The sequence below is a fragment of the Corynebacterium uropygiale genome, assembly GCF_021568315.1.
In the GTDB taxonomy this organism is placed as follows: domain Bacteria; phylum Actinomycetota; class Actinomycetes; order Mycobacteriales; family Mycobacteriaceae; genus Corynebacterium; species Corynebacterium uropygiale.
Map to the genome: position 1 here is coordinate 1 of NZ_JAKGSI010000001.1, position 55,667 is coordinate 55,667.

The following is a 55,667-nucleotide window of genomic DNA, read 5'->3' on the forward strand; positions in this document are numbered from 1 at the left end:
CTACAGCTTCTACCTCGAGGGCACGGCGGATCGCCTGGTGGACCCGCAGCTCCCGCCGCTCGGCGCCGGGGACATCCTCAGCGTCGGCACCCTGTCTCTCGCGCTGGAGCCGGGCGCCAGCCGCTACGCCGCCCTCGTCCACGAGGCCGCACGCCAGGGGGCGCTGGTCACCCTCGACCCGAACATCCGCGCCCTCACCGCCACCCCCGAGCACCGCGAGGCCCTCCGCGCCCTGCTCCCCGACGTCTCGGTGCTCAAACTCTCCGAGGATGAGGTGGACTTCCTCGGCGAGGACGTCACGACGCTCGTCCCGGCCGCCATCATCACCCGCGGCGGCGAGGGCCTCCGCCTCGTCATGGGCGAGCACACCCTCGACGTCTCGCCGGCCCCCGTCGAGGTCGTCGACACGATCGGCGCCGGCGACACCGTCATGGCCGTCATCCTCAGTGAGCTCGACGCCCGCGGGGCGCGCCTCCCCGAGTCCCCGGAGGAGTGGCGGCCGATCCTCGAGCGCGCCGCCCGAGAAGCCGCCGAGACCTGCGCCCACGCCGGGGCGCGCCGCTAGGCCCGGGCGGGGTGGGCGCCCAGCCGCCCAGCGATGTCATCGAGCTGGGCGGCGATCTGCACGAAGGGCAGGTTAAGGTCGAGCGTGTGCACGCTGATGGAGTTCCCGCTCATCTGGTAGGTGGCGTGGGGCTGGATCTCCTCGTCGGTCCTGGCGTAAAGCAGGAGTCCGGAGACCTCGTGGTCGTTCTCGCCCAGGGAGGCGGCCGCGTTCTTCACGTACGTGAAGATCTGATAGAGATTCCCGGAGTGAACGCTGCGCCGATCGAAGCGTTCCTGGGTGGTGTGGGAATAGTATTTGGCGTCGATAATGAGCACGTTGCGGCCACGCCTGAGCGTGGCGCGGGCGCTCCTGCGCGAGCCGCGGATCCTCGTCCTCGATGAGACCTCCGCGCACCTGGATTCCGCGACGGAGCAGCGCCTCCTTGACCTGGTGCGCACACAGGTCGAGGAGCACCGGATCGGGGTGCTCCTCGTGACGCATCGGGCCTCGACGGAGGCCGCGGCGGATCGTGTCCTGCGGCTGAGCCCCGCCCAGCCGGCCCGCTAGCTCGCCGGGTGGACGGTGTAGAGCGGTTCGCCGGCGCGGACGGACTCGCCGGTGTGCCGCAGGCACTGCGTGCTGCCCTTGGTGACCACCACCGGCGTCGTGATGTCATAGCCGGCGGCGCGGATCGCGGGGATGTCGAATTCGCAGAGCGTCTCCCCGGCCTTCACCTCGTCGCCCTTCTGCGCGAGGGGGCGGAAGTGCTCGCCCTTGAGCTCCACGGTGTCGAAGCCGATGTGCATAAGGACGTCCACCTTGGTGCCGTCGGGGGCAATACTGCGCACCGCGAAGGCGTGCCCGGAGGGGAAGGAGACGATGACCTTGCCGTCGAAGGGCGCGACGAGCCGGCCTTCCGTCGGCACAATCGCCATCCCGGAGCCGAGCTTCCCGCCGGCGAACATCGGGTCGCTGACCTCCGCGAGGTTGAGGACATCGCCGGTGAGCGGCGCCGCCACGGTGCCGAGCGCGGTGAGCGTGTCGGTTGACGACGCCGCACTCGCCGCGGGGGCGGGGGCGGGAGCGGCGGGCTCGGCCTCGACGGGGGTGGCGAGGTCGGCGGGGGTGGCGGCCGCGGCGTCGGCATCAAAGTTGCCGCGGAGCTTGCCGTAGGCGAGGGAGGCGCCGAAGGAGATCACGAAGGTGATGACGCTGCACACAAGGAACATGGGGATGTCCGAGGAGCGGATACTCACCGCGCCGAGGAAGCCCGCGGCGCCCAGCGCCACGCCCTTGACGTGGAAGATCGCGACCAGCGCGGAGCCGAGGGCGGCGCTGCCCATGCCGATGTAGAAGGGCCAGCGCAGGCGGAGGTTGACGCCGAAGATCGCCGGCTCGGTAATACCCACGACGGCCGAGGCGCCCGCCGCACCCGAGAGGCCCTTGAGCTTCTCGTTCTTCGCGAGGAGGAAGATCGCGAGGGTGGCCGCACCTTGGGCGATGTTCGCCATGGAGGCGGTGGGGAAGATGAAGGAGCCGCCCTGGCTGATGAGCTCGAGCTCGATCGGCGGGAAGGACTGGTGAAGGCCCGTGATGACGATGGGCGAGTACACGAGGCCGAAGAGGAAGCCGCCCACGGGGCCGCCGAACTCATAGAGGTTGGCCAGGCCCATGCCCAGCCACTCGCCGGCCACGCGCATGACCGGGCCCACCGCCATGAAGGTGAGGAAACCGGTGACCAGCAGCGAGAGCACCGGGGTGACGAGGAAGTCGACGGTGCCGCGCAGGTGGCGGTGGAGGAACTTCTCGATGGTGGCGAGGATCCACGCGACGACGAGCACCGGCAACACCGTGCCCTGGTAGCCGGCCTGGGCGACGTCGATGCCGAAGATGTGCCAGTAGCTCATCGTGCCCTCGGACATGGCCTCGACCACGCTGTAGCCGTTGACGAGGTCCGGCATGACCATCGCCATGCCGATGCCGGCGCCGAGGTACTCGTTGCCCCCGAAGCGCTTCGTGGCGGTGAAGCCCACGAGGATGGGGAGGAAGGCGAACGGCGCGGAGGCCAGCAGGTTGATGAGCCCTGCCGTGTCGCCGAGCGCCGGGTAGCGCTCCACGAGGGGGAGCGGCCCGAAGAGGTCTGGCGCGGTGAGGACGTTGTTGAGCGCCATGAGGAGACCGCCACCCACCAGAATGGGGATGAGCGGCACGAAAATATCCGCGAGAACTTTAATCCCTCGGGAGAAGGGATTACCTTTCTTGGTGGCGACGTTCTTTAGCTCCTCGGTAGACACCGCAATATTCTTTGAGCAGAGCTTCGTCAATTCATCAAAGACGATATCGACGTCTCCGGGGCCGACAATGATTTGGAACATGCCGCCGGCCTCAAAGGTGCCTTTGAGGTCCGGGTCATCGTCGAGGGCGGTGGTGTTGACCTTCTCGCTATCGCGGAGGACAAGGCGGAGCCGAGTGGCGCAATGCGCAGCTCCGAGGATGTTATCCTCTCCGCCAATTGCCGGGAGGATGCGTTGTGCAACCTGTGCGTGATCCATGATCCAGCCTTCACAGTTGGTGGGGGTAGGGGAGAAAAGGGAGGATTCTCTCACCGCTAGTATTCAACAAAAAACCAGCGATGATCAAAAAATGTGACTCGTGGCGCAAAAGCGGCCGTCGGCCACCTCAATGTCCACGACGTTTCCGTCGCGAATAATGAGCACAATAGAGTTTTTATTTAATTCTTGAGAGGCGTTATCGGGGCGCTCCGACTCCGCACCGCCAGCGACGGGGATGAGGCGGGTCTCCTCGCCGCGGCGAAGCTCCAGCTGCCCGTCAGACCAGGTGAGGCTGAAGCCGGGTTCGATCTCCACGGACCAGGCCTCGTCGAGGAGGCTGCGCCGCCACACCTGCCAGGGGCCGTAGGCCTCGTCGGCGGGGAGCTGCTCGGGGGCGTCGGGGAGGAGGATGCGCTGGCGCAGGGCGTGATTGTGCAGGCTGAGGCGCCGCGGCAGGGTGAGGGTGTGGACCCAGCCCTCGGCGGCGAGGGTGGCGGACTCATCCTGCGCGGGCATCCCAGCCCAGCCGAGGAGCAGCGCGGTGTCGCCGTCGAGAGCCGCCTGCGGGGCATAGAACTCGAAGCCCCAGTCGGTGCGCTGGTAGGGCCTCAGCGCGTGGAAGGTGTGCCCCTCGAGGCGGCCCACGATGTAGCCGCTCTCATCGCCGCCCGCCCGCTGCGGGCAGAGGAAGAGCACGTGGAGGCGCTCGCCGGTGACCTCGTCGCGCAGCGGCACGAGGTTCGGGCACTCCCACATGAACGCGTCCTGCGGCGCGGCCTCCGCGGGCTCGACGCGCAGCTCACCCGCCCAATCCCAGCTCTCCAGGTCCGCCGATTCATAGACGACGACGGCCCCCCGCTCCTCCTCACGCTGCGCTCCGAGGAGCATCCGCCAGCGGGGCCGGGCGGTGGCTTGCTCGGCGCTGCCGCCGTCGCCGGCCTCCTCCGCGGTGATGGGCGTGATGTGGGGATCGCGGAAGTGCCCGGTGTAGCCGGGGTGCTCGCGGGGGATGAGCGGGTTCAGCGGGGAGCGCTGGTAGAAACCGCCTTCGGGGCCGGCGGGGTGGTGGACGTGGACGAGGTTCTGGGAGGGGACCCGGGTGCCGTCCTCGGTCTTGAGGTTGCCGGTGTAGTAGAGCCGTAGGCCGTCCTCGGTGCGGACGGCGCAGCCGGAGTAGCATCCGTGCCGGTCATAGGGGGTATCGGGGGTAAGGGCATCGGGGTGGTGCTGCCAGCGCAGAGAGCGGAGATCCGCGGAGGCGTGGCCCCAGCCGATGCGCTTGGGGCGCCGGGGAAAGGCGGGATCGTGCTGGTAGAAGGCGTGGAGGGTGGTGCCGTCGAGGTAGAGGCCGTTCGGGTCGTTGAGCCGACCCTGCGGGGGAGCGACGTGGAAACGGGGGCGATAGGGCATAAACCCACAATATCGGGCACAATGGGATCATGTTGTATGTTTGTGGCGAAGCCCTCATTGATCTCGTTCCCTGCAGCTCACCGGCGGGAGGGGAGGGGCTCGCTCCTCTCCGCCCCGTCCCGGGCGGTGGACCTTTCAATGCCGCGTGCTATTGCGGACTTTTTGATCGGACAGTGGCTTTTGTGGGCCGAATTTCCCAGGACCCCTTCGGCGAGACGCTCATGGGCGTGCTCCACAGCTATGGGGTGGACACCCGCTTCGTGCAGCGCGGCTCGGAGCCCACCACCCTCGCCGTCGCGAGCACCGGGCCCGACGGCTCCGCCACCTACAGCTTCTACCTCGAGGGCACGGCGGATCGCCTGGTGGACCCGCAGCTCCCGCCGCTCGGCGCCGGGGACATCCTCAGCGTCGGCACCCTGTCTCTCGCGCTGGAGCCGGGCGCCAGCCGCTACGCCGCCCTCGTCCACGAGGCCGCACGCCAGGGGGCGCTGGTCACCCTCGACCCGAACATCCGCGCCCTCACCGCCACCCCCGAGCACCGCGAGGCCCTCCGCGCCCTGCTCCCCGACGTCTCGGTGCTCAAACTCTCCGAGGATGAGGTGGACTTCCTCGGCGAGGACGTCACGACGCTCGTCCCGGCCGCCATCATCACCCGCGGCGGCGAGGGCCTCCGCCTCGTCATGGGCGAGCACACCCTCGACGTCTCGCCGGCCCCCGTCGAGGTCGTCGACACGATCGGCGCCGGCGACACCGTCATGGCCGTCATCCTCAGTGAGCTCGACGCCCGCGGGGCGCGCCTCCCCGAGTCCCCGGAGGAGTGGCGGCCGATCCTCGAGCGCGCCGCCCGAGAAGCCGCCGAGACCTGCGCCCACGCCGGGGCGCGCCGCTAGGCCCGGGCGGGGTGGGCGCCCAGCCGCCCAGCGATGTCATCGAGCTGGGCGGCGATCTGCACGAAGGGCAGGTTAAGGTCGAGCGTGTGCACGCTGATGGAGTTCCCGCTCATCTGGTAGGTGGCGTGGGGCTGGATCTCCTCGTCGGTCCTGGCGTAAAGCAGGAGTCCGGAGACCTCGTGGTCGTTCTCGCCCAGGGAGGCGGCCGCGTTCTTCACGTACGTGAAGATCTGATAGAGATTCCCGGAGTGAACGCTGCGCCGATCGAAGCGTTCCTGGGTGGTGTGGGAATAGTATTTGGCGTCGATAATGAGCACGTTGCGGCCACGCCTGAGCGTGATGTCGCTTCTCATGGTGGGCAGCATGTCGGAGAATCCATCGTCGAGCGCCCAGGGGATGTGGGGTGCTGCGGCGTGGAGCTCGGGGTGTTCGCGCCGGTAATACTCCAGTATGAATGCCTCGTAGAGGCGGCTCATGCGCTGCTCGTCGAAGAACTCCATGAGCCGCGTGCGGCCGTCGGCCTGGGTCTGCAGGAGCCCCTTGGCTACGAGCCAACACACGCCCATGAGCAGCCGATAGGTCTGGTTGTGCCGGTCATAGCGCAGGGCCCAGTCCACCGTGCGAAGATCCAGGGTCCGGACGTCCGCGAAGTGAAGGACCAGCCGCCGGAGGGCCTTCTTGCGTGGCGTGGAGATGTCGCTACGCAAGAGCAGCAGGAGAGTGGACTTCATGATGCGGTTCATCATCGAGTCCGCGGAGTACTCGTCGACGGTGCACACCATCTGGTGGCGGAGGAAAGCGCGAGACGTTATCGACGCGCTCACCTCGATCTTTCCCTTCACGGAGGAGAGGGCATGGCTGCGCTCGTGGTAGTCGTGCCGGAGCCCGCGCTTGATCTGCGCTGCCACGCCTCGTTCCAGGATGGCTGCGCAGAGTTCCGCGGCGTTCTCGAATTCTTCCGTGGCGAGGTCACGGTAGCCCTGCTCGCGCAGCGCCCGAAAGGCATAAGCGAGCATGTGGTAGAGGTTCTGGACGGGGATCATTCGAGGCTCCGCAGGAGATTCCTCGACCACTCGCGTACCTTCTCGGGCTCATCGAACCAGTATTCCTTCAGCAGCGGGATGAGCTCATACGTGACAATCCTGCGAAGCGCCGTGTCAGTACAGCTTTCGGGCTTCATTGTGCAGAAGAAGCTGTGCCCGATGGTGAAACCTTCGCCCAGGGCGTCGTCGTCACTAATCACGACGTTGAGTGCCTCCACTTGGCGGATGAGGGAGTCGAAGGCCTGGTTGTTGAGGGATTTGCGGTAGGCCTGGAAGCCCTCGGTGCTGAAGCCCGGCGTGAGGTCGAAGAAGGCGAAGCGGCGGCGCAGGGCGTAATCGAGGAGTGCCAGTGAGCGGTCGGCCGTGTTCATGGTTCCGATGATGTGCACGTTGGCAGGGACGTGGAAGAGCTCGGCGGAGTAGAGCAGCTGCACGGTGTTCTTGGGGCCGCGTTTGTCATTCTCGATGAGCATGAACAGCTCGCCGAAGATTTTGGAGAGGTTGCCGCGATTGATCTCGTCGATGATGAAGAAGTAGTCCCTGTCATCGTCGTCTGCGGCCCTCGCGCAGAAAGAGTAGAAGGACCCGCGGGAGAGCTCGAAGCCCTTCTCGCTGGGCCGGAAGCCCTCGATGAAGTCCTCATAGGAATAGCTCTGATGGAACTGCACCATCTGGACGCGCTCCACATCCTTCACACCCATGATGGAGTAGGCGAGGCGCTTGGCCAGGTAGGTTTTGCCCACCCCGGGCGCTCCTTGCAGGATGATGTTCTTCTTCGCTCGGAGTACGTCCACCACCGTGTCATAGGTTCCCTCATCCATAAAGACGTCGGAGAGGAAGTCCTCGCGGGTGTAGGCGGGGTAGTCCATCTGGGGTGTCTCGGGGAACTCCTCCGCGGTGTCTTCGCTGTCAAAGAAGGATTCCAACTCTGCGACGAGCTTCTGGTCTTTCGTGATGTCGGTGAACGCCTTCATGGCGAGGGTGCCACGAGTTCCCCAGTGCCCCTTGTGTGTCCACGTCACCTCGCGCACATGGGGATAATCCCCGCCATCCTCGGTGTAGTCATAGTCGCTCGTGATAACGCCCCGCCCTAGGATCTCCTGGCGGCCACGTTGAGCAAAGACGACGTCCCCCGGCTTCATCTCATGGGCAAACTGCCAGGCAGCGTGCACGGTAGTGGTCTTGCGCGGCGCGTCGGCGTGCTCGTCGAGGAGTGCGCGCTGCATGGCCTTCTCAGAGTCGTAGGGGGTGAGGTCATCGAACTCGGACAAGCGAAGGCCCATGATGCCGCTCTCGGAAAATTCCTCCCACATGCAGGGGTCCTTGCCCGGGGTATAGAGCCAATAGCGTGTGGTTTCTACGTCGGCGTCGCCGAGGCCGCGGCCATCAGCTGCTTCCTGAGCCTCGAGTTTTCTCCGCGCGGTGTCCGCCTTGTTCTTTTCCTTGGTCTCCTTGTTGACGCGCTCGGATTCTACCCGCGCGGCGTGGCTGATCTCGGGGAAACTCGTGAAGGGGAAGGCCTTAGTCCCGAACTGAGAGCGCACCGCATCGCAGATCGCCAGGTACGCCTCGCCACTAGCAGGGGCCGGGTCCTTCTCATGCGGGACGTGCTCAGAACATACCGGGCCAGCAAGAGCCTTGTCCCCCAGATACCAGCGGTTGCGTCCATCCAGACTGAGGAAGGCGAGAGGACGACTACACGACAGCCCCATGGGGAGTTTGAACTTCAGGAATGGCTGGTCGATGGTGTGATCGTAGGCCTGGCAAAAGGCCTCCCTGCTGGCCGGGGTGTCATGATCACCGAGAGCTAGCGCTGCCTCGAAGAGATCCCATAGATTCTGGATGTCCCTCTCGCCACGCCGGGGATCGTCATGAAAAGCATAAAATGTGGCATTCCCCGGATAGAGAGGGGACAGTCCTTCAAAGGAATGAGGAAGCTCCGCGTTCATGCCGAAAGTCTCCTTGAACGCGGCAATGCGCGCGGTGCGGTTGCCGTCGTTCATCTTCCTGGAGAAGAGGCCGAGGACAGTGAAGGGATCGATGTCCGTGGGGCCCGGCTCACTATCGAGCGTGGGGAGCTTCTTCCCGAGGCGGTCATAGGTCTCCTTCACCTTCTCGAGGAGACCTGTGCGGTCGTTGCGCCACCTGAGCAGCTCATCAGCGAATGCGGTGCAGAACTCTATCCATGGGAAGCGAGTGGCCATAGCGTGCTCCTGTTCTTTGCTGGGTGAGGGGCGCACGTCGCCGCCCAGCGTACAGGACGCGTAAACGCGGGGGCCTCGCTCAATTGATCGGGGGTTCTGGATTGAGTGCCGCCATCAATGTAGGCGCTAATGGTGATGCTGGATTGTGACACCACAGAATGTTTGAGGAGCCCTCCGAGTGCTCTATGAGCCATAGGGCGGCCTCACGGTGATTGCTATGCTCCTCAACTATTCGGCAAACGACAATCCAGCCACGGGTTTTCGCGATGAGTTTATCGGGATAGGGCAGACCCGTCGAGCGCGCCATAAAAGGCGAGGTGCCATGCGTGGGCGTCATACGTGAGCGTAAAGAGCTTCATACGATCCCCGCTGCAATCTGCATGGGCATCGATGTACAGGCCACCATCGCGAATGTCTGCCATGGTTCCCCTCTCCTCACGACCTTTGCGCCAGCGCAGTGTCGACGCGCTCACCTCGGTCCCAGACGTCCTGGTCGAGGATCCCCGCCCGCCGGGAGACGACAGCCGCGACAAGCGCCTGGCCGGTGACGTTCGTGGCGGTGCGGCCCATGTCGATGATCGGCTCGATCGCGAGGAGCAGGCCCGCCCCGGCGAGCGGCAGGCCGAGCGTCGAGAGCGTGAGGGTGAGCATGACCACGGCGCCCGTCGTGCCGGCAGTCGCTGCCGAACCAATCACAGAGACCACGATGATGAGCAGGTAGTCCACGGGCGAGAGATCCACGCCGAAGAACTGGGCCACGAACAGCGCCGCGACGGCCGGGTACACGGAGGCGCAGCCGTCCATCTTGGTGGTGGCGCCCAGCGGGATAGCGAAGGACGCGTAGGAGGAGGGGACGCCGAGGGTTTGCTCGGAGACCCGCTGCGTCACCGGCATGACGCCCATCGAGGAGCGCGTGATGAAGCCCAGCGAGGTCACCGGCCAGACGCGCCGGTAGAAGCCCACCGGGGAGAGCCCGTGGAGCGCCAGGATGACGGGATACACGATGAGCAGCACAATCGCGAGGCCGATGTAGATGGCCAGCACGAACTTCCCGAGGCTGCCCAGCGCCTCCCAGCCATAGGTGGCCACGGCGTTGCCGATGAGCGCGCCCGTGCCAATCGGCGCCAGCCTAATGATCCACCACAGCACCACCTGCACCACCTTGAGGAAGGATTCGGTGAAAGAGAGGAAGGGCTCGGCGGCTTTGCCAGCCTTGACCGCCGCGGTTCCCAGCGCCAGCGAGACGACGAGAATCTGGAGCACATTAAAGCTGAGGGAGATGCTGCCGGCGTCGGTGGCCTTCGCGGACAGGCCGAGGATATTGCCCGGCACGATGGAATTCACGAAGCCCATCCACGAGCCCACGGTGGACGGCTCGGCGGCGGAGTCGGCGCTGACGCCTGCCCCCAGCCCCGGCTTCATGACCACGCCGACGAGGATTCCCGCCAGCACCGAGAAGAACGCTGTGATCATGAACCACCAAATGGTGGAGAGCGCCAGCTTCGCCGCGTTGGTGACTTCCCGAAGTTTGGCGACGGATGTCACCACGGCGGCGAACACCAGCGCGGGGACCATCACCTTGAGGAGCTGGACGTAGGTGGAGCCCACCCAGTCGAGGATGGCTGAGAGCCAATTCTCGGGCTCGAGGGAGCGGGCGATGAATCCAAAAATCAGGCCGACGATCAGGCCGTAGATCACCTGGGCGCCGAAGCCCCGGGCCCAGCCGGGGAGGAGGTGGCGGCGCGCTGGGGTGTCCGAGGCGGATGCCGCGGGGGCAGAGGAAGAATCACTTGGCGAGGACGACACGCTGTTCACGCTTTCTGCACGGGGGACAGGTCGGGCGAGTTGGTGACATGACCACCAACGCGCATGTCTGATCCAACCACGCGGGGCGGGGAAAGCATTCCTTCCGGGACGGAAATGTGAGCAAACTAACCGAGTGGACTATGGAGAGTAGACAGGGTAGTACGGAGACCCCACGAGAAAGACGAAAACCCCCTCCCACCGCGGTGGTGTCCATACCGCGGGGGAGGGGGTTTCGCGAAGAGAACCGATGTGAGGCGATAGCACCGCCTCGGGTGCTTCGGGGTGTTAGCTCATCATCCCGAAGATCTTGGAGACGCCGCCGAGGATCGTCTTGACGATCTTCACAGCGAAGTCGAGGGCGTCAGAGTCGAAGTAGCCGGGGAAGGGCTGCTGGCCAGTAGGCATGAACTGTTCCTTTCAGGTGTGCGGTATGCAGGAGTGTGGGCGAAGACCCGGTGCCTCCCGCGGCGCCGAGGGTGGTCCCCAGGGTGAGGCGCGCGGAGGCGTCGTCGCAGGGGTCGCGCTGGGGTTTACTTCTCGGCGTCGCCGATGGTGATGATGGACTCGGGGTTGTTGTAGTCCTTGTAGCGGGCCAGCGGAGCAACGCGCTCGCAGTTGAGCACGCACTTCGGGTCGGCCTTGTTCGGACGGCCGTCGCGGCGGATGTCGTTGGCGTTGTAGACGGCCGGGGCGGCGACGACTCGCTCACCCTTCTGGGCGCGAGAGGGGAACTGCATCCGTAAGTCGATGTTCAGCTCGCCCTGATCGGTAGCCTGGTAAGTCTGCCAGGTGTAGACGCCCCAGTCAGCGCCATTGTCGGCGTTGCGGAGGGTGACGCGCACGGTGTAGTACTTGCCGGGCGCGAAGCCGGTGGCCTTCGTCTGGACGCGGCCGTAGTACGGGCCCTTGCCGGCGTTCGCCTTCTCCAGGAAGGGGACTTCGTGGTCGCCGTCGGCGTCGTCGGTGAAGCTGACGGTGCCAATCTGGCCTTCGGAGTGGTCGGGGGCCGGGTCGCTCTCGTTGACCTTGGTGGGGTCCCAGAAGGGGCGACCATCGGTGCCGCTGCTGCCCAGCAGGTCAGCGGAAGCAACGCCCTGTGCGGCAATCATGCCGCTCATGCCGAGCGCCAGCGCGGCGCCCGCAATGCGACGGATCTTCGTCATAACTCTTCTCCTTGAGCGTTCGTGACGTACGCGGTGTGGATGGATGGGGTGTTTAGACGATGCCCGCGGCGAAGCCGAGCATGGCCTTGATGGCCTCGACGAGCGACGGTCCAACCTCGGAGCCCCAGTGGAGGACGGGCAACGGATCGGTGGTGGGGTCGAGGGCCAGGCCTTCGTTGGGGTTCGTGTCAGCGCCCATGATGTCTCCTTTGCGAGATGAAGTCTGCGTGAAGTCTGTGGCCGCGCACTCGGCGCGGAGGGGGTCTACCCACGTCAACGCCCCGGCCGCACCGCGGGGCGGTGCGGAGTCCGGAGCGTCAGTGTGGACGTCAGTCCAGTGGATTACTTGCCGACGATCGCGGTGACGAGGCCGAGGATGGACTGAGCCAGGGAGCCCAGGGTGTTGAAGACGCCGGTGATGGAGTCAACGGAGACCTCGGAGGAGAGAGCCTCGAGCTTGTCGGAGGAGCCGGACACCAGGCCGTCGGCGGAGCCGGAAGCGGCGGCCGGAGCCTCGGTGGTGGTGGCGGCGGTGGTCTCGGAGGCCGGAGCGGTCTCGGCGGCGGTCGCGGTGGCGATGCCGAAGGTAGCGGAGGTCGCGATCAGGCCGGCGGCGATAGCGTTACGAAGCTTCATGAATTGTCCTCTTTTCGTTGTAGTCGTCTGTGCTGTGGACTGAGGCTCATACTAAGAACCGCCGCCGGGGGAGCACCACCGCCAAACGGCCCAAGTTTGAGGTATCTTTCGGCGACGCTCTCCCGCCGAAGGGTGGTCGAGAGTTACTCCGCCTATCTCCTTTCGGCCATAGGGGACCCTAAGAATGCCTGGTGGGCGGCGTAGGTCTAGGCCTCAACATGGCCCAGGCGCCCGAGAGCACGCCGCGAGCCCCGCGTCAAAAATGCCCCAATTCGGGGGTAAGTAGGTCCGCAGAATCCCACATAGCGCGCAGCCGCCCGCCTAGCCTCCCGCCGAGGACACCCCGCGGGGCCTACCGCGGCGGGCGCTCACCGTGGGGTGGCCGGGGATCCAGAAGCGTAGGGGAGCGTCCTGGTTCTTGGAGATCCCGATCCTCGGCCCCGCAACCCACTCCTCATCAGCCAGCCCCTCAAAGCCCAGGTCAGCGGGGGCGAGGAGGTGGAAGTGGGCGGGGTGGGCGTCGTCGAGAAGGATGGGCTGCTGGCGGATGGGGGCGTGGTTGTCCTCGACGCGAAAGCCCAGCGCAGAGCCCACGTTGCCGGGGCCGCGGGCGAGGCGCGGGTCGGGGCCGGGGAGGTTTCGGCGTTGGGCGGCGAGGGAGGCGCCGCGGAGGACCTCGCCGGCGCGGAGGAGACACCCCTGGCCTACGCCCTCCGGGCCGCACACGATGTTCCCCGCGCGGTGAATCCCGTAGGAGATATAGATGTACATGTGCCCGCCGGGTCCGAACATCGCGGCGTTTCGCCGGGTGGGCCCGCGGAAGGCGTGGGAGGCGGGGTCCTCGGCGCCGAGGTACGCCTCCACCTCCGTGAGGCGGATGGCCACGCCTCCGTGGCACAGGACCCGGCCGAGGAGCTGTGGGGCGACGACGTCAGCTGGCTGAGTAAAATCAATGCACATTCCGAAGCCCGATGGTAGGCCAGGCCGCGTCCTCGCTGCGCCTGGGCCTGCCTCGGGACCCCGACACGAAAGGACTCCGCACTCCGTGACTGCCCCCGCCACCCCGCAGACCCCGCAGACCGCCAGCGTGAAGGATTCCATCGAGGGCCGCCGCGCCGTCCGCCGCTACACCGCGGAGGCGCCCAGCCAGGAGCTCATCGATGAGGTCGCCCGCCTCGCCCTCGAGGCGCCGAGCGCCTTCAACGCCCAGATGCGCGACCTCTATGTTGTGACCGACGACGCCACCAAGCAGGCCCTCTACGAGGCCTCCAACCAGCGCCAGTTCCTTGAGGCGCCGGTGGTGTTCGTCGTGGCCGCGCGGACCGAGGCCGTGACGGACGACGTGGAGGGGCTGCTCGGCGAGCAGCGCGCGCAGGTCTTCGCCTCTTTCCGCTCGGGCATGTCCCCGGAGAAGCTCCGCGAGGCGAGCATCAAGGACGCCATGCTCGTGGCGGGCTTCCTGCTGGTCGCGGCGCAGTCCGTTGGCCTGGCGACCAGCCCCACCACCGGCTGGGACGAGGAAAAGGTGAAGGAGGCCATCGGCCTGGGCGGCCGGGAGGATCGGGCGATCGGCCTGGTCATCGCGGCGGGCTTCCCGAACGAGAGCCCGGCCCACCCCGGGCGGGCGGAGAGCCGCCTGCACCGCATCTAGTGGGGTAGTGACAGCTGGATGGAGGACCTTCGTGCACAACGAGACGGAGAGAATGCACGAAGGTGTTCCTTCGTCGGCTTCGGCCGCTTACACTGACACATGCTCGTCCGCCGCCGCATCGGTGGTGGCGGTGCAGGGTCAGTGATAAGGAACTGAACATCGGGGGAGAAAGAACGATGATGAGTACGCAGACGAGTGCCGGGGCGGTGAAGGCTGCGCAGGCCTTCAGCTTCTTCATCCATAGCGCGCGGGAGGATCACCGCAGCGTCGATGGGGAGACATATCTGAAACTCATCAAGCTGCTGTGGGCGGCTGACCGGCTGAGTCTTCGCCACTGTGGCCAGACAGTGTCGGAGGACCGCTACAGCGCAATGCGCTATGGGCCAGTGGCCTCAGAGGCGTATTCGCTGGTAGGCGCGTGTAAACCGGGCGCTCCAGCTCCGACTACGTGGTGTTCGTCTGAAGATAGTGAATGGTGGAGGGACCATTTTGAGGCCGGCGTCTCTGAGCTTCAACTGATCCGGGACCCCGGTGATGACCATCTTTCGTGTGCCGACACGATGATGCTGGAGAAAGCATACGCGGCGTTTCGTACCACGCCGCGTTTCGTGATGGCCGATGATATCAGCCACCGATATCCAGAATGGACACGCGCCTTTACAAGGGGTAATCCCCGTACGTCGTCCGTTGATATTGACATGGAGGATTTCTTTGCAGACCCGGACGACGGGAAGTTTGACTACTTCCACGTCGATGCAGATACTTTGAACGCTGCGCGAGAGTTTTATCGTGAGCGCCAGGAGATGGCTGTGGCATTGGGGTTCACTCGGTAGACCTGCTGACCCTTGCTACGGGATGCTCACCCCCAAAGGATCGCGCAGCACACTGTCTGTGGCCACGGCCCGCGCGATGCCGCGCACGATTTCCTCATGCGTGGGGATGAGCCGGAAGGTGAGGGGGAGGGCGTGGCGGCGTCGGACCTCGGCGGCAATGCGGTGGGGGACGCGGGCATCATGGGTGATGTGCTGACCTGCGAGGACGATGGTGCGCACGGGTCCCTCGGGGGCGTCGAGGATGAGGTCCACCATGTCCGCGAGGAACTCGACGTCCTCGGCGCGTCCGGGTGGGGCGAGCGTCGGGATGCTCGCCACGGAGTGGAGGCCCTCGGGGTGCGCGATGGCGGCGCCGAGGGAGTCGTCGGCATAAAACACGGCGGTGCGTTCCTCGGCGCTGTGCTGGTCGGGGAGGGGGGAGTTCTGGAGTTCGGCGGCGAGGATCGCGGGCACCGCCGCCCCGATGGACAGCGGCACCGTGAAGTGGGCGCTGAGCTGTTCGCGCAGGTTGAGGCGCTCCCAGTGGAGGTGAGCGGCGTCGACACTGCCGCCGATGCTCACCAGCCCCGGCGTGCTCACCCCGAGGGCGGCGAGGCTGAGGGAGGGGTCGTGGTGCTCGCGGGCGAGGGTGAGCAGGCGGTGCACCCCGGCCACCACGTGCTGGGTGGCCTCCGCCGGCGGGATGGAGGAGAGATCGAGGGCGATGTAGGTATCGACGATTGTCCGTCCCCGCAGGTCATAGAGCGCGAAGTAAGTGTTCCGCGTGCCGATCGCCACGCCGCCCAGATAGTAGGTGCCGGTGCTCAGGCACAGCGGCTGGCTGGGGCGGCCAAGCGGCGGCGCGGCGAGGTCCTCCGCCACATCGTCTGCCAGCCCCGGGGCCGCACCCGCACCCGCGCCCCGGCTCTCCGCGCGCCCCTCCGGGCAGGGCTCCACAAAGCCGGCATCGGTGAGGGATCGGATGGCGCGGGAGACGGTCGCCGCGGAGAGCCTGGTGTGCGCCGCGATGTCTCGTTGCGGCAGGGCGCCCAGGCGGCGCAGCGCGTGGAGGCAGCGCGCGGCGGGCAGGCGCGGGGGCGTGAAGACGGGGCCGGGGTCCGGGGGAGTGAAGCGCCCGGTGGTGCGGGTGCGGGGGCCCGTCATGACAGTCCTGCCAGGGCGTCGACCAGCGCGGGAAGGCCGGTGGCGGCGGTGCTGCGCCAGGAGTAGTCGCAGAGGCGGGTGAGGTCGGTGGGCTCGGGGCTGATCTCCAGGATGGGGGTGCCGAGCTCCGCGGCGATCCGCGGCAGCCCCGCGGCGGGGAAGACGACGCCCGATGTGCCCACGATGAGCACGAGGTCGGCGCTGGCCATCGCGCGTTCTGCCGCGTCCCATTCGCGTTCGGGGAGGGGCTCCCCGAACCAGACCACCCCGGGCCGGATGAGGTTCCCGCACAGGGGACAGCGGGGCGGGCGCAGGCGCGCGGACGGGCCGGCGGGGTGCGCCGGGGTGTCGTCGTCGGGAACGAGGGGGAGGCTCACGCCGCCGCGCCAAGGTCGGGAGCAGATGGTGCAGCGGTAGTCGAAGAGGCTGCCGTGCAGGTGGATGATCTCGGAGGATCCGCCGCGTTCGTGCAGGTCATCGATGTTTTGGGTGGTGATGGTGATGGCCTCGACGCCGGGGAGCTGTTCCCACGCGGCGAGCGCCCGGTGCCCGGCGTTGGGGTCGGCGTGGCGGGAGAGGGCCGCGCGCCAGAGGTACCAGGCCCACATGGGCTCGGGGTCGCGCGCCCAGGCGTCGATGCTGGCCATGGCTTGGGGGTCGACGTGACTCCAGACGCCGGTGGTGGCGTCGCGATACGTGTCGAGGCCGGACTCGGCGCTCATGCCGGCGCCGGTGAAGACGTTGATGCGCCGCGCGCCTCGGCAGAGGTCGAGTGCGTGTTCCAGCTGCTGATCCCGCATAGTGTCCAGGCTAGGCGGGCGCCGCGGCGCGGTGGGGGAGCCCGATCCGCAGGTCTTAGGTGAAAACCATTATCATTAGACCTCATGACATCACGCCCCAACCCTTCCAGCCCCACGCCCGTGACGGTTCTTTCCGGCTTCCTTGGCTGCGGAAAGACCACGCTCCTCAACCACATCCTTGCGAATCGCGAGGGCCGCAAGATCGCGGTCATCGTCAATGATTTTTCGGAGGTCAATATCGACGCCGCGCTCATCGCGGGGGAGGGCCACCTCACCCGCGGCGAGGACCGCTTCGTCGAGCTCACCAACGGCTGCATTTGCTGCACGCTGCGCGAGGACCTCGTCGAGTCGGTGAGCGAGCTCGCCCGCACGGAGCGCTTCGACCACATCCTCATCGAGTCCACGGGCATCTCGGAGCCCATGCCGGTGGCCGCCACCTTCGAGTGGCAGTGGGAGGACGGGACGCGCCTCCAGGACATTGCGCCCATCGACACCATGGTCACGCTGGTGGACACGACGACGTTCCTCGACCAGATTCGCCGCACGCAGTCCCTCGCCGAGGCGGACCGCGCGGCCACGCCGGAGGATGACCGCACGGTGGCGGATCTCCTCGTCGATCAGGTGGAGTTCGCGGATCTCATCTTCCTCACCAAGACGGACCTGGTGGATGAGGAGCGCGTGGAGCGCACCCGCGAGCTGGTCCGCGCGATGAACCGCCGCGCGGAGATCGCCGAGCTCGTCCACGGCGAGGTGAGCGTCGACACCATCCTCGGCGCCCATCGCTACAGCGTGGAGACCGCGCGCGCCTACCAGGGCTATACGGAGGAGCTGGAGAACCCGCACACCCCGGAGACGGAGGAGTACGGGATTTCCTCGTGTGTGTTCCGGGGGGATCGGCCGTTTGACCGGCAGCGCCTCATTGATGCGTTGAGGGCGACGACGGGCCTCGTCCGCTCGAAGGGCTATTGCTGGATTTCGGATCGGCTGGACCTGGTGCAGGTGTGGCATCAGGCGGGACCGAACCTGCAGATCCAGCCGGCGGCGCAGTGGGCGGGCACGGACCTGGAGCCGGGCAACGAGTTGGTGCTCATCGGCATCGATCTCAATGCGGAGGATCTGCTGGCTCGCTTGGAGAAAGCGACGCTCAGTGATGAGGAAGCCGCTGCCTTGTTGAAAACTTATTGACAACATGGCGGGGTCGTGCCATAGTGGGGCCAGAGGGTTTTCAATAAGTTCCCAATAATGAAAATCATGGTCGGGAGCTGCGGAAACTCATTCCCAATAAGACGCCATCGCATTGTCCTGAGGAGGACATCATGACCTGTAAGACCCACGAGAATCATCCCCACGTCCATGGCCCCGGCTGCGGCCACGTCGCCATCCCGCACGGTGATCACGTGGACTATGTGCACGACGGCCACCTCCACCGCGAGCACAACGGCCACTGGGATGAGTGCGAGCCCACCGAGCACATCATCCATGAGGATCACCCGCACCAGCACGGGCCGGGCTGCGGGCACGTTGCCGTCCCCCACGGCGACCACGTGGACTACATCCATGATGGTCACCGCCACGCCTACCACGATGGGCACTGGGACGAGCACTAAAGGCTACTCAAGGCTCAGGCTCGTCTGAGCGCCTAAGACACCGAAGGGTCCGCCGAGTCCGCCGCCAGCTGGTGGAAGAACTCGTCCTCGGTGAGTAGCACGATCGGCGATCCCTTCTCCCGCAACTGCTCCGCCTTCGCCAGTTTCCGCGAGGCGGAGCTGTTTGCTGCCCAGGCCGCCGGGTTGGGCGTCCCGATCACGAGGATCGTGGTCCGCCGCGTCATGCTCTTCTCGACGACGCCACCCGCCGCCTCAATGAGCTTCTGCACCGCCGCCCGCTGGCCGTGGTACAGGGTCCCGGTGATGCACACGTGCTCCCCGCGGAGCGCCTCCGGGTTCTTCCCGAACTGTTCGATGAGCGCCTCGGCGTCGAGTGCTGCGCTGTTCGCGGTGTGTGATGGGGTGCCGGCACCAGCAGTTCCGCCGAACCGCCGCGCAAAGCCCCGCGTGATGGGGCAGGCCTGTTCTAACTCCTCGTAGGTGTAGTCCTGCTGCATGCGCGCGAAGATTCGTCCGCAGGCGAGGGCGTCGGCGCTGGCCTCGTGGTGTTCGAACTCGTCGCCGGGGAAGTAGTACTCGTACACGTTGTCCAGGCTCTTGCGCTCTATCTGCTGGGCGAGGAGCCGCCGGGCCAGGCGCAGCGTGCACATGCGGCGGTTGGGCAGGTCGGGCAGGCCGTAGAGGGTGGCGAGGTCACTGAGCACGTAGCCGTCGAAGGCCATGTTGTGGGCCACGAGCGGGCGGTCCCCGATGAGCTCGTACACCGTTGGCGCCACGTCCGCCCACGTGGGTGCGTCCGCTACGGCTTCGGGCCGAATCCCGTGCACCATGATGTTCATGGGGAGGAAGTAGTCGCAGTCCGCGTGCGGGTGGAGGAGCGTGGAATACCAGTTGATGGGTTGGCCCTGCTCATCGAAATGAATAAGTCCCACCGAGCAGGCGGATCGCCGCTGCTCATTGGCGGTTTCAAAGTCGATGGTCACAAATTCTCGCACGATGCCTCCACTCTGTGTTGTCCTTCACAGGTTACCGGCGCAGTGATCGGTCCGCCCTAGGCCGCCCCCGGCTGTGCGTTATAGTCGCGGCCATGAACACCTCCCATGAGCACACCATCCGTTCCGTCGCCGTCTATTGCGGCTCCACCTTTGGCACCGAACCGGCCTTCCGCGAGGCGGCCCGGGCCACGGGCGCGGAGCTCGCGCGCCGGGGACTGCGCCTTGTGTACGGCGGCGGGAATGTGGGGCTCATGGGAGAAGTTGCCGACGCTACCCTCGCGCACGGCGGTCAGGTCACGGGGGTAATCCCGACGCAGCTGGTTAACCGCGAGATGGCCCACCGGGGCATCCAGCACCTGGAGACGGTGGACACGATGGCGCAGCGCAAGGCGCGGATGGAGGAGCTGGCCGACGCGTTTCTGGTCCTTCCCGGCGGGATCGGCACCCTGGAGGAGGTCACCCAGGTGCTCACCCGGGAAGTGCTGGGGGATGCCCAGGGGCCGGTGGTGTTTATCAATCCGCTGGGCTATTGGGATCCGCTGTTAGGGGCGTTGAAGGCGATGGTTGATTATGGCTTTCTCCCCGGGCGCTACGTCGAAGGACTGGCCGTAGATCCTGACCCGGCGGTGGTGCTTGATCGCTGTACTCACTGGCGGAACCCGGGAGCGAAGTGGGAGGGAGAGGATTAGGGAGCGCAGGGTGTGCAGCATGATGTGATGGGGAGGGGCGGGTACTGAGTCGAGGACGATCTGTGGTCTGAGGGTGTAAGGCCTGGTGAGAGCTTTGGGGTGGCCATGATAGGGAAGGCTCTTCGATTACGATGTAACCCCATATGGGGGTGCTTGCCTAGAGGGTGTGCTAAGGATGGAGTCACCAACCACCTGATCGTAAAACTATACATCGTGCTACCGCGTAAAGATGCGTGAAAGGTGAGGTCGAGGCGTATGTCTCTGACGAAGGCTCGTACTCGTATTCTTGGCTCAATTCTTGGGTGTGTCATCGCTGTTGCCCCCGGGAATGCTCAGGCGGATCCCAGTGATGGCATCGACTGGCATATCCGCGGCACCGTGCAGGGCCCTATGGGAGAGGACCTTCCCCTCCGTGAGGGCATTCATGATGATCGTACATGGGGCTCAGGGTTTGGCGTGCGACATATTGAGGAGGGTCATGGATATCTTCCTTCTTTGTCGGAGATTGAAGAGGGTATCCGTCAATCGAAAGAATGTGGAAATGGGCTGCCGGATGGGGACCAAAAAGTGGTGTGTAATTCCGAACTGCAAGGCCACAAATTTCGGGTAGTAGTGACTCAAAGAGTTGATAATCGCTGTCCGGATGGTCGTCCAGTCGGTATTATTACAGCGTTTTTTGAATAGTACGGGGCTGAACATGCAAGAACCGCAGCTAGAAGAAATGCGTGAGTACTACAGTATGCTAGGCACATTTTTGGAACACCTTTATCCCATGGTTGCGGATGAGGGTATCGAAATTAAGGGATTTGGTGTAAGGTCTGGATACTATTATGTCGATTTATTTGAAAATGGTCGGTATGAGGGTCAAGTAGTTCGATATTGGGGCTATCTGCGCCACCTTTTGGGAAAGCAAGAGGATGAGGTTGATTTCGATCTCATGCTGGGATCTGTGGGCGCGATCGAAAAATTCTTGACGTCAACACCATCTAGTCCGAACAATGTGAAGAAACCAGTGATGGAATACATCTGCAAGGAGGATGAATATGAAGAACCTATTCCGTTGTGGGATTTTATCCGGCGCCTTGATTCTGGGGCTGGCGCCGATGGGCGCTCAGGCAGTTGAGTACCATCCTGGCGATAAGGTCCCCAAGAGTGTGGATCCCGATGGTTTTCTGCCTGGGCCGGTAACCTATGACTCCGGACCTAGTTGTGTTACAGGGGAGCAGCGAGGGGATATGATTCATGTTCAAAATTCGTGCAAGGCGGATGAACATGTAAGGGTTATGATCGCTTTTGGTCCTGACTCTCCATGTGTCAATCTTCATCCCGGAGATACATTCGATCATAAACTAGAATCCCATGTGCCGGGTGGTCAGATCTTTAAGAAGCCATTTTTCAGTGGCATTGAGCTCTGCTAACCCTCACCGCCCACGTACTCCAGCTTCATGAGCGCTGGGTTATAGACGTAGTCGACGATATCTCCGTTCGCGATCATCGCCACCGCCTGGTCGATGACGCTTAGTGGTGCGATGAACCATTCGGTGACGTCGTGGCTGTTCCCGGCGGCAGCGGTGGAGCTGATGTCGAGCCGCGCGGGGGCGAACACGCGGTGGAGGAGGTGTTCGAGTGCGGAGGGGCGCATGTTGTAGAGGTGGTAGTCGGCGTCGATGCGCACGGGGGCGTGGAGGTAGGTGGCTTCGCGTTCGGCGTCGCGGAGGCGTTGTTCCACGCTGGTGGTGCAGTAGCCGATTTTGTGGAGGTCGCTGAGCTGGGAGATCTCAGGGTTGGTGCTCAGTGAGCTGAGGACGTAGAGGTGCCCGGTTTCGACGTCGGCGTCGCCGATTTCATCGGCCGTGATCTGTCCGGCGCGGGCGACGACTTTTCCGTTGTTGACGTACAGCTGGATGGCGAAGGATTTGAGGTACATCGAGGATTCGGTGCCGTTGTCAAAGATCACGCGAAGCCGTACTTTGGGTCGTCCGCTGGTGTTGAGCGGCGCTCCTTCTTCTGGTTCTTTAATCTCCGCGACGAAGGCCAGCATGCCGCGAAGCTCGTAGAATTTCCCTTCGGCGATGGTGTTTTCTCCGGTGAAGGTGACGAGGGTGGCGGTGCCGTCGCGGAGTTCTTGCTGCTTTTGTTGGAAGAGGGGGGCGAAGGTATCGAAGTCTGGGGCTTTTTTCCGGGTGGCTACGCCGCCTGCTGGGGGTTTGGGGCTGCGCCGAGGGAGGGTGGCGGTGTCGTAGAGGCTGGCGTCGTCTTCGTCGTTGTCGTCGAGGATGTCGCTGAGGATATCGTCGTCGTCGAGGGTGTCGAGGAGTTCGTCGACGTTGTCGGGGGTGTGGTCGGGGGTGAGGAGGCCGACGTCGTCGAGGTGCGCGAGGGCGGCTTTTTTGTCCTCGTTGTTGAGGATGCCGACGAGCCGGGCGCCGAGTTTGCGTTCGGCGATGTCCATGGTGTCGGGGCTGGGGGCGCGGCGGTGGGTGTCGTAGAACTCGAGGATTTCGGTGAAGGCGCGTTCGAGGCGGTCCTCGGAGGTCATGCGCCGGGGGCGGACGGGTTCGTCGAAGAGGCCGTCGGTGTCGTCGTTGAGGAGGGCGAGGAGTTCGGGGGAGAAGTCGGGGGTGTTGGCCATTAGTGTTTTCCTTCTCCCTGGTGGGCTTTGAACTGGCGCTTTTTGGCTTGGAGCCAGAGGAGGATTTCGCCGAGGCGCCGCTCGGCGGGGTCGTCGGAGCGGGGGTTGGGTTTGCGGCGATGCATGGCCACAAAGGACTTGATCTTGGGCACCATCTGGAGGGCTTCCTCCTCGGTGACCTCCACTTTGGATGCGGTGATGGCGTCCTGGATGGTGCGCAGCACCTTGGGGGTGACGTTCTTACTCATGACCTCAAAGGCCTTTTGGAAGGGATTGACCGAGTCGATGAGATTGATGGAAAGATCCTCGATTTTGACGAATTTGTCCGCCATACGGATGAAACGCTCATCGCCGATCTCGCGGATGTCGCCGTTCTTGATGACAGAGTCGGCCACGACGTGCTGGCGCACTTCCTCGACCTCCTTCTCGCTGAGGGCAGGGTAGCGCTCGCGGATGATGCGCGGCACGAGCACCTTGTTGGTGGTCTCGGGGTCCAGTCCGCCGGCGGCGGCCTTGGCGAATTTCTCGTCCTGGAGCACGGTGGCTTTGAGGTCGTTGAGGTCGGTGTCGATGAGCCGACGGACCCGCTCGGTGGAGGGCTCCTTGAACCCCTTGATCTTCACCACGCCGTGCTCGGTGTCTTTGTTGCTGTCCCCCTCCTGCTTGGCTTTGAAGGCGAAGTTGGGGGCTAGGACTTGCTCCATGAGCAGCGAGGCGGTGATGGCTTTGAGCATGTTATTGACGGCGACGGTCACGTCGTCGGTGCTCGCGTCGGGCTCCGCGATGAGGTTGGTGAATTGGGCGTGTTCTTTGCCTTCGCAGTCGCGGGTGACGCGCCCGATGATCTGGATGATCTCGGTGAGGGAGGCCCGGTAGCCGATGGTGAGGGCGTCTTCGGCGTAGGGCCAGTCGAAGCCTTCCTTGGCCATGCCGAGGGCGATGATGATGTCCACGGCCTCGCGCTCCTTGGAGGCCACGGTGGTGAGGTAGTGGAGCACTTCGGCGCGGCGTTTCTGGTCGGTGTCATCGACGAGGTCTGCCACGCGGAGGATCTCCCCGGTATCGCGGCGGCGCACGGAGTAGATGCCGTGCTCGTCGGCGTCCTGGACCTCGCCGATGGCGTCCATGATCTGCCCGACTTCCTCGAATTTGTCCTTGGTGGAGTCGCCCGAGTTCACCGACGGGATGTGGATGATGGTCTTCCGGTCCAGGTGGAGGGCCTCGCCGACGCTCTCGGTGTAGGGGCCCTGGTAGAAGTGGTGGCCAATACCCAGGGACTTGAGGTAGCGGTAGCCGTTGAGCTGGTCGTAGTAGTTGAAGGTCACGGGCGTGAAGCGGGCTTCGTCCTCGGGCGCGAGGACGGGGATGCTATCCCCGCGGAAGTAGCTGCCGGTCATGGCAATGACGTGCACGTCCGACTTGTCCATGACCGTCCGCAGGAGATTGCCCAGCCGGTTGTTGTCCAGGTCCGCGGAGACGTGGTGGAACTCGTCGATAGCCAGCACGCAGCCGTTGAAGTCCTCCGGGGAGATGGCCTCGAAGGCGAAGCGCAGCGTGGCGTGCGTGCACACGAGGACCGCGTCCTTGCTCTCCATGAACGCCACGAACTGCTTGACCAGGCTCTGCGCCGAGGCCGGCTTGCACAGGTTGTTTTCCGGTTTGACGTGCCAGTTGGCGAAGAAGCCGTGGGTCTTCAGGTCCGTGTCATCGAAAGAGCCGCCGATGGAGCGCTCCGGCACTGCCACGATGACCTTCCGCCGCCCTTGATTAAACAACTTGTCGAGCGCGACGAACATCAGCGCGCGCGACTTCCCCGACGCCGGCGGCGCCTTAATGAGCAGATTGTGCGCCCCGCGCTCCTCCCACACGCGGGCCTGCATCTCTCGCATGCCGAGCTCATTGGTGTTCACCGAATTCCCGGACTGCGCATACGTCACATTGACGACGTTCATCTCGGGCGTGCTTGTCGTGCTCATTCTCACTTGGCCTTCTTCTTCCGGGAACGGGCGGGGGTCGAGTCTTGTTCATCGCTCATCTTCTGGTAGAGCGTGAACAGCGCGGCGAGGCGATCCTCGTCCGACTCAAAGCCACTCCTGCGATAGATGCTATCCACGAGGGCGTCATTCTCTGCGTGGGCTTCGCACAGAAGTTCGGGCATCTCCTCGGGATCGTAGAGCTCAGCGAGGGTCTTCTCACAGAAGTACTCCCGCACATCGAGGATTCGCAGCGCCGCCTGCGTCAGCTTCTCCTTCATCGGTCCCGTGAGGTGCGGGACCGGGAAGTTGTTGTACACGATGGTGTTGGAGTAGCGGAAGTCCGTCTTCATCTTGCCGCCGACCGCTCGGAGCCACGCCATGTGCATCTTCGAGGTCAGCAGGGCGAAGAGCCAGGGCTCGGCGTCGTAGACGGCGAAGGCGAGGTCCGAAATGACAGTATCGGGCCCTATGAAGCCAATCGGAACGTATGTCCGCCGCTCAGACGAAACCTTAGGAACGATGATGGAGTTTGTGGGTTTATGTTGCTCGCGAAATCGATAGGGTGTCTGTGCCAGTTTCAAAGCATCACGCGTGTCACGGGATTCGCGGTATTCTCGGGTCGTATTGATTCGCTTCTCTATAGGGGGGATTGTCTCCGCTTCGGAAAGATCTTGTTCCTCGATCCATAGACAGTAACGGTCGATTCCGTTGATAAACTCTCGCGAGCCAACATGTTTTTTAAGGAACTGTGACGCTTCGGGGTAAATCTCGAGAAGATCGCTTCTCTCCTGGCTATTGAGCAGGAGGTTCCCTCCGTCGTATGCCATCATACCGAACTTCATGAGGGGTAAAAATGTGGTGAGGGGAGCTGTTCTGCGAGAAATTGTGATTGAAGGAGCCTCTGAAAGGTAGCCATTAATTGCGCTGACTTTCTTTGATATTCCCCCAGTGTAAAGAAGTTTCTTCTTATTGCTAGATTCCCTAAGGTTGATGACAGATACAGTCACTCCGGCATTATGCTTAGCGCTGTTCGACCACTTAAATGAGGTGTACGCATAGCCGATCTCGAGTCCCAGCGCGAACAAGTCGGGGAAGAGAAGTCCTACGTGTTCACCTTGGGTGATGGAGTTCGTAGTGACGAACGCAAGCTGGGCGGAGCTACCCGCGATGTACTGTCCGCCCTTGAAGAACCACGCGGAGATATAGTCGATGTTTTTTGAGAAATCCTTTTCGCCGTAGGCGAACTGGAGGTCTTCTGTTTGCTCTGGAGAACGTTTCTTTGCACCCACGTACGGCGGGTTGCCGATGAGGTAGACCTCCTCCTCCGGGGTGTGGGGGCAGACGTCGTTCCAGTCGATGCGGCAGGCGTTCGCACAGCGGATTTGGCCCATGCTACGCAAGGGGATCATGGGCAGGTCAACGCCGAATTTCTCTTTGTACTCCCGGTTCATCTGGTGCTTGGCGATCCAGAGGGACAAGACGGCGACCTCGGCGGCGAAGTCGTCGATCTCGATGCCGTAGAAGTGGTCGATCTTGACCATGGAATCAGAGAAGAGCGTCTGGTGCTTGGGGCTGAGGTGGGCGAGGCGGTCGAGGATCGCGTGTTCCAGCCGGCGCAGTTCCTTGTATGCGATGACCAGGAAGTTTCCCGAGCCGCAGGCCGGGTCAAAGACCTTGATCTTCCCAATGCGGTCCAGGAGTTTTTCGAGACGGGGTACGGAGGAATAGGCGTCGTCGAAAGCCTCGCGCAGTTCGTCGAGGAAGAGGGGCTCGATGGTCTTGAGGATGTTCGGGACCGAGGTGTAGTGCTGGCCCAACTCCGAGCGCGAACCTGTTTGGACGACTGCCTGGAACATGGAACCGAAGATGTCCGGGTTGATGTCTTGCCAGATCAGGCGGCCCATGAGGATGAGAAGGTCCCGCGACTTACGGTCGAACTGGGGGACTTGGTAGGCGGCGTCGGCACTGAAGAGGCGGCCGTTGACGTAGGGGAAGAGTTGGAGGTGCTCGGGGAGGTCCGATTTATCGGGGATGTCGAGGGCCTCGAAGATTTCGGTGATGACCTCGGCGGTGTCGCTGCCGTCCTCACGGGAACGAGAGGCGATGGCGTGGGTGAAGGAGCCTGCGGGGAAGAGGTCCGTGTCCTCCGCGAAATAGCAGAAGAGGAGGCGGGTGAAGAAGATGTTGAGGCCGTGGCGGTCTGCGTCCGTGGCAAGTGAGACCGCGTTGGTGCTGACGAGGGCATCGAAGAGCTCGCCCATGCGCTCCGCGGCCTTTGTGTCCGCGGGACGCTCCGCGATGAACTGGGCCTTTTCCATGCCCGCCCAGGGGAGGAAGAAGGCGTAGTGCTTGTCCACCTCGCGGAGGGGGAAGACGCGGTTTTCGTTGGTTTTGGTGTCCAGGGCGGCCAGCCACTCATGATCCGTGACGATGACAAAACGCGTTTTGAAACGCACTACGCGCTCGTGGGTGCGCAGCTGTTCCAAGGCGTGGAGGAAACGGGACTCGCGCTCCGCGGGGGAGGCGGCCGGGGTGGCGTCGAGCCGGCGATAGTAGACCAGATCCTTCTGGGCGTACTCGCGGGAGGGGTCCTCGGCGACATTGATGGAGCCCTTGCGCAGGCGCGTGATGTTGCCCTTGGAGCGGCCGTAGGCCAGGAGGAGATCGAAGAGGAAGTCATCCGAATACTCGGGCTGACCAGCGATGTTCTTCACGCGCTGCTCAATGGTCTTCACAGATAACAGTGCCACGGGTAAGCCCTTCCTGGATGCTAAGCCACAGACAACAACTGGGGATCAGTGTAGTGGGCGGGGGCGAGGGGGTAGGGGTGCGCGTGAGGGGAGAGGTCCCCGGTGGAGGGGACGTTCCCGGGGGATCCCCGGGGGCGTTGCATAGTATGGATTAATGTGGCGTGGGAGTGTCGGGTGCATGTGGGCTCCGGTGCTGCCCTGGTGTTGTTGGTAGAGAGAGGGAGTGGTGTGGTGGAGAAGATCCTGAAGTTCGCGGAAGTTGTCATGGCCTGCGCCTGCCCCTTTCTTGCGAGTGTGGGCTTTGGCGGGAGCTCCATGTGGGTGTTCGTGCTGGGGCATGTCCTGCTCTTCGTCGGGGTGACGCTGGAGCTCGTGGGGAGGTGGCGTGGGCGCAGCATCTCGAGCGGCGAGTTCGGGGTGGCCTGGGGAGCCTTTGTGGTGATGTACCTCGTTGCGCTCACGCACGTGACGGGCGCGCCGGTGATCGTTGGTGTTCTGGGGATTCTCTGCTGCGTGGCCTGGTGGTGGCGATACGGCCGGAGGAGCGGGGCGGGGAGCTCAGCGGGTGACGTGTGAGCTGGGAGCCTAGAAGGCACCACCGTTGGCCACGAGACTCTGGAAGGACATCACGATGAAGGCGCAGGCTTCGGCGTCAGAGTCCGCTTTGTGGTGCCTCAGCCGGTAGCGCGGTACACACGCGTTGACAACGGTGGGGAGCTTGTAGTTCTCCAGACCCGGGATGATCTGGCGCGCAGTTCGATAGGTGCAGAAGAAAGGCTCCGGGAGCGAGGTGGTGTTGAAGTAGACGTCGAGATCACGCCAGACGCCGGCGTCGAACGACGCGTTGTGGGCGTACACAGGTAAGCCGGAGACAAAACGGGAGACGTCCCCGGCGATGTGTGGCCACATGGGCGCGCGCTTGACCTTGCGGGCGCTGATTCCATGGAGATCGGTGAACTCAAAGTAGCTGAGTTCCTGAGGCGGCTTGAGAAGTGTGGAGTAGCGCTCAACGATCATTCCGTTATGCACCTTGACCAGGGCGATCTGGCACGCGGAAGCGCCGCTGTATCGATTGGCGGTCTCGAAATCAACGGCCACAAACGTGGGGGTGAGGAGCTCCGCCGGTGAGGGGACAAAACGGGAACCGGAGCGCCGGGCGGGGCGGGAGGTAGAGGAGCGGGGCTTAGGGTGCGCCAGGGAACGACCCGTGGAGATGCCGGAGGATGCGTGCTCAACAGCCTTGGGCTCCTTGGACTTCTTGGAGAGCTCAACCAAGCGCTTCCACTCGGCGTTGAAGGCGCTGGGGTCGCGCCCCTCCGCCTTCGCGTGGAGAGCCTGGGCTTTTGCCAAGCGTTTGCGGATCTCCAGGCGGTAATCGTCCCGCGGTGCGGGGAGATCGCGGCCGAGCCAGTCTGTGAGCATCTCTACCTCGCTGGCGTAGTCCTTCAACTTGCGCTGGATAATGCCCACCTGGATGACGTAATACTCCATGACGTTCGCAGGATTGATCTCAGCCGCGGCGACCATGGCGTGCATGCAGCCGGTAGCCAGCTCTAAGGCCTCCTCGAGGCGCCCTTCGCGTTTGAGATCCGCGATGTCGCCGATCCAATCGCAAATGTCGCGGTCGCGGTATTGGGGCATGAACCAGCCTTCGGGGGCGAGGTCATTTTGTGGGGTGGGCTCGGGATCAGGCTGGATTTCTGGGGTGGGAGCGGGTGCGGGCTCGGGAGGCTGGGGGACGTGGGGGACTACTGGTCCTGGGTAGGTCGGTTGGGTGGCTTGTTGTGGGCTCACACGGCGGCGAATCCAATCCAGAAGTCCCATGATGAGGGGCGATCTCCTTCACGTACGAGGGCCATCACTGAGGTGGCAAACGAGTAACGGCCAAGTAGTTGGCTCTGCCATAGCGTATCAATGGGGGGTAGGAAACTAGTGATGGCCGGGGCGCCAGTGTGTTCGATGGAAAGTGCCCTGCTGGGGTGTGGTGGGGAGCTAATGCGGAGACAGCAGGAAGCAGCCCGCGAGAGTGAGAGCCACAACGGCAGCGCCGATGATGATGGGTAAATCATTTCCTTCGGCCCGGCGATATGAAGTTTTCTCCAATCCCCAGGTGACCACGTAGACAACGATCCCGCCGAGGATTAACGGATATTTTTCTACTCCGTGAAGACAGAGGGCTATGGCTACGTAGAGAAGGACGAAGGAGACGAGCCAGCTGAAGGCGTTGCCGGCTGAGGAGTTTGTCTTGTTGAGCATGTATGACCGCCTTGTATGTGGGTTCGCTTTTCATGCCGTTAGGCCTAATGATCTTTACGCCATCATGCCGTTCATCCTCTGAAAAGTAGAAAGGTGTGTGACGTCTTATAGAAGCTGTGCTCAATTATCCTCGCAGCATTGTGGCATCCTTTCCCAAAGGCGTCAATAGTAAGCAGTTGCGTGAAGACGGGGAGCTGGGTCCGATCTGCTCGCCCTTCCGCTGGGCATGTAGCTTTGCTACTCTGAGCCGCATAGTAGTACCCGCCAGTTCAAGACCCAGGAGATGGCACCTATGGAGAAGGCAGCCCGCCCATTTCGTGATGGCAACCCCACTGCGCAGCGCTGGGGGTGGATCGGGGCACTCGTGTGCACGATCGCGTGGGTGGCGATCATGCTCGCCATGGGACACACGATGCTCGAGGCGCTCACCAACCCGCTGACGGTCATGGAGGCCATCGTGACCGTCTGGCTGTGGGTGGTCTCCATGAAGGTGCGGTCGGCAGCTGCGGAGTAGGTAGGGTTGAGGACTTATGCCGAGAGTCAGGAGTAGGAGACGTTCTCTAGCCATTGGCGCGCGAGGGCTTCGTCTACCTCTAGGCCTCGAGAGCGTAACAGCTCAATGTGTTCGCTAATTGACATAAAAGGCTTGCTTTTATTGGGCAACAGGAGGCATCTAGGTTAAACAGAGATCCAGCCCACTCCCGACAAAGTCGAGGCGGGCTGAACTGTTGCCTCCAATCTATCCGGCTTGGCTGAAAAGGGGCAAGAAGGGGAGTCTCGAGAACCATCAGACCTGGTAGACGAATCGGCCGCGCCACAAGCGCCAGCAACTCATCCTTCAACGGCCGATGGGGCAAGCGCAGGACTGTAGCGCGGGGGTACTGGTCGTGTGGTTGAGCATGGTTGCGTTGTGTTCTGGGGATTCTCCGAACCTACCGTGAGAGCTGTGCTCCTGAGGGCCCGCTGTTTCTTCTGGCGGGCGTGCGCACTGCGGCGGGGTCCGCTAGGGCGACGAGGCTGTCCACGGATGGTGAGAGGTGATGCGTGGGGTGGACTGAATGTCAGGTCGGCGGGTAAAACTCGGATCCGTCGAGACCCTTGCTGGGGGAAACGGGATCAGTAGGCAAACGCCAGGTGGGGTCACGTGTGCAAAAGGTCAAAGCGATGCCAGCGAAGTAGCCGTCACTGTAGAGCGTGCGGTTGGGCTATAGGAAAACTGAAGTGACTCACGTGGTGCCGCCCCTCCATTTACTCGTATGGGGCCTGGAGAGGGGCGTGGTGTTCGTAGGAAAGCCTGCTTCATCTGCCGCGATAGGAATGGTAGCAGTAGTACTGAAAATGTATAGCATGTGAGATAAGCTTGCCTTGCGTTCCCCTGCTACTGAACGGCCAAACGCCTGGGATGGAGACACCCTCATGGAGCTGAAGACCAAAATCCGCGCCTTCGCGGTGATGTGTGGCTTTGCCCTTGCGGCAAGTGTGGAGGCTGGCGAGCACTTCGATGTTGCGCACCCGTGGATCTTCTATGGGATTCATGGGGTTTTCGTGGTGCTCGCTGTCACCTGGATGCTCAAAGCCCGATCTCGTGGCCGCCTCTCGACAACGCTGGTGATCCGCGGCTGCGTGGCCTTGGCCTTGCTCTATGCTGTCGCTGCCACTCGGGCGGCCATCGCCCCGGCGGCAATAGCGGTGGTGGGGATCGCCACGATTGCACTGTGGGTGTGGGCGGAAAATAACTCGAGGCGAAGCAGCGCCGCGTAGGACTCGCCTGTGTCCTACGCGGGCGGGGGCTCCCTCGCGGGAAGGGGATGTGATGCCGAATGCTGTCACGCGTGAAGGAATGGGCGTGGCTGGTAGTAACCGTGCTCGGCGTCGTGTTCCTGCCCCTCGCACCCATTGTTGTCAGTGTGCTGTTCCTGTATGTCACGCGGAGCCTCCAGCCAATGGGGGTATGGGGCGCTCTCGGGTGGTTTGCTACTGCGTGGATTCTGTCGATCTTCGCCGGTGTGGTGGCGCGGTATATCGTTAGGGCGGTTATGTATCTTCGACTGTCCCCCGCCGGCATGCCGCATTCTGGAAAGATGTCAGAAAACATCATCACCACGCTTCTTGCGGTAGTGCTGTATTTCTTCCTCTTTCTGGCTATTTCGCCGCCGCTCTACGCGATCTGCGCCACGGGTATCTACGCCATCACAGCGTTCATTCTGTCGAATATTTTTGATGATTAAGCCCGGGGCTCAACACTATACATTCACAAATGTATTCCCTTGCAGGCCCAATCCTGGCGGGGACATCTGATGTAGCTGTGGCGTCATATCAGTTTTTTCGGGTGGAGCGATCCTTAAAAACTCAGATTGGGTAGAGTCAACCAGAGGGCTACTGAGACTAGAAGAGGAAGGCTGAGACCTTGTAGGTAATATTTCACTACCTCATAGGGGAACGTGACACCGAATCCACTATCCAGGATGGTGAAAGATTGGACGGGCTTCCGGCGAGTGCGTAGGTAAGAGCAAACGAGCGAGCTGCAGAGAGTGCATGGGAAAACGAGGAGGAAGGGGTACGGAGTTATTATGCTCAAATAAAAGGAAAAAATGAGCGAGGCTGCACCGACCGTCAAGATAGCTCTGATTACGTCCTTTGAAGAGCCATACTGGGTGAGTATGGATATGGAGTATGAAAGGAGAGAGAAAGGTGCCAGGAATAACGAAAAGGTCGCGCTCGGGGAGACCGTGGAAAGGATGTAGGTGCAGACGATAGTGAGTATTGTCGTGTAGTGGAGAAGGGTATATCTGCGAAATCTACGCAGAGTAAGAATGATTTTATTTCCAGTTGGCTTGTTCTGTGTCCAGCGTCCGGTGCTTGAGAACAATGCGGCGTGAACAAGGTCCGGATCTTGTATGCTCCACAGGGATGAGTAAAGGAGTTCTCGTCTCCCATTTTTAATAATGGTGGGAAGTGTCCGTTTCCATGGGGCTGCTAAAAGAATACGTATTCCTAGTGATAGAACGAGGAATAGTGCTCCGCAGTAGCAAATGTGGCCAAGAAGAAATCCGAGAGCCGGGAAAGTGACGATTTGGTACGGAGTGGTGGGGCTTAAAACCACTCGTGCGCCATGATGGCGCGATCCCCATTGGAGCTTATCCTCTGGGATTGAGTGTAAGGGGAGAAACAATTCTGCTAGTCGCGCGATGATGATCAGTGCAATGATCGCGCAGGCTGCAATAGTGAGTCGCTCAGTTGTATCAAGAGCGGTCACCGTCTGGGCTCTATGCCAGTTATGGATCCCGGAACAAACGCCAATGAGTACGCAAACATAAATAATGTACTGCGTTACTTGGTTTAAATTAAAGTGTAATTGTTTCATCGCTACAGGAGGTGAGGATATCGGAGTGGGTGGCAACAATGCAGAGGTGCCCCCTACGGGAGAGATCCTTAAGTGCGGATGATAATTTTTTCACCCAGCGACTATCGAGATGGCGTTCAGGTTCATCGAGCATGACGATAGGACGGGCATCGCTGAGCTGAGTGGCGAGAAAGGCGCGCTGCCTTTCCCCACTTGACAGGCTGAATGTGGAGCGCTCTGCAAGTGATGTAAGGTCCCATTCGTTGAGAATAGCGTGATATCGGTCTTCTTGTGGCGGGACGAGCAACGCAAGGTGCTCACCTACGGAAAGCTCGGGGTAAAAAACTGGCTCGCCTAAGAGGATGAGTTGGTCGACTGACTTAATTCGGTGTACTGCCGTATCGGCTAGCGTCACCTCTCCGCAATTAGGGGAAAGCTCGCCGCTCAATATCTTGAGAAGCGTTGTTTTTCCGGCTCCGTTCGGGCCTGTTATTGTGTAAAATGTGCCCTGGTGGAAGGTGAATGAGAAATTATGCTGCGAGTCCTTCGGGCCAAAGGTGATATCTGTGTGAAGCTCGCCCTCGCGATAATTATCTGGTTTTCCAATAATGGCCGTGTCTCCAGGTTTGTGTAGACCGTGTGAGTTGAAAGAAGTAATCAACTGCGTGCCAAGGTACCAGAGTGTCCACTCCATTGGTGGCGCCTAGGCTCTGCACACGCGGCGCTTCTCATAGTCATGTCTCACCACGCTTTTTCGCATGTTCCCGCCTCACCCCGCCCCGCCCATCGAGCTCCAGCGTGCCGTCTTCTACCAGCTCATCGAGGAAGCGCTGGGCTGTGGCCCGGGGGACGTCAGCGATCTGCATGAGCTGGGTGGCGCTGAGCGTGGGGAATTCGCGGAGCCACACATCCAGACCCGAGCGCAGCCGGGCTTGTTCCTCCTCCTTCTGGGCGTGGGCGCTGCGGCGGGTGTCGGCGCGCCCGGCGAGGATGCGCCGGGCGGTGGGGCCCAGGATCCATGGGGTGCGGGAGGCGGCGTCGTCGTCAATGGGGAGGGGGATGATGAGGGCTTGGCCGGCGACCATCGTTTGGGCGGCCGTTTCCAGGGCCACGCGGGCGGCCTCGCGGGTGGTGCAGAGGCGTTCGGCGAGGAGCCGCTGCGTGAGGACGCCGTGCCTGAGCAGCTCGGAGAGCAGCACCGCCACGCGGTAGTCGGTGCGGCGGGCGGCGGGGACCAGGCGGCGCTGGAGTTCGAGCATCGGCCGGTGTGGGGGACCGCCGGCCAGGGTGGTGAGGACGGCGGGGCCGGCGGCGTCGTGGACCTCGCGGACGGTGGGGAGCGGGTGGCCCAGGCTCAGCATCGCCTGGCACATGCGCGGCACGCCCATCCCGTGCGGGCCGGTGAGCCGCAGCGCACGGCACAGATCCGCGAGCGCCGGGGAGGCCGACGCATGACGACTCAGCACTCGCTCCGCGGACATGCCGGGAACGAAGCCGCCCGGGCTGCGCACCTCCAGGCGGGAGTCGGCGGGGTCCCAGCGGACCTCGACGGGCTCCGGGCGCGCCCAGTCCCGGTGGATGAGGGCATTCATGAGCGCCTCGCGGGTGGCGCGGCGGGGGAGGGCCGGGATGTGCTGGGGGACCTCGCCCAGGGTGAGGGTGGTGGAGGGCATCGTCGCGGAGAGGGAAGCCTCCATGCGCTGGAGCTGCTCGAGCACAGAAATGTCCTGCTCAGGGGCCGGCGGCGGGGTTGGAGGGGAGGGGTGGGCGTCGTCGAACCCCTCGCCGCGGGCGCCCACCCGGACGTAGGCGAAGCCCGGGCGGGGGCTGCGCGTGAAGAGGAGAGCTGCGGCCTCGGTGAGGTGGCCGCTGCTGGTGAGGGCGCCGAGGGAGTCGAGGAACACCGGCGCGGGGGCGGCCGCCGCCTTCTTCCCGGCGGACTTGCGCACGCAGGCGCGCGCGAAGGCGAGGGCGTCGGGGCGGACGTCGGCGAGGCGGGCGGGGCTCGGCAGGGCGAGGGGATCACAGCCCGGGCGGTCGCGGCGGCGCTCCCACCACTGGGCGCGGGTGACCGGCTGGCAGGAATCTCCGACCCGCCAGCGCAGACGGCCCTTCGTGTCCTCGATGGGCTCCGGCGCCGGCGGCACATAGAGAGTGAGCACCCGCTGGCCCTCCACCTCATAGGGGCACACCTCCGGCGCGATCCCCACCAGCGCATCAATGCGCTGCTGCAGCCACGCCGCATCCAACATGGTGCCGATCACCTGCCCCTCCTTATCCTCCACTCCCACGATGAGCGCCCCGCCATCCACCGAGTTCGCCATACACGCCACCGCGTGGGCCAGCTTCTTCGCCGCGGTGGGGTTCTCCCGGTGGCCGGGCTCGATGATGGGACCGCTGCGGCGGCCCGCCTCCTCCTTGAACTCAATCCACTGAGTTTCCACGTGCTCGCGGAGGAAACCATCCTGGGCGCTGCCAAGGATGCGGTGGACGTCGGGCTCAAAAGCCGCGCGCGGGGAACGGGGGCGATGGGGCGGGTGGCTGGGAGGTCGCGTCATCATAGGCCCTGACCTGCGGGGAAAATAGGGACGACGCCACCCAATCTAACACGCGCCTCCGCGCGCTTCCCGCCCTCGCGCAGCGCACCCCGGATGGAGCACACCCGGGCGCGCGGGCTACACTGACCTGCCATGAGCACTGCTTCCGCTGATCAGCGTTCGCCCTCCCTGCTTGATGCCAGCTGCGAGGCCTTCGTCCAGGACCTTGCGGCGCTCTCCCCCAGCGCGGCCACCGCCTGGGGCATCCCCGGCTACGAGGACAAGCTGGAGAACTTCTCCCCCGCCTATTGGGATGCCGTGGCCGACCGCACGCGCGAAATGATCGCGGACATCGACGCCTTCGATGACTGCACCGACGACAGCGACGATGACGATGACTTCGACGACGTCGATCACGTCACCGCCGAAACCCTCCGTGACCGGCTCTGCCTGGAGCTCGACCTCCACCACCGGCTGGAGTACTACCGGCAGCTCAACAACATCGAATCGCCGGTGCAGACCATCTCCCAGGTCTTCCTCCTCATGCCGCAGGACACCGAGGAGCAGCGGGAACTCATCCGCGCCCGCCTCACCCAGGTGGGGCCGGCGCTCGCCGGGTATCAGGAGTCCCTCTCCGAGGCCGCCGCGCACGGGAAGGTGGCCGCCCACCGGCAGATCGATGAGGTCATCAACCAGTGCGAGAACCTCGCCGATAGCGGCTCCCTCCTCGAGCACCTCGGCCTGCCCGCCGACTGCCCCGAGGTGGAGGCCGCCCAGCGGGCCTTCGGCGAGATGGCCGACTGGCTAAGCGAGCACCTCGGCCCCCACGCCCCGCACGAGGACGCCGTGGGCCGCGACCGCTACGAACTCTTCTCCCGCTACTTCGTGGGCGATGCTGTTGACCTCGACGAGGCCTACGAGTGGGGCCTCGAGCAGCTCCACGACATTGCCGCCGAACAACGGCAGATCGTCGATGGGCTGTACGGCCCCGACTGCAGCATCCGCCAGGCCTTCCGCGCCCTCAACAATGATGAGCGCTACCAACTTCACGGCACCGGGGAACTTGTCGAATGGATGCAGCGCACCGCGGACGGTGCCATCGCGGACCTCGCGGACACCCACTTCAGCATCCCCGAGAACCTCCGCCGCATCGAATGCCGCATTGACCCCGCCGGCACCGGCGGCATCTACTACACCCCGCCCAGCGATGACCTCAGCCGCCCCGGCCGCATGTGGTGGTCCGTCCCCGCAGGTCAGGACACCTTCCACACCTGGCAGGAGCTCACCACCGTCTACCACGAGGGCGTGCCCGGCCACCACCTCCAACTCGGCCAGGCGCTCTCCGACACCGCCGGCCTCAACCTCTGGCGCCGCGTGGTCTGCTGGATCCCCGGCCACGGCGAAGGCTGGGCCCTCTACGCCGAGAAACTCATGGACGAACTCGGCTACCACTCCGACCCCGCCACCCGCCTCGGCTACCTCGACGCCCAACGCCTCCGCGCCGCGCGCGTGGCAGTGGACATCGGTGTCCACCTGGGTAAGAAGATCCCCGAAGGCACCACCGTCTGGGACGCCTCCTTCGCCCGCAGCTTCCTCCGCGACAACACCGCGATGGACGACGCCAACCTCACCTTCGAGCTCAACCGCTACCTCGGCTGGCCAGGCCAAGCCCCCTCCTACGCCCTCGGGCAGCGCATGTGGGACTCCCTCCGCGAAGAGGCCACCGCCCGCGGCATGAGCCTCCGCGAGTTCCACGACACCGCCCTCTCCTACGGTTCCATCCCGATGTCCCTGCTCAGGGCGCAGATCCTGCGCTAGGGGAGAGGCGGCGCCGGCGCAGGGCGGTGCGTGCGGGGCCGCCGCCTCCCGCGCCTCCCGTGTCGGCCGTGCGCTGCGCGGCGGGAGGGCGTCGGCACCCCGCTAGTTGGCGCTGTAATAATCCGGGCCGATGCGGAACATATCCCGCCCGTTGGGGGTGAGGGTGATCTCATCCGGGCTGGGCCAGGACACAATCACGCTGCCCACCGCCACCGAGCCGCCCGCCTGCACCGGCGTGTACGCGCGCTGCGGGTGCTCGGCATCGCCCGTCACCTCGATGCGCGCCGGGCCCGTGAAGAACTGCGCCCGCTTCACCTGGCGATGGTCCCCACTGTGCTCCTTCCACGTGGTGGTGAAGTCCGCCCAACAGTCCGCGAAGGGTGCCGACGACGTCCCGACCTCGCAATTCAGGGCGCCATCGTAGATGGGGAAGCTGTAGAAGCCGGGCTCCAGGTGCTGCGTGACGGGGGCCGTAGTCCCGCGCTGGCCGGACTGGCCGGACTGTCCGCCCTGGCCGCCGCCGGAGGACGCGGAATCCTGCGAGGCGCCCACGGTGGGGTTGGGGGAGTCGCTGCCCCCGCCCGGTGCGGGGCTGCTGAGCGTCGGCTGGGGGAGGGCGGAGGAGCTCTGCGACTGCTCCTCATTGAGCGGCGCCGTGCGATGATCCCCCTGCTGGGGCTGACACCCCGCCAGCCCCGACCCCAGGAGGCTGAGCCCCAGAGCCCCGGCGAGGAGCACCCGTGTGCGTCGTGGCCGCTGTTGCGAAGATCCTCGTTGCTCCATGATTACGCTTCCCGTCGAGTACGCGCGGTACGCCCCGCACGGCCCGCCCGGGAGGGTGTGGGGAGGCCGGCGCGCGCACAGCTTATTCTTAGCCTTTCCCGCATTCTAACGGCGGACCAGGCCCTTCGCATAGGGGTGTGGGGGCGGGCGGGGCGGCCGCAGCGGGGCAGGCGTTCATGTCCGGGGCGGGTGTTACTCTGAGTCACACATTACAGACGGCCACGAGAGCACCACGAAGGAGCCGCCCATGACGACGAGCGCCTGGATCATCGCCCTGCTTGGCGCGGGGCTCGCCGGCTGGGTGGACGCGGTGATCGGCGGGGGAGGCCTCCTGCTCATTCCCATCCTCATGGCGGTGGCCCCGCAGCTCAGCTACGCGACGGTCCTGGCCTGCAACAAGGTGGCCGGATTCTCCGGCACCTCCTCCGCGGCGGTGCTCATGGTGAGAAAAACCCGGCCGCCGGGGAGTATCCTCGCCCGGGCTATCCCCCTGGCGCTGGTGAGCTCCGGGGTGGGGGCGGGGCTCGCGGGGCTCGTCGCGAAGGACACGATGCGCCCCATCGTCTTCGTCCTCATGGTGGCCGTGGGGCTCTTCGTGGCCTTCCGCCCGAACTTCGGGGTGGGGCAGAGCAGACCCTGGTCAGAGATCCCCCGGCGGCGCCACGTGCTCGCGCTGTGTGGGGTGGCGCTCATCGCGTTCTATGACGGCATCTTCGGCCCCGGCACCGGCATGTTCCTCATCATGGTGGTCACCGCGGTGCTCTCCCAGGACTTCGTGCGCAGCGCCGCGCTGGCCAAGGTAGTCAATGCCTCGACGAACCTCGGGGCGCTCATCGTCTTCATCATCGGCGGGCACGTGTGGTGGACGCTCGGGCTGGCGCTCGCGGTGGCGAACGTGGGCGGCGCGCTCCTCGGGGCGCGGACCGTGCTCGGCGGGGGCGTGAAGCTCGTGCGCTGGGCGCTGCTCATCGTGGTGGTGATCATGGCGATCTACCTCAGCCTGCAGCAGGTGGGCGTCGTGTAGGCCCTTAAGCAGCCTCGACGCGCGCAGCCGCCGCCTCCCGCTGGGTGCGAACCCACACGAAGAAGCCGCTCAGCACGAAGCCCGCGTACACCAGGTACAGCACCGCAGAGGGGTAGTAGCCCGCGGTGAGCAGCAGGGGGACCCCCACGACGTCGACACCAATCCAGATGAGCCAGAACTCCGTGAGACCCTTCGCCATCCCATACGTGGCCAGAATGGAGCCGACGAAAATCCAGGACTCCGCCCACGGGCCCCAGGAGCCCAGCGCGCCGAAGACCCAGCCGAAGAGCACAAAACCCACCGCCGCGGCAATGAGCAGCCAGAGGCGCTCGCGCGGGGAGGCCCAGCGCGGCTGCACGGCGTCGGCCTCCTCGGCGGGGGTGCTCACGATCGAGCGGGACAGATCCGTGTCCTCCTTCTCCCGGAGGCCGCGGCGGCGCGCCGCCGACCACTGCGCCCAGCCATAGACACTCACGAGGATGAACATCACCTGGCGGCCGGCTTGTCCATATAAGTCGAGCGCCTGCGGGGTGTGGAAAACCCCGCCCAAGAACACGGTGAAGAGCAGCACGTTGCCGATAATCCCAATCGGCCACGCCCACACCTTGCGCTTCATCCCTCCCCAGGCGCACGCCATACCAAAGACATTGCCGATGATCTCGCGCCACAAAATCTCGCTCCCGCCGATGGAAATCGTGGCGTCCAGAAGATGGGAAAGAATACTCACCTCACAGAGAGTACTCGGCGGGCGAGAGGGCTACGCGCCCGTCCCCGCGAGCGGATCCTCCGGCCACGCGTGCTTCGGATAGCGCCCCCGCATCTCCGCGCGAACGCCCTGGTAGGGCCCCGACCAGAAACTCGCGAGATCATCCGTCACCGCCACCGGCCGCCCCGCCGGCGAGAGCAAATGAAACTGCACCCGCACCCCGCCGGCCACCTCCGGGGAGGCCACCAGCCCCAGGCAATCCTGCAGCTTCGTCTTCACGACGGGCCTCCCGCTCTCATAGCTCACCGCGCGCCGCCGCCCCGAAGGCAACGTCAGCTCCGCCGGGGCCAGCTCATCCAGGCGCTGCGCCTCCGGCCAGGGCAGCAGCCGCTGCACCACCGCGTGCACATCCACCGAGCCGAGCGGCGCCCCCTGGGCCAGCCGCTCCACCTCCGGGGCGGCATAGAGGGACACGTCCGTCGACCACACCGACGGCCACGGCTCGCCCAGCTGCTCGTGGAGGAACTCCAGCCGGGCGGCCAGCCGGCCCGCCGCAGTGGAGGGCCCGCACTGATCCGCCCACAGGTCCCAGCCGTGCTCGGCGAGGAGCGCGCTCACCGCCTCCCGGCCCACCTCGGGGTCCGGGGAGATCGGCGTGGAGCTCAACTCCACCGCGCCCAGGCGGCGCACCTCGCGGAAGCGCAGCCGCCCCTGCTCCAGCCGGGCGATGGTCTCCGACTCGACGCCCACCGCGCGCTCCGCCTCCTCGGCGCTGAGCGCCGCCGCAGCGCGCACCACCCCCGCCGCGCCCGGGCGCCCACCGCGGGTGAGAGAAGCGACCGCAATCCACGGCCGGCCGCGCAGCCCCTGGCACTCCGGGCCGAGCACCGCGCGCGTCCCCGAGACCAGCAGGTATTCCTCCTCCCGGCCGGGCGCGGCCCCAGACTGCCGGCGGGCCACCCGGTCAGGGAAGGCGGCGGCGATGACCTCGCCGGGGTGGGGGCGTCGAGAAGTGTGGGCCGCGTCCTCGGGGCGCGGGGCGAGGCGCTCCAGGCGGCGAGTCTCCGGGTGGCGGCGGAAGGAGCCCGCGGCCTGGGCGAGATCGCCCGAGGCGCCCTCCGCCAGCGCCGCGAGCACCGGGGCGGCACCCGCGCCGAAGCGCTCGAGGGCAGCGCCCAGCCGCGGATCGAGGGGCAACTCCGCCAGACGCCGGCCCCGATCCGTGGCGTGACCTGCGGAATCGATGGCGCCCAGGCGGCGAAGCGTAGCCTCCGCATCATCGAGCGCCTGGGCGGGCGGCGAATCGAGGAGCGCCAGGCCCTCCGCGCGCGGCGTGCCCCAACACGCCACCTCGAGCGTGGCGGCGGTGAGGTCCACCGTCGTGATCTCCGGGGCGGGGAAGTGCGGGGCGCGGGCCGCCTCCTCCTCCGAGCAGCACCGCACGCAGATGCCCGGGCCCTCGCGACCAGCGCGGCCGCGGCGCTGCTCCATCGTGGCGCGAGCCGCCAGCTGCGTGACCAGGCCCGTCATGCCGCGGGCGGCGTCGCGCTTGGGGACGCGGGACAGCGCGCTATCCACCACCGCGTGCACCCCCGGCACCGTGAGCGAGGACTCCGCCACCGCCGACGCGACGACGACCCTCGGGGAACCATCCGGGCGCGGGCGCAGCGCCTCATCCTGCTCCGCGGAGCTCAGACGCCCGTGCAGCGGCAGCACCGGGCAGGCGACGCGAGCGCGCAGCCGGGCGCAGACGGCGTCGATCTCCCGGGCGCCCGGGGCAAAGACCAGCACCGACTGCCCCGACGGGCCCACCTCCCCGAGGAGCGCGGCGGCCTCATCGGCCACGTGATCCCAGAACTCGGGGCTGCCGTGGACGCGGCCCGGATGCGGCGCCCAGCGGGTCTCCACGGGGTGAATGACCCCGGGCACGTCCACGAGCACACCGCCCGTGAGCTCCGCGTAGCGGCAGGCGTCGAGCGTGGCCGACATGATGGAAAGGAGCAGGTCATCGCGCAATTCCCGGAGCTCCAGGAGCATCGCAAGGCACAGGTCAGTGTCCAGGGAGCGCTCGTGGACCTCATCGAGGACCACCGCCGACACCCCGGGCAACTCCGGATCGCGCAGCAGCATCCGCAGCAGGACCGCCGGCGTCATGAACTGCACCCGCTCGCCCCGCACGTGCTCCCCGCGGATGCTGATCCCCACCGCGCCGGGCATCTCCGGGGCGAGTTCGCGGAGCCGACGCGCCGCCGCCCGCACCGCCACCCGTCGTGGAATAGTGACCACGACGGTGCCCGGCACCTCATTGGCCGTGGCCGGGGGAATGAGCGTGGTCTTGCCCGTGCCCGGCGGGGCGCTGAGGATGACCGGCCGGCCCGAGCCGGAGGCCTCGACGTAGCGGGACAGAGCCGCCGACACCGGCAAACCGGCGCCGATGGCCTCGCAGGAAAAGCGATGGGGCATCGTAGGGAAGCTCCTTGGGTGATACGCCGGAGTGGACTGGGGATCCCCCGGGCGGCCGAGGGGAGTGCGGCCGCGGGAGACGACCAGAAGCGGCGGGTTGTTCTGATTCACCACGGTAGTAGGTCTCCGTGTGGCGGAGGAGTGGTGGGGCGGGGAGGGCGGATGCCGGCTGGTGCTGCTAGCTGCTTCGGTGTGTGCTCCGGCTAAAAGTCTCTTTGACTGCAAAAAACTACAAAAAGTGACTTTCGTTCACACCCGGACGGGGGAAATTTAGCACCTTCATGGTTATTGATTGACGGGCTCGACGATAATGACACACCGTGAAGTGGTCGTGTCAATTGCGGAGGAGGGTTGTGCAGGATCCTCAGAGGGCCGTGGTGGCAACAGAATGATGGGCAGTTCTCCGGGTATCAATATTCTATGTGTGACTGATTGATCGATGCTTGTGGTGGACATTAAGGAGGAGATATGGCTTCTAGCGCAGTGTATGTCGATGTAGGAATGCTGGCCGTAATGTGGTGGTTGATATGGAGATCGAGAAGCACATGCGGCAAGCGCGTGATGTGGACTGCTGTAGCAAGTACTATATTGATGGTCCTACTGCTGGTATGCGGTCAGTTGTGGCCTGGTAATGGATATACCTGGATATTGTCCGCAATTTTTGTTTCTTGTGTTGTCATTACGCTATTAGGCGTGAATAGTGCAGGCGGTCGATAGGAGGATCGTGCAGCAGGGTTGATGAGACGCTAGGGTGTCCTTAAAGCAATGCCTGATGCGCGTACATCAGCTGAAGCGCCTCCTTGCTCCTCTTTCCTCAGGCACGCGCTTCTGGAGGTCTGGCCTAACCTGAGTGAGAGTGACGGAGACATCCTCTTCGGGTACGTCTAACCACAGTGCGGTGATCTCTCGGGCAACGTCTTCAGCATCTGTCAGCCGGGCCGCTTGTCCGGAGATATCGAATTCCGGGACCTCTACCAGCCACCACTGACCATCGCGGGTGACAGTAGCGTCAACATGAGTCATGATGGATTCCACCTCGCTATCAATTCTTTGCTGTCTGCATCACGGATGGATGGTTGATCGTCCATGCAAGGAAAGCGTCGAAAAAGACTCTCCGAGAGGTAGGTTTACTATGAGAACATGGACTGCCAGTGATGGCACACAATTTACTGACCAGGACATTGAACGATGGGCCAACGAGCAAGAAAGTGATAAGCCTTTTCGTGGTGGACACCTCGGCCCCTCACAACCTGGTCGGCCCATAAGCGTTAGTGAAGACGCACGTCCCGAAACAATCCGGTGAGACCGCAGGCGGCGAGCCCCCGCCAGCTACACCGCCGGGGCATCGTCCTCGAGTTCTACGCGCTCGAACTTTTCCTCATCCACGGTGCCCACCACGCGAGCCGGCACTCCCATCGCGATGCTTCCCGCCGGGATGTCCTTGGTCACCACCGCGCCGGCGGCGATCACGGCGCCATCGCCGATCGTCACGCCGCCCAGCACGATGACCCCGCCGCCTAGCCACACGTCCTTGCCGATGGTGATCGGCTCCGCCTTCTCCCACCCTGCGCGTCGCATCGCGACGTCATGTACCGGGTGGTTGATGGTGAGGAGCTGACAATTCGGCGCGAGCATCGAGCCCTCGCCCACGCGCACCGGCGCCGAGTCCAGAATCACCGTGTTGTAGTTGAGAAACACCCCCGAATCGAGGAACGTATTGCGCCCATACTCCACCTGGAGCGGCGCGTGCACCCCCATGGGATCCGAGCCTGGGGCGAGGATCTCCCGCAGCAGCTCCCCCGCCCGCTGGGGATCCGTGTTCGCCAGGTCATTGAACTCCTTGAGGCGTCGAGCCGTAGCGAGCTTCTGCTTCCCCAGCGTCTCCGGGGCGTCGGTCAGGTGCCACTGACCAGCGGCCATTCGCTCGAAGCCGGTCCAACGGATGAGATCCTGTTGGGAAGAGCAGGGGTTGAAAGCCGTGTTGTCGTTGTTATTGGGCATGTGTTTCACATCCTCTATCGAAGATAATTATTCTGGCATTATAAGAAGGAAAATAGTACACGACAACTATCGATGATACTGGGGCTACACTTGTAATGATGAATTTTGCTTGGTTGTTTATTGTGAACGAGGTCGATCGCGAGGGCTAACATGTAGGAAATGCCGTTGTTCAATAATATCCCTCTGCCACGCTTCTTATAATCGGGTCAGAACTGTGTGGAACAGTTGAGAGAATTATATTATTTGAGCGCAATAATGTTTATTCTTGGTAATATACATAATATTATGAAATAATGAGTACTGGACTGGTCGCAGAAGAGAGTGAGATAGTCTGGCCACATGAACGGTGCGCGCGTGAGAGTGATTGTCGGATGGATCCTCGGGCTCTTCCTCTGTGGATATATAGTATTCGCGATCCTTCTTCCATACGGTCTGGGGCCGGTTGATGCCGTGGCGTTTCTTGCCTCGGTTGTGCTGTTGACAGTAGCACCCGCAGGGGTGATTCTGGGCGTCGTGGGAGTGGTATGCGCAGGTTGGGGACGATGGCAGCGCCGAAATTCCACTGCGTCGTTGCGCTGCTCAGCTGGTGTAGCGCTCATACTGTGTGTCGGTGCAACGGCAACGATGGTCAGCGTGACCGTATCCACGATGGCGGTAGCTTACCGGTATGGAGGTTCGGTCTCCATCGCCCAGGCACTTCTCCCCGGCCCGATGAGTAGTGAGAAGACACTACCGGATTTGCAGGTTTCTTATCCTGCGCAAGGTGAATATCCGAGTGGGGAGGTTGAGATATATGGTGCACAGCCTGAGGGTCGTGCGATGAGGCCTGTCATCGTCGATATTCACGGTGGCGGATGGAATCAGGATGCTCACATGCCAGCCACACTCCGTTGGTTCGCCGACCATGGATACCTCGTGTTGCGACCGAGCTATGAATTAGCTACTCCACAGCATCCAACAGCAGATAGCGTTCCGGGACAGGTATTGGGTGCGTATCGCTGGTGTGTTGAGCATGCAGCGCAATGGGGTGGAGACCCACAACGGGTTGTCCTGTTTGGGGACTCCGCGGGAGGAGGCCTGGCATTGAGTGCAGCGTATCGGGCAGCAGAGGATTCTTCGCCTTTTCGTCCGCAAGCTGTTGTGGCGCTATATCCGACTGTTGATGTCAACGCTGTTGCTCGAGTGCGGACCCTTGGGGCTGGAAATGCAGCACGCGAGTATGTGGGTGCAGATGAAGATAAGAATCCAGAGGCGTTCGAAAGAGCCTCCAGTAGTCGGTGGATTCACCGGGGTGCACCGCGAACACTCATTATTCAGGGCGAGCATGATACATTTGTTCCCCCGGATTCCGTAGAGGATTTTGTCAAGGAAGCGCGGACTAGTGGAGTGGACGTGAAACTCGTTCGTGTACCGGCAGCGGATCATGCTTTCGACTCCCAGGGTGCTGGATCTCTTGGGTTTCAATTAGTGACAACGGTGACGGAGAGCTTCCTTCTCAGTAGTATCTAGAGGGGCGTTATGCGCCGTTGCGTAGTGAAGAGTGTCGTGAAAAGTGAGGGCGTCCGCTATAAGGAGAAGTTTTCCATAATGTTGTGAGAAAATATTAGAGTCTAGGCCCTAATTGGAGGAAAAGCTTTTATAGGTAGTGAATTATTATTATCTAGAAATTCTAGGGATTGCAGGGTTGTCTCTGCTTTAAAATGTATCCTTGATACTGCTCTTTTTGTGGTCGACGACATGAAGTCAAGCATGTGGCCTACAGTATCTTCATTTTGTTAAAATCGCTAGAATCACGCATGGGTCAACTAAGGGATTGGTCGTCTCATTCGGGGCTATTGTCATAATTTTCTTTGAAACACTGGTTGTCGAGCAGTGCAGGTATACGCTATTGGTCCTTGCCCAATAAAGCTCCATCCTCTATGGTGAACTCATGGAACATTCTCTGACTCAACAATCTACGCGAGTAGCGGTAGTCACCGGGGGTTCCTCGGGGATCGGGGAGGCCGCCGCGCGGGCCCTGGCCGGCGACGGCTGGCACGTCATCGTCGCAGCTCGACGCCTGGATCGCCTCCAGCGCATCGCCGAGGAGATCGGCGGGACGGCCGTCGAACTCGACGTCACCGATGACGCCTCCGTGGCCGCCTTCGCAGCGCAGGTCGAGCGCGTGGACCTCCTGGTCAACAACGCCGGCGGGGCGAAGGGGCTGGAGCCCGTCGAGGAGACCACTCTCGACGACTGGCGCTGGATGTATGACACGAATGTGCTCGGCACCGTGCGCGTCACCCAGGCGCTGCTTCCGAAGCTCCGCGAATCCCAGGGGCTCATCATCAACATCGGGTCGATCGCCGGCATCACCCCCTACGAGGGCGGATCCGGCTATAACGCGGCGAAGTTCGGCCTCCGTGCGCTCACCCGCGTGCTGCGGATTGAGAATGCGGAGAAGCACGTCCGCGTCTGTGAGATCGACCCCGGCCGCGTCGCCACCGACTTCTCCCTCGTCCGCTTCAACGGGGATGAATCCCGCGCCGAGGCCGTGTACAAGGACAAGATCAACCTGCTGGCGGAGGATATCGGGGAGGCCATCCGCTGGGTGGCCTCCCTCCCGCCGCGCGTGAACATTGACACCATGAACATCATGGCCGGCGACCAAATCTGATGAGCCTGTCCGCCCTCCTCACCCTCATCGGGGTCTGGCTCATGGCGCTGGCGTCCCCCGGGCCGGATGTGGTCCAGATTGTGCGTGTCGGCAGCCGCACCCGCCAGGCGGGCATCTGGTGTGCGCTCGGCATCATGGTGGGCAACACCGTGTGGATCCTCGCGAGCCTCGCCGGACTCTCCGCCCTCATCAGCACCCACCAGGAGACGCTCTCCGCGCTCCAGCTCGTGGGCGGCATCCTGCTGCTCATCATGGGAATCGGTGCCGTCCGCGGCGGGTGGGCGCAAGTCCGTGGCGACGGAGCCCGGCCGGTGGAGAGCGTCGGGGAGGCGTCGTCGGCACCACCCACGACGCCAGGTGCGATGCTGCGGCTCGGGATCCTCACCAACATGTCGAACCCCAAGGCGCTCCTCTTCTTTGGTGCGGTGTTTGCGCAGTTCATCACGCCGGAGCTGGGCTGGGGAGCGCGGCTGGGGATGGCGGTGCTGCTCATCCTCATTGGACTCGCGTGGTTTGTGGGGGTGGCGCTGGCGGTGCGGACCCTCGCGGCCTTCCTGCTGAGGCACAGCGGGGCGCTGGACATGGGGGCGGGGGTGGTCTTCCTCGGGGTAGCCGGCGTGCTGTTCTACGAGGCGTGGCAGGGCTTCGGGCTGCCCCGGCTGCTCAGCCCCCGCTAGGGCGGGCAGCCCCCGCTAGGGCGGGCAGCCCCCGCTAGGGCGGGCAGCCCCCGCTAGGGCGGGCGCGGACGGCGGGAGGGGATAGAGAAGGGGATAGACTAGCCCCCATGCATACCGAGGATGTCGCGATCAGAGGGGACAGCATCAAGCTTGGGCAGTTCGTGAAGCTGGCCAACCTCGCTGCCACCGGGGGAGAAGCCAAGGAACTCATCGCCAGCGGAATGGTGCAGGTCAACGGCGAGGTTGAGGTGCGGCGCGGCCGGACCCTTACCGAGGGGGACCTCGTGGCCCTCATGGACCCCACTACCGGATCCGCGCTCGCCAGCAGCCGGGTGAGCACCGACACCGACGACGACTACTTCGACGAAGCCACCGCCGATGATGACTTTGACCCCGAGAAGTGGAGGAACCTCTAATGCCCGCGTTCGAAGCCCTGGGCGGCATGCCCTACTGGATTGAGCTGCTGAGCTCCGACCCGGCCCGCTCCGCGCACTTCTACTCCACGCTGCTGGGCTGGGAATGCGAGGGGGAGGACTACCGCCTGGCTCGCAAGGAGGGGCTGCCCGTGGCGGGCATCGTCACCCAACCCGAGGACGCCCCCTTCCCCGACACGTGGGTGACCTACTTCCTCGCCGATCACCTCGAGGCCGACGTCGAGCGCGCCGAACAGCTCGGTGCCCGCATCCTCAGCCCCATCGCCGACGTCCGCCTCGGCCGCATGGCGCTCCTCGCCGACCCCGCCGGGGCGCTCCTTGGGCTCATCGAACCCCCAGGTGAAGAGGCATTCATCGCCGCCGGCGAACCCGGCACCCCCGTCTGGCACGAGCTCACCGCCACCACCGGCTACGACAATGCCCTCACCTTCTACGAGGAGCTCTTCGGCTGGGCCACCAGCACCATCGACGGCGGCGCCGGCTCCGCGCTCCGCTACACCACCGCCCTCATGGACGGCGCCCCCTTCTGCGGAGTCCGCGACGCCGAAGGCCACTTCCCGCCCCAGGTCCCCAGCTTCTGGCAGGCCTTCCTTGGGGTCGCCAATGCCGACGACGCCGCCCGCACCATCACCGAATCCCACGGCGAGATCATCCGCGAACCCCACGACTCCGAATTCGGCCGGATGCTCCTGGCCTCCGACCCGACCGGCGCCACCATCACCCTCTGCGAGGTCGACCCGCCCGCCCCCGAGGACATCTCCGAAGCCGACCCGCTGCACGGGCTGGACCTAGGGGAGATGTGAACCTCTAAAAGTGGTAGCGGCAGGAGGCAATAAGTATTTTTTCTCCTGAGATTCTGTACACCAGTCGGTGCTCGTGGTTGATCCGTCGAGACCAGTATCCGGAGAGATTGCTCTTCAGGGGCTCGGGTTTCCCGATTCCTTCATTCCGGTGTCGGGAAATATCCTCGATGAGGCGATTAATCCGCTTGAGGATCTTCCTGTCCTGCTGTTGCCAATACAGATAGTCCTCCCACGCGTTCTCGTCCCAGATGAGAATCATTCATCGGCCTCGAGAAGATCGTGGGAGATGCCCTCGCCATTGTTGAGTCGTTCGACGGCCTCCAGGAGGCGTTGGGCATTGCGTGGTGATCGCATGAGGTACGCGCTCTCCACGAGTGAGTTGTAGTCATCAAGGGAGAGAAGAACCGCAGACCCCTTACCGCTGCGGGTGATGATGACTTCCTCGTGGTCGTCCACCGCGCTGCTGAGGGCCTCGGCATAGTGGGCCCGTGACTCGGAGTACGACATGGTCCGCATGATGACCTCCTCGTGGTCTCGTATCGTGCTGGCGCGCACATGTCACGCAAAGCGTACGAGATATTGTACGTGTGGTCAAGGAAGGGGTGCGGGCGGCAGCTTCAGGGCTGAGGGATGAAAGGCCCTAGTAGTGGTGAGGCCCGGGTTAGTCCTCCTTGAGAAACTCCGCCACATCCGTGATCCGCTGCCGGGCAACCTCTGGCGTGGAGATCCAGTGCTGGGAGATATACGCCCTCACTGTGGCATTCGCGGGCAGTGAGGCGGGCGGTTCGGTGAGCTCGTCGTGCTCGGCGATCTGGACGAGGGTGCGCGGCCAGCGCTCGGGTTCGGGGAGGTCCGGGATGGGGCCGGCGCTCTCCGGGAGGGCGCCCAGGCTCTGGAGCTCCGGGAAGGTGAGCACCAGCGAGTCCGCCTTCTCTGCCAGGAGAAGGGCCAGCGCAGCGCCGGAATCGGCGCCCCACAGGCTCACCGACTGGGCCCCCTGGAGGCGGGCGTGGCGGATCGCCTGGCTGGTGGCGTCGAGAATCTCAGCGAGGCTGGCGGCGGGGAGGAGGGGGTAGTCGACGTCGATGATCGTGGTGCCGGAGACCTCGGCGGCGCCGGCGACCTCGGGGCGCCATTGCATGTCGAGGGCGGTGCCGGAGCCCCGCCACCAGCCGCCGCCGTGGAGGGAGACCGCCCAGCGCCCGGAGGGGGAGCTGGGTTCCAGGATGCAGGCGGGCTGGCCGGGCAGGTCGCGGAGGGTGACGCCGCCGGGGAAGGCGACGCCCGGCATCGCGTGATCGAGGCCAGAGCCCAGCATGAGCATGGCGGCGTGCGTGCTGCGATCGGGAAGGCGGGCGAAGTAGTTGTCCGCCTCGGTGGGGTCGCCGCTGCCGCCCCGCCAGGGCGGGGTGAGGTCAGGGAGGGGGTGGTGGGCGTCGAGGTAGCTGGCGAGTTGCTCCAACTGCTCCTCGGGGCTCAGCTTCTCCTCCCAGCCGCCGACGCGGAACGCCGCGCGCTCGGCGGCCTCGCGTTCCTCCGCCGGCAGGGAGGGATCCGGGGCGGCGGGGCGGGAGTGCTCGGCGGAGTGCGCGCCGGGCTCGGAGTGCTCGGAGGGCTGGTGGGGCGTAGACGTCATGGCCACCAGCCTAGCCGGCGCCGAGCGGAGCGGGCCCTACCAGATGGTGACGCGGTTCTCTGGCGCGATCCACATCGGGGAATCTTCCGTGACCTCGGGGAAGGCCTCGTAGAACTCCGCGATATTCGCCGCGATGACATTGCAGCGGAACTCGGCGGGGGAGTGGGGATCGATGGCCAGGTATTGCTGCGCCATCTCCGGGCGGATCGCCGTGCGCCACACCCGCGCCCAGGAGAGGAAGAGCCGCTGCAGCCCGGTGAATGTGCGGGTCGCGAGCTCCGGGTCTGCCCCCTCGGCCTCGAAGGGGAGCTCCTCCGATTCCCCGTGGTCCTTCACCCAGTTGTGGTAGGCGACGACGGCAATCCCCAATCCGCCCAGGTCGCCGATATTTTCGCCCAGCGTGAAGCTGCCATTGACGCCCGAGGACTCGATGCCCGCCTCCTTGAGCACGGTGGGCACCAGCCCGTCGTACTGGGCGACCAGCCGGTCGGTGAGGGCGGTGAAGGCTTCGCGGTCCTCGTCGTTCCACCAGGAGTTGAGGTCCCCGTTGCCGTCGTAGCGGGAGCCCTGGTCGTCGAAACCGTGGCCGATCTCGTGGCCAATCACCGCGCCGATCGCGCCGAAGTTCTCCGCGGCGTCGGCCTCCGGGTTGTAGAAGGGCGGGCGGAGGATCGCGGCGGGGAAGGTGATGTCGTTGACGACGGGGTTGTAGAAGGCGTTGACCGTTTGCGGGGTGGCGAACCACTCGTCGCGGTCGGCGGGGTGCCCGAGCTTGCTCAGCTCATAATCGTGCAGGTAGGAGGCGCCGCGACGGACGTTGTCCAGCAGGTGCTCGCCGCCGGGCTGGAGCTCCAGCCCATCGTAGGTGCGGGGGCGGTCCGGGTAGCCGATCTTCGCCTTGAACTTGTCCAGCTTCACCAGCGCCCGCTGCTGGGTGGCCTCCGTCATCCAGCTGAGCTGGGAGATGCGCTCGCGGTAGGCCTCGATGAGGTAGTGGACCAGCTGCTGCATCTCCGCGCGGTGGGAGGCGGGGAAGTGCTTCTCCACGAAGAGCTGGCCGATCTCATGGCCCACCATCTGCTCCGCGAGGGAGACGCCGCGCTTCCAGCGATCGCGCTGCTTGGTGGCCCCGCTGAGGGCCGTGCCGTAGAAGGCGAAGTTCGCGTCGCCCACCTCTTCCGGCAGCAGCGTCGAGCGCGCGTTGAGCACCTGCCACGCGCCCCAGAGCTGCCAATCCGCCAGCCGATCCTCGCTGAGCAGGGACGCGAGGTGCTCCACATAACTCGGCATCATGGAGATCACGCGCTGCCCCTTCAGGCCCGCGCCGGCGAGCAGCCGCTGGATGACCTCCGGCAGATCGTCGATCTCCGTGGGGTTATAGGTCTTCATCGCATCGCGCGTGGCCACCACATCCCAGTGCCCCGCCGCGATGTCCTTCTCCAGGGCGACGACGCGCTGCCCCGCCGTGGCAGCGTCCAGTCCCGCGCGCTGCTCCGGGCTGAGGAACTCGAGCATGCGCCCCACATGCTTCTCGTATTTCTGCAGCGTCTCGGCGTGGGCGGACTCGCGATAATAGGCCTCATCGGGCAGGCCCAGCCCCGACTGCACGAGGTACGCCACCGCATCCTCGCCGATGGAATCCTTCGCGACCCAGAACGTCAGCGGCGCCGGCACCCCCAGCCGGTCGAGGGCCCCCAGGTGCTCGGCGAACTCGCCCACGTTCGCGGCCTGCAGCAGGGCCAGATCCTCCGCGAGGGGCTCCATCCCGGCGGCGTTGATCGCGTCCGTGTCCATGAAGCCGGAATAGAAGATGCCTGGGCGGTGGTCGTCGTCGCGAACAATGGCATGAACATCCTCCTCCGCCTGGTCACGGAGGAGGTGGAAGGTGCCGTCCACGGCGCGGTCCTCGGGAATCGTGTGGCTCTTCAGCCAGGGGCCATTAACGTAGTAATAGAGATCGTTCATGGGGACCACTGTAGTGAGAAGCCCCGCCCCCGGACGAGGCGACGCCGCCGGGCGCCCCTTAGCCGAAGGTGGGTGGCGGCCAGTGCCCCAGGGTCACGACGTACGCGAGCTGTAAAAAGAGCATAAAGAGGAGCACTTCCAGGATGGGCGCCAGCCCGCCCACGATGGAGGCCACCAGCAGCCCGCGGGAGCGCTTCTGCCACAGGCACAGGATGCTGAGAATGATGCCGATGGGCACGGTCACAACGGCGCAGCGAAAGACGGTGACGCCCGCGCTGAGCGTGAGGATGATGGGCACAATGATGCAGAGCAGTGCGATGACCAGGATCGCGATGCCGAGGGGGTCGCGCGGGAGGGAAGGGCGACGCATGGTTTCACCACCTATCGATTGCTACTTGAAGGGGTTGCAGGGGCTTCCGGATTGCAGGGGCTTCCAGGTGCCCTGTGTCTCCGCAGCGCTTATCATGCTGGTGGCAGAGGGAATCCAGCGTGTCATCCGGGCTCCCTGGGCCGCTGTGTCCTGGTCCGCAATACTTGCCATGGGTAGGGAGCCCTGAGCGCTCGGAGCGATTGGCGCGGTTTTTTGAACGCTCGGAGTCACGACGATTGAGGGTATGTGCCGCCTCGATAAGGATGGGGCTTGCGCCGTCGTGGGAGAGAGTGTGGACGTCAACTGTGCGAGATCCATGCTGGTCGTTGTGACCCCCTTCCCATAGTGCATGCCCAGGGTCATTTATGACCATAGTATTTTCTTGCCTTTTCACAAGGGCGTGAAGTGTAAGAAATGTCATAAGGTGCTGCTATGAAACCTCTGGTGTGCTGAGAAGCACAAAAGAGTTTACGTTGTGTTTACCTTGAGGGCCCGATTCCGTAATCTTCGCGGCGAAGAATCGTGAAAGGTATGTGTACATCGTGGAAGGACTAGGCCGACCGTGACCCAGTTAAGCGTCGATTCTTTACCTGATAACAGCATGAAGACCGATCTCGTGTGGCACCTGACGTTCGGTGCGATCCTCGCCGTCACCCTCGTGGTTTTTACGTTTTGGTCGCATGGCTACGTGGGTAACGGGACGGGTGGTGCCGTTCTCATCGTGACAATTTTGTTCGCCATGTTCATGGCCTTCAATATCGGAGGCAATGACGTGGCGAATTCCTTTGGCACCTCGGTGGGTGCGGGCACCCTGACCATGAAGCAGGCGCTGCTCGTGGCCGCGGTCTTCGAGGTCGGCGGCGCGGTTCTCGCCGGCGGTGAGGTGACGGAGACGGTGCGCTCCGGCATCGTTGATCTCAGCTCCATTCACCTCCAGCCCATGGACTTCGCCTTCATCATGATGTCCTCCCTGCTCGGCGCGGCGATCTGGCTGCTCGTCGCGACGAAAATGGGCTGGCCTGTCTCCACGACGCACTCCATCATCGGCGGCATTGTGGGCGCGGCGCTCACCGTCGGTTTCATGGACGGCACGGGCGGCTGGAACATGGTGCAGTGGGGTGGCATCGGGCAGATCGTCATCTCCTGGGTGCTCTCCCCGATCCTGGGCGGCATCGTGGCCTATGCGCTCTTCTCCATCGTGAAGCGCTACATCCTCGTCTACAACGACCAGGCGGACAGCTCCCTGCGCGACCTCCGCGTCAAGCGCGCGAAGCTCAAGGAAGACCACAAGACCCGCTTCGAGCGCCTCACCGAGATCCAGCAGATCTCCTACACCAACGCGATGGCGCGTGACTCCGTCACCGTCCTCCAGGGCGACTACTCCCGCGACGACCTCGAGTCCGACTACTACCGCGAACTCCACGACCTCAACGAGGAAGAGGAGAAGGTCCACGCCACCCGGGCCCTCGAGCTGTGGGTGCCGCTGCTCGCCGCGCTGGGCGCCATCGTCATTGGTGCGATGATGCTCTTCAAGGGGCTGAAGAACCTCCACCTCAGCATCGATAATGCCGGAAACATCGTCATCCTCATCATGATCGGCGCCGCCGTGTGGATGGCCGTCTTCATCTTCGCGAAGACCCTGCGCCGCCACGCCCTCGAGCGCTCCACCTTCCTCATGTTCTCCTGGATGCAGGTGTTCACCGCCTCCGCCTTCGCGTTCTCCCACGGATCCAACGACATCGCGAACGCCATCGGCCCCTTCGCCGCCATCCTCGACGTCCTCAAGACCGGCGAGATCAACGAAAAAGCCGCCGTCCCCCCGGCCGTCATGCTCGCGATGGGCCTCGCCCTCGTCTGCGGCCTCTGGTTCATCGGCCGCTCCGTCATCCAAACCGTTGGCTCCGGCCTCACCGAGATGCACCCCGCCTCCGGCTTCTCCGCCGAGCTCGCCGCCGCCGCCGTGGTCATGGGCTCCTCGGTCCTGGGCCTCCCGGTCTCCTCGACGCACATCCTCATCGGCGCCGTGCTGGGCGTCGGCATCGTCAACCGCGCCGCCAACTGGGGCCTCATGAAGCCCATCGCCCTCGCCTGGGTCATCACCCTGCCGGCGGCCGCGATCGTCTCCTCCGTGGGCGTCATCGCCCTGCGCGCCATCTTCGGCTAAACCCCGGGGCCTGGAAGGCTCGTGGGCTCGACGCCCACCCACCGCCCCTCACCCCAGCGAACACACGAAACCCCCACCGCGACGAACGCGGCGGGGGTCTTCTTATGCGGGCAGTGCCCGGGGTTCAGCGGGGCGTTTGGGTCTGGGCCCGGAGGCTACGAGCCGAGGCTAGGACCACTGAGAGGGGTTCTGGTTCCCCTGCTCCGGATTCTGCTGGTAGCCCTGGTAGGGCTGCTGGCCCTGCTGCTGGTAACCCTGGTAGCCCTGGTAGGGCTGCTGAGCCTGCTGGGGCTGCTGCTGGAACCACGCCTGCTGGGGCTGAGACGAGGACTGAGCGATCTGATCGGCATTCTTGCCGTCGTACCATGCGCGGGTCTGCGGCAGGAGGGAGCACACGGCGGCGACGAGGAAGCCGATGGTCGCCACGCTGAAGAGTGCCGTGCCGAACACACCGGCAATGTTTCCCATAGCGCCCAGGAGGCTGCCGAAAAGAAGAACGATCAGCGCGGAGAAAGTGGCAATAGGCGCCTCGTGCGTACGGACCTTCGTGCTCCACACGAGCAGCACGATAGCCCCCAGAGCTCCAATCACAGCCAGGGCGACCGAAGGCAGCACGACCGCGCTGAGGGCTGAGCGGGTCACCGTCGACTGGAACTGACTGACTGTGCCATCGACATCGAAGGAGGTAATCCCTCGTCCCACCC

General features: G+C 64.2%; 54 protein-coding genes (1 of these 54 running past the window's edge). 23 read left to right on the forward strand and 31 right to left on the reverse strand.

Annotation, left to right across the window (positions count from 1 at the left end; all coding sequences use genetic code 11):
- The coding region (locus L1O03_RS00005; RefSeq protein ID WP_236117383.1) for a PfkB family carbohydrate kinase at positions 1-565 on the forward strand (565 nt) is incomplete at its 5' end.
- Here L1O03_RS00005 and L1O03_RS00010 read toward each other — a convergent pair.
- Positions 562-882 (reverse strand): McrC family protein, encoded by a 321-nt coding sequence (locus L1O03_RS00010; RefSeq protein ID WP_236117384.1) that lies wholly within the window; start codon positions 880-882, stop codon positions 562-564. The genes L1O03_RS00005 and L1O03_RS00010 overlap by 4 nt on opposite strands.
- On the opposite strand from L1O03_RS00010, the gene L1O03_RS00015 reads away from it, so the two are divergent.
- A complete protein-coding gene (locus L1O03_RS00015) occupies positions 875-1,114 on the forward strand; it encodes a P-loop NTPase family protein (protein ID WP_236117385.1) in 240 nt (79 codons plus the stop codon). The genes L1O03_RS00010 and L1O03_RS00015 overlap by 8 nt on opposite strands.
- On the opposite strand, the gene L1O03_RS00020 is transcribed toward L1O03_RS00015, so the two are convergent.
- A complete protein-coding gene (locus tag L1O03_RS00020; RefSeq protein WP_236117386.1) occupies positions 1,111-3,099 on the reverse strand; it encodes a sucrose-specific PTS transporter subunit IIBC in 1,989 nt (662 codons plus the stop codon). The two genes, L1O03_RS00015 and L1O03_RS00020, sit on opposite strands and share 4 nt — an antisense overlap.
- 84 nt (positions 3,100-3,183) lie before the next feature.
- Positions 3,184-4,509, reverse strand: coding sequence for a glycoside hydrolase family 32 protein (locus tag L1O03_RS00025; protein WP_236117387.1), 1,326 nt, complete (start codon positions 4,507-4,509; stop codon positions 3,184-3,186).
- A gap of 29 nt (positions 4,510-4,538) precedes the next feature.
- Between L1O03_RS00025 and L1O03_RS00030 the strand changes: the two genes are divergently transcribed.
- Positions 4,539-5,399, forward strand: a complete 861-nt coding sequence (locus tag L1O03_RS00030) for a carbohydrate kinase family protein (RefSeq protein ID WP_236117388.1) — start codon at positions 4,539-4,541, stop codon at positions 5,397-5,399.
- Here the strand turns inward: L1O03_RS00030 and mcrC are convergent.
- From mcrC to L1O03_RS00065, 7 genes are all read right to left on the reverse strand, one after another.
- Complete coding sequence (gene mcrC, locus L1O03_RS00035) at positions 5,396-6,442, reverse strand: 5-methylcytosine-specific restriction endonuclease system specificity protein McrC (protein WP_236117389.1); 1,047 nt, start codon at positions 6,440-6,442, stop codon at positions 5,396-5,398. The two genes, L1O03_RS00030 and mcrC, sit on opposite strands and share 4 nt — an antisense overlap.
- A complete protein-coding gene (locus L1O03_RS00040) occupies positions 6,439-8,646 on the reverse strand; it encodes an AAA family ATPase (RefSeq protein ID WP_236117390.1) in 2,208 nt (735 codons plus the stop codon). Before L1O03_RS00040 ends, mcrC begins: the two co-directional genes overlap by 4 nt.
- Before the next feature lie 435 nt (positions 8,647-9,081).
- Complete coding sequence (locus L1O03_RS00045) at positions 9,082-10,452, reverse strand: dicarboxylate/amino acid:cation symporter (RefSeq protein ID WP_236117391.1); 1,371 nt, start codon at positions 10,450-10,452, stop codon at positions 9,082-9,084.
- Positions 10,453-10,982: 530 nt separating this feature from the next.
- Entirely contained in the window at positions 10,983-11,615 is a 633-nt protein-coding gene (locus tag L1O03_RS00050) for a hypothetical protein (protein WP_236117392.1), read from the reverse strand.
- A gap of 52 nt (positions 11,616-11,667) precedes the next feature.
- Entirely contained in the window at positions 11,668-11,814 is a 147-nt protein-coding gene (locus L1O03_RS00055) for a hypothetical protein (RefSeq protein WP_236117393.1), read from the reverse strand.
- Positions 11,815-11,957: 143 nt separating this feature from the next.
- Entirely contained in the window at positions 11,958-12,251 is a 294-nt protein-coding gene (locus tag L1O03_RS00060) for a hypothetical protein (RefSeq protein ID WP_236117394.1), read from the reverse strand.
- A 321-nt stretch (positions 12,252-12,572) separates the two neighbouring features.
- Entirely contained in the window at positions 12,573-13,211 is a 639-nt protein-coding gene (locus L1O03_RS00065; protein ID WP_236117395.1) for a DNA-3-methyladenine glycosylase, read from the reverse strand.
- Positions 13,212-13,296: 85 nt separating this feature from the next.
- On the opposite strand from L1O03_RS00065, the gene L1O03_RS00070 reads away from it, so the two are divergent.
- Both L1O03_RS00070 and L1O03_RS00075 read left to right on the forward strand, forming a co-directional pair.
- Complete coding sequence (locus L1O03_RS00070) at positions 13,297-13,902, forward strand: nitroreductase family protein (protein WP_236117396.1); 606 nt, start codon at positions 13,297-13,299, stop codon at positions 13,900-13,902.
- Positions 13,903-14,078: 176 nt separating this feature from the next.
- Positions 14,079-14,735: a Panacea domain-containing protein gene (locus L1O03_RS00075; protein WP_236117397.1), complete on the forward strand. Its 657-nt coding sequence runs from the start codon at positions 14,079-14,081 to the stop codon at positions 14,733-14,735.
- Between the two features lie 15 nt (positions 14,736-14,750).
- On the opposite strand, the gene L1O03_RS00080 is transcribed toward L1O03_RS00075, so the two are convergent.
- Entirely contained in the window at positions 14,751-15,878 is a 1,128-nt protein-coding gene (locus L1O03_RS00080; RefSeq protein WP_236117398.1) for an ROK family transcriptional regulator, read from the reverse strand.
- On the reverse strand, positions 15,875-16,678 hold the full coding sequence (locus L1O03_RS00085; RefSeq protein WP_236117399.1) for an NAD-dependent deacylase: 804 nt from the start codon (positions 16,676-16,678) through the stop codon (positions 15,875-15,877). The genes L1O03_RS00080 and L1O03_RS00085 overlap by 4 nt, the downstream gene beginning before the upstream one ends.
- An 84-nt stretch (positions 16,679-16,762) precedes the next feature.
- Here L1O03_RS00085 and L1O03_RS00090 point away from each other — a divergent pair, with 84 nt between their 5' ends.
- Together L1O03_RS00090 and L1O03_RS00095 are read left to right on the forward strand one after the other, a co-directional pair.
- Entirely contained in the window at positions 16,763-17,863 is a 1,101-nt protein-coding gene (locus tag L1O03_RS00090) for a GTP-binding protein (RefSeq protein WP_236117400.1), read from the forward strand.
- Positions 17,864-17,994: 131 nt separating this feature from the next.
- Positions 17,995-18,285 carry a hypothetical protein gene (locus L1O03_RS00095; protein ID WP_236117401.1) on the forward strand — a complete coding sequence of 97 codons (291 nt, stop codon included), beginning with the start codon at positions 17,995-17,997 and terminating at the stop codon, positions 18,283-18,285.
- A gap of 32 nt (positions 18,286-18,317) precedes the next feature.
- Here L1O03_RS00095 and L1O03_RS11570 read toward each other — a convergent pair whose 3' ends face one another.
- Entirely contained in the window at positions 18,318-19,280 is a 963-nt protein-coding gene (locus tag L1O03_RS11570) for an exonuclease domain-containing protein (protein ID WP_236117402.1), read from the reverse strand.
- 92 nt (positions 19,281-19,372) lie between these two features.
- Here L1O03_RS11570 and L1O03_RS00105 point away from each other — a divergent pair, with 92 nt between their 5' ends.
- The 3 genes from L1O03_RS00105 (at position 19,373) to L1O03_RS00115 (ending at position 21,092) form a co-directional block, all read left to right on the forward strand.
- On the forward strand, positions 19,373-19,969 hold the full coding sequence (locus L1O03_RS00105) for an LOG family protein (RefSeq protein ID WP_236117403.1): 597 nt from the start codon (positions 19,373-19,375) through the stop codon (positions 19,967-19,969).
- A gap of 255 nt (positions 19,970-20,224) precedes the next feature.
- On the forward strand, positions 20,225-20,653 hold the full coding sequence (locus L1O03_RS00110) for a hypothetical protein (protein WP_236117404.1): 429 nt from the start codon (positions 20,225-20,227) through the stop codon (positions 20,651-20,653).
- A 13-nt stretch (positions 20,654-20,666) separates the two neighbouring features.
- Positions 20,667-21,092: a hypothetical protein gene (locus L1O03_RS00115; RefSeq protein WP_236117405.1), complete on the forward strand. Its 426-nt coding sequence runs from the start codon at positions 20,667-20,669 to the stop codon at positions 21,090-21,092.
- 291 nt (positions 21,093-21,383) lie between these two features.
- Here L1O03_RS00115 and L1O03_RS00120 read toward each other — a convergent pair whose 3' ends face one another.
- From L1O03_RS00120 to L1O03_RS00130, 3 genes are read right to left on the reverse strand one after another with little or no spacing between them, the layout of a single operon-like run.
- Complete coding sequence (locus tag L1O03_RS00120; protein ID WP_236117406.1) at positions 21,384-22,601, reverse strand: GIY-YIG nuclease family protein; 1,218 nt, start codon at positions 22,599-22,601, stop codon at positions 21,384-21,386.
- Positions 22,601-24,577 (reverse strand): DEAD/DEAH box helicase, encoded by a 1,977-nt coding sequence (locus tag L1O03_RS00125; protein ID WP_236117407.1) that lies wholly within the window; start codon positions 24,575-24,577, stop codon positions 22,601-22,603. The genes L1O03_RS00120 and L1O03_RS00125 overlap by 1 nt, the downstream gene beginning before the upstream one ends.
- A 2-nt stretch (positions 24,578-24,579) precedes the next feature.
- Entirely contained in the window at positions 24,580-27,327 is a 2,748-nt protein-coding gene (locus L1O03_RS00130) for a DNA methyltransferase (RefSeq protein ID WP_236117408.1), read from the reverse strand.
- A gap of 228 nt (positions 27,328-27,555) precedes the next feature.
- Between L1O03_RS00130 and L1O03_RS00135 the strand changes: the two genes are divergently transcribed.
- Positions 27,556-27,903: a hypothetical protein gene (locus tag L1O03_RS00135; RefSeq protein ID WP_236117409.1), complete on the forward strand. Its 348-nt coding sequence runs from the start codon at positions 27,556-27,558 to the stop codon at positions 27,901-27,903.
- Positions 27,904-27,912: 9 nt separating this feature from the next.
- Here the strand turns inward: L1O03_RS00135 and L1O03_RS00140 are convergent, their stop codons facing one another.
- Positions 27,913-29,151, reverse strand: coding sequence for a 3'-5' exonuclease (locus L1O03_RS00140; protein WP_236117410.1), 1,239 nt, complete (start codon positions 29,149-29,151; stop codon positions 27,913-27,915).
- Between the two features lie 168 nt (positions 29,152-29,319).
- Entirely contained in the window at positions 29,320-29,583 is a 264-nt protein-coding gene (locus tag L1O03_RS00145; protein ID WP_236117411.1) for a hypothetical protein, read from the reverse strand.
- 292 nt (positions 29,584-29,875) lie between these two features.
- On the opposite strand from L1O03_RS00145, the gene L1O03_RS00150 reads away from it, so the two are divergent.
- The 4 genes from L1O03_RS00150 (at position 29,876) to L1O03_RS00165 (ending at position 32,327) form a co-directional block, all read left to right on the forward strand.
- A complete protein-coding gene (locus L1O03_RS00150) occupies positions 29,876-30,097 on the forward strand; it encodes a hypothetical protein (RefSeq protein ID WP_236117412.1) in 222 nt (73 codons plus the stop codon).
- 902 nt (positions 30,098-30,999) lie between these two features.
- Positions 31,000-31,344, forward strand: coding sequence for a hypothetical protein (locus L1O03_RS00155; protein ID WP_236117413.1), 345 nt, complete (start codon positions 31,000-31,002; stop codon positions 31,342-31,344).
- A gap of 59 nt (positions 31,345-31,403) precedes the next feature.
- Positions 31,404-31,811: a hypothetical protein gene (locus L1O03_RS00160; RefSeq protein WP_236117414.1), complete on the forward strand. Its 408-nt coding sequence runs from the start codon at positions 31,404-31,406 to the stop codon at positions 31,809-31,811.
- A gap of 363 nt (positions 31,812-32,174) precedes the next feature.
- Positions 32,175-32,327 carry a hypothetical protein gene (locus tag L1O03_RS00165; RefSeq protein ID WP_236117415.1) on the forward strand — a complete coding sequence of 51 codons (153 nt, stop codon included), beginning with the start codon at positions 32,175-32,177 and terminating at the stop codon, positions 32,325-32,327.
- A 600-nt stretch (positions 32,328-32,927) separates the two neighbouring features.
- Here the strand turns inward: L1O03_RS00165 and L1O03_RS00170 are convergent.
- Both L1O03_RS00170 and L1O03_RS00175 read right to left on the reverse strand, forming a co-directional pair.
- Positions 32,928-33,620, reverse strand: a complete 693-nt coding sequence (locus L1O03_RS00170) for an ABC transporter ATP-binding protein (protein ID WP_236117416.1) — start codon at positions 33,618-33,620, stop codon at positions 32,928-32,930.
- 40 nt (positions 33,621-33,660) lie between these two features.
- A complete protein-coding gene (locus L1O03_RS00175) occupies positions 33,661-35,487 on the reverse strand; it encodes a DUF5635 domain-containing protein (RefSeq protein WP_236117417.1) in 1,827 nt (608 codons plus the stop codon).
- A 129-nt stretch (positions 35,488-35,616) separates the two neighbouring features.
- Between L1O03_RS00175 and L1O03_RS00180 the strand changes: the two genes are divergently transcribed.
- Complete coding sequence (locus L1O03_RS00180) at positions 35,617-37,281, forward strand: DUF885 domain-containing protein (protein ID WP_236117418.1); 1,665 nt, start codon at positions 35,617-35,619, stop codon at positions 37,279-37,281.
- Between the two features lie 102 nt (positions 37,282-37,383).
- Here L1O03_RS00180 and L1O03_RS00185 read toward each other — a convergent pair whose 3' ends face one another.
- On the reverse strand, positions 37,384-38,064 hold the full coding sequence (locus L1O03_RS00185) for a hypothetical protein (RefSeq protein ID WP_236117419.1): 681 nt from the start codon (positions 38,062-38,064) through the stop codon (positions 37,384-37,386).
- A 247-nt stretch (positions 38,065-38,311) separates the two neighbouring features.
- On the opposite strand from L1O03_RS00185, the gene L1O03_RS00190 reads away from it, so the two are divergent.
- Complete coding sequence (locus L1O03_RS00190; protein ID WP_236117420.1) at positions 38,312-39,088, forward strand: TSUP family transporter; 777 nt, start codon at positions 38,312-38,314, stop codon at positions 39,086-39,088.
- A gap of 4 nt (positions 39,089-39,092) precedes the next feature.
- Here the strand turns inward: L1O03_RS00190 and pnuC are convergent, their stop codons facing one another.
- From pnuC to L1O03_RS00210, 4 genes are all read right to left on the reverse strand, one after another.
- Positions 39,093-39,815 carry a nicotinamide riboside transporter PnuC gene (pnuC, locus tag L1O03_RS00195; RefSeq protein WP_236117421.1) on the reverse strand — a complete coding sequence of 241 codons (723 nt, stop codon included), beginning with the start codon at positions 39,813-39,815 and terminating at the stop codon, positions 39,093-39,095.
- Between the two features lie 30 nt (positions 39,816-39,845).
- Positions 39,846-42,257 (reverse strand): ATP-dependent RNA helicase, encoded by a 2,412-nt coding sequence (locus tag L1O03_RS00200; protein WP_236117422.1) that lies wholly within the window; start codon positions 42,255-42,257, stop codon positions 39,846-39,848.
- 783 nt (positions 42,258-43,040) lie between these two features.
- Complete coding sequence (locus L1O03_RS00205) at positions 43,041-43,280, reverse strand: hypothetical protein (RefSeq protein WP_236117423.1); 240 nt, start codon at positions 43,278-43,280, stop codon at positions 43,041-43,043.
- Between the two features lie 306 nt (positions 43,281-43,586).
- Positions 43,587-44,258: a sugar O-acetyltransferase gene (locus tag L1O03_RS00210; protein WP_236117424.1), complete on the reverse strand. Its 672-nt coding sequence runs from the start codon at positions 44,256-44,258 to the stop codon at positions 43,587-43,589.
- A 633-nt stretch (positions 44,259-44,891) separates the two neighbouring features.
- Here L1O03_RS00210 and L1O03_RS00215 point away from each other — a divergent pair.
- The 5 genes from L1O03_RS00215 (at position 44,892) to L1O03_RS00235 (ending at position 48,828) form a co-directional block, all read left to right on the forward strand.
- Positions 44,892-45,767, forward strand: coding sequence for an alpha/beta hydrolase (locus L1O03_RS00215; RefSeq protein ID WP_236117425.1), 876 nt, complete (start codon positions 44,892-44,894; stop codon positions 45,765-45,767).
- Positions 45,768-46,188: 421 nt separating this feature from the next.
- Positions 46,189-46,914: an SDR family oxidoreductase gene (locus L1O03_RS00220; RefSeq protein ID WP_236117426.1), complete on the forward strand. Its 726-nt coding sequence runs from the start codon at positions 46,189-46,191 to the stop codon at positions 46,912-46,914.
- Entirely contained in the window at positions 46,914-47,591 is a 678-nt protein-coding gene (locus L1O03_RS00225) for a LysE family translocator (protein WP_236117427.1), read from the forward strand. The genes L1O03_RS00220 and L1O03_RS00225 overlap by 1 nt, the downstream gene beginning before the upstream one ends.
- Before the next feature lie 107 nt (positions 47,592-47,698).
- The gene (locus L1O03_RS00230) at positions 47,699-48,007 is read left to right on the forward strand and encodes an RNA-binding S4 domain-containing protein (RefSeq protein ID WP_236117428.1); all 309 of its coding nucleotides are present in this window, start codon (positions 47,699-47,701) and stop codon (positions 48,005-48,007) included.
- Positions 48,007-48,828, forward strand: coding sequence for a VOC family protein (locus L1O03_RS00235; RefSeq protein ID WP_236117429.1), 822 nt, complete (start codon positions 48,007-48,009; stop codon positions 48,826-48,828). Before L1O03_RS00230 ends, L1O03_RS00235 begins: the two co-directional genes overlap by 1 nt.
- A 4-nt stretch (positions 48,829-48,832) precedes the next feature.
- Here L1O03_RS00235 and L1O03_RS00240 read toward each other — a convergent pair whose 3' ends face one another.
- The 5 genes from L1O03_RS00240 to L1O03_RS00260 all read right to left on the reverse strand — a co-directional run bounded on the left by L1O03_RS00240 (position 48,833) and on the right by L1O03_RS00260 (position 52,799).
- Positions 48,833-49,087: a Txe/YoeB family addiction module toxin gene (locus L1O03_RS00240; protein ID WP_236117430.1), complete on the reverse strand. Its 255-nt coding sequence runs from the start codon at positions 49,085-49,087 to the stop codon at positions 48,833-48,835.
- Positions 49,084-49,344, reverse strand: a complete 261-nt coding sequence (locus L1O03_RS00245) for a type II toxin-antitoxin system Phd/YefM family antitoxin (RefSeq protein WP_236117431.1) — start codon at positions 49,342-49,344, stop codon at positions 49,084-49,086. The genes L1O03_RS00240 and L1O03_RS00245 overlap by 4 nt, the downstream gene beginning before the upstream one ends.
- 145 nt (positions 49,345-49,489) lie before the next feature.
- On the reverse strand, positions 49,490-50,464 hold the full coding sequence (locus L1O03_RS00250; protein ID WP_236117432.1) for an alpha/beta hydrolase fold domain-containing protein: 975 nt from the start codon (positions 50,462-50,464) through the stop codon (positions 49,490-49,492).
- A 36-nt stretch (positions 50,465-50,500) separates the two neighbouring features.
- Positions 50,501-52,429: a M13 family metallopeptidase gene (locus tag L1O03_RS00255; RefSeq protein WP_236117433.1), complete on the reverse strand. Its 1,929-nt coding sequence runs from the start codon at positions 52,427-52,429 to the stop codon at positions 50,501-50,503.
- A 58-nt stretch (positions 52,430-52,487) separates the two neighbouring features.
- The gene (locus L1O03_RS00260; protein WP_236117434.1) at positions 52,488-52,799 is read right to left on the reverse strand and encodes a hypothetical protein; all 312 of its coding nucleotides are present in this window, start codon (positions 52,797-52,799) and stop codon (positions 52,488-52,490) included.
- 601 nt (positions 52,800-53,400) lie between these two features.
- On the opposite strand from L1O03_RS00260, the gene L1O03_RS00265 reads away from it, so the two are divergent.
- Positions 53,401-54,963 (forward strand): inorganic phosphate transporter, encoded by a 1,563-nt coding sequence (locus L1O03_RS00265; RefSeq protein ID WP_236117435.1) that lies wholly within the window; start codon positions 53,401-53,403, stop codon positions 54,961-54,963.
- 168 nt (positions 54,964-55,131) lie between these two features.
- Here the strand turns inward: L1O03_RS00265 and L1O03_RS00270 are convergent, their stop codons facing one another.
- Positions 55,132-55,667, reverse strand: partial view of a hypothetical protein gene (locus L1O03_RS00270; protein ID WP_236117436.1) — the end only. The gene runs 667 nt beyond the window's last position; 536 of the gene's 1,203 nt are visible here — the last part of the coding sequence; its start codon lies off the right edge, out of view — the gene reads right to left on this strand; it ends in the stop codon at positions 55,132-55,134.

What these genes read in the sequence shown, in the direction of transcription:
- L1O03_RS00065 (WP_236117395.1), bottom strand. Translation starts at nt 13,211, where the DNA reads ATGTGCATTGATTTTACTCAGCCAGCTGACGTCGTCGCCCCACAGCTC.
- L1O03_RS00060 (WP_236117394.1), bottom strand. Translation starts at nt 12,251, where the DNA reads ATGAAGCTTCGTAACGCTATCGCCGCCGGCCTGATCGCGACCTCCGCT.
- L1O03_RS00080 (WP_236117398.1), bottom strand. Translation starts at nt 15,878, where the DNA reads ATGACGGGCCCCCGCACCCGCACCACCGGGCGCTTCACTCCCCCGGAC.
- L1O03_RS00145 (WP_236117411.1), bottom strand. Translation starts at nt 29,583, where the DNA reads ATGCTCAACAAGACAAACTCCTCAGCCGGCAACGCCTTCAGCTGGCTC.
- L1O03_RS00075 (WP_236117397.1), top strand. Translation starts at nt 14,079, where the DNA reads ATGATGAGTACGCAGACGAGTGCCGGGGCGGTGAAGGCTGCGCAGGCC.
- L1O03_RS00225 (WP_236117427.1), top strand. Translation starts at nt 46,914, where the DNA reads ATGAGCCTGTCCGCCCTCCTCACCCTCATCGGGGTCTGGCTCATGGCG.
- L1O03_RS00205 (WP_236117423.1), bottom strand. Translation starts at nt 43,280, where the DNA reads ATGACTCATGTTGACGCTACTGTCACCCGCGATGGTCAGTGGTGGCTG.
- L1O03_RS00095 (WP_236117401.1), top strand. Translation starts at nt 17,995, where the DNA reads ATGACCTGTAAGACCCACGAGAATCATCCCCACGTCCATGGCCCCGGC.
- L1O03_RS00125 (WP_236117407.1), bottom strand. Translation starts at nt 24,577, where the DNA reads ATGAGCACGACAAGCACGCCCGAGATGAACGTCGTCAATGTGACGTAT.
- L1O03_RS00235 (WP_236117429.1), top strand. Translation starts at nt 48,007, where the DNA reads ATGCCCGCGTTCGAAGCCCTGGGCGGCATGCCCTACTGGATTGAGCTG.
- L1O03_RS00105 (WP_236117403.1), top strand. Translation starts at nt 19,373, where the DNA reads ATGAACACCTCCCATGAGCACACCATCCGTTCCGTCGCCGTCTATTGC.
- L1O03_RS00050 (WP_236117392.1), bottom strand. Translation starts at nt 11,615, where the DNA reads ATGACGAAGATCCGTCGCATTGCGGGCGCCGCGCTGGCGCTCGGCATG.
- L1O03_RS00030 (WP_236117388.1), top strand. Translation starts at nt 4,539, where the DNA reads ATGTTGTATGTTTGTGGCGAAGCCCTCATTGATCTCGTTCCCTGCAGC.
- L1O03_RS00210 (WP_236117424.1), bottom strand. Translation starts at nt 44,258, where the DNA reads ATGCCCAATAACAACGACAACACGGCTTTCAACCCCTGCTCTTCCCAA.
- L1O03_RS00260 (WP_236117434.1), bottom strand. Translation starts at nt 52,799, where the DNA reads ATGCGTCGCCCTTCCCTCCCGCGCGACCCCCTCGGCATCGCGATCCTG.
- L1O03_RS00140 (WP_236117410.1), bottom strand. Translation starts at nt 29,151, where the DNA reads ATGGGACTTCTGGATTGGATTCGCCGCCGTGTGAGCCCACAACAAGCC.
- L1O03_RS00185 (WP_236117419.1), bottom strand. Translation starts at nt 38,064, where the DNA reads ATGGAGCAACGAGGATCTTCGCAACAGCGGCCACGACGCACACGGGTG.
- L1O03_RS00120 (WP_236117406.1), bottom strand. Translation starts at nt 22,601, where the DNA reads ATGGCCAACACCCCCGACTTCTCCCCCGAACTCCTCGCCCTCCTCAAC.
- L1O03_RS00255 (WP_236117433.1), bottom strand. Translation starts at nt 52,429, where the DNA reads ATGAACGATCTCTATTACTACGTTAATGGCCCCTGGCTGAAGAGCCAC.
- L1O03_RS00020 (WP_236117386.1), bottom strand. Translation starts at nt 3,099, where the DNA reads ATGGATCACGCACAGGTTGCACAACGCATCCTCCCGGCAATTGGCGGA.
- L1O03_RS00085 (WP_236117399.1), bottom strand. Translation starts at nt 16,678, where the DNA reads ATGCGGGATCAGCAGCTGGAACACGCACTCGACCTCTGCCGAGGCGCG.
- L1O03_RS00110 (WP_236117404.1), top strand. Translation starts at nt 20,225, where the DNA reads ATGTCTCTGACGAAGGCTCGTACTCGTATTCTTGGCTCAATTCTTGGG.
- L1O03_RS00265 (WP_236117435.1), top strand. Translation starts at nt 53,401, where the DNA reads ATGAAGACCGATCTCGTGTGGCACCTGACGTTCGGTGCGATCCTCGCC.
- L1O03_RS00090 (WP_236117400.1), top strand. Translation starts at nt 16,763, where the DNA reads ATGACATCACGCCCCAACCCTTCCAGCCCCACGCCCGTGACGGTTCTT.
- L1O03_RS00115 (WP_236117405.1), top strand. Translation starts at nt 20,667, where the DNA reads ATGCAAGAACCGCAGCTAGAAGAAATGCGTGAGTACTACAGTATGCTA.
- L1O03_RS00170 (WP_236117416.1), bottom strand. Translation starts at nt 33,620, where the DNA reads ATGGAGTGGACACTCTGGTACCTTGGCACGCAGTTGATTACTTCTTTC.
- L1O03_RS00220 (WP_236117426.1), top strand. Translation starts at nt 46,189, where the DNA reads ATGGAACATTCTCTGACTCAACAATCTACGCGAGTAGCGGTAGTCACC.
- L1O03_RS00155 (WP_236117413.1), top strand. Translation starts at nt 31,000, where the DNA reads ATGGAGCTGAAGACCAAAATCCGCGCCTTCGCGGTGATGTGTGGCTTT.
- L1O03_RS00055 (WP_236117393.1), bottom strand. Translation starts at nt 11,814, where the DNA reads ATGGGCGCTGACACGAACCCCAACGAAGGCCTGGCCCTCGACCCCACC.
- L1O03_RS00015 (WP_236117385.1), top strand. Translation starts at nt 875, where the DNA reads ATGAGCACGTTGCGGCCACGCCTGAGCGTGGCGCGGGCGCTCCTGCGC.
- L1O03_RS00250 (WP_236117432.1), bottom strand. Translation starts at nt 50,464, where the DNA reads ATGACGTCTACGCCCCACCAGCCCTCCGAGCACTCCGAGCCCGGCGCG.
- L1O03_RS00150 (WP_236117412.1), top strand. Translation starts at nt 29,876, where the DNA reads ATGGAGAAGGCAGCCCGCCCATTTCGTGATGGCAACCCCACTGCGCAG.
- L1O03_RS00190 (WP_236117420.1), top strand. Translation starts at nt 38,312, where the DNA reads ATGACGACGAGCGCCTGGATCATCGCCCTGCTTGGCGCGGGGCTCGCC.
- L1O03_RS00200 (WP_236117422.1), bottom strand. Translation starts at nt 42,257, where the DNA reads ATGCCCCATCGCTTTTCCTGCGAGGCCATCGGCGCCGGTTTGCCGGTG.
- L1O03_RS00245 (WP_236117431.1), bottom strand. Translation starts at nt 49,344, where the DNA reads ATGCGGACCATGTCGTACTCCGAGTCACGGGCCCACTATGCCGAGGCC.
- L1O03_RS00180 (WP_236117418.1), top strand. Translation starts at nt 35,617, where the DNA reads ATGAGCACTGCTTCCGCTGATCAGCGTTCGCCCTCCCTGCTTGATGCC.
- L1O03_RS00240 (WP_236117430.1), bottom strand. Translation starts at nt 49,087, where the DNA reads ATGATTCTCATCTGGGACGAGAACGCGTGGGAGGACTATCTGTATTGG.
- mcrC (WP_236117389.1), bottom strand. Translation starts at nt 6,442, where the DNA reads ATGATCCCCGTCCAGAACCTCTACCACATGCTCGCTTATGCCTTTCGG.
- L1O03_RS00175 (WP_236117417.1), bottom strand. Translation starts at nt 35,487, where the DNA reads ATGATGACGCGACCTCCCAGCCACCCGCCCCATCGCCCCCGTTCCCCG.
- L1O03_RS00040 (WP_236117390.1), bottom strand. Translation starts at nt 8,646, where the DNA reads ATGGCCACTCGCTTCCCATGGATAGAGTTCTGCACCGCATTCGCTGAT.
- L1O03_RS00230 (WP_236117428.1), top strand. Translation starts at nt 47,699, where the DNA reads ATGCATACCGAGGATGTCGCGATCAGAGGGGACAGCATCAAGCTTGGG.
- L1O03_RS00165 (WP_236117415.1), top strand. Translation starts at nt 32,175, where the DNA reads ATGAGCGAGGCTGCACCGACCGTCAAGATAGCTCTGATTACGTCCTTT.
- L1O03_RS00160 (WP_236117414.1), top strand. Translation starts at nt 31,404, where the DNA reads ATGCTGTCACGCGTGAAGGAATGGGCGTGGCTGGTAGTAACCGTGCTC.
- L1O03_RS00025 (WP_236117387.1), bottom strand. Translation starts at nt 4,509, where the DNA reads ATGCCCTATCGCCCCCGTTTCCACGTCGCTCCCCCGCAGGGTCGGCTC.